General features: G+C 72.7%; 56 protein-coding genes and 2 pseudogenes (1 of these 58 only partly in view). 32 read left to right on the plus strand and 26 right to left on the minus strand.

The window, feature by feature from the left end; genetic code table 11:
* From DFJ68_RS00005 to DFJ68_RS00025, 5 genes are all read left to right on the plus strand, one after another.
* On the plus strand, positions 1-1,484 hold a 1,484-nt coding region (locus DFJ68_RS00005; protein WP_121029959.1), incomplete at its 5' end, for a putative Ig domain-containing protein.
* A 199-nt stretch (positions 1,485-1,683) separates the two neighbouring features.
* Positions 1,684-2,631: a sigma factor gene (locus DFJ68_RS00010; protein WP_121029961.1), complete on the plus strand. Its 948-nt coding sequence runs from the start codon at positions 1,684-1,686 to the stop codon at positions 2,629-2,631.
* Positions 2,628-2,864: a DUF1059 domain-containing protein gene (locus DFJ68_RS00015; RefSeq protein WP_121029963.1), complete on the plus strand. Its 237-nt coding sequence runs from the start codon at positions 2,628-2,630 to the stop codon at positions 2,862-2,864. Before DFJ68_RS00010 ends, DFJ68_RS00015 begins: the two co-directional genes overlap by 4 nt.
* 110 nt (positions 2,865-2,974) lie before the next feature.
* Positions 2,975-3,538, plus strand: coding sequence for an adenylyl-sulfate kinase (locus tag DFJ68_RS00020; protein ID WP_121029965.1), 564 nt, complete (start codon positions 2,975-2,977; stop codon positions 3,536-3,538).
* Positions 3,535-4,122 carry a GNAT family N-acetyltransferase gene (locus DFJ68_RS00025; protein WP_121029968.1) on the plus strand — a complete coding sequence of 196 codons (588 nt, stop codon included), beginning with the start codon at positions 3,535-3,537 and terminating at the stop codon, positions 4,120-4,122. Before DFJ68_RS00020 ends, DFJ68_RS00025 begins: the two co-directional genes overlap by 4 nt.
* On the opposite strand, the gene DFJ68_RS00030 is transcribed toward DFJ68_RS00025, so the two are convergent.
* The 8 genes and pseudogenes from DFJ68_RS00030 to DFJ68_RS00060 all read right to left on the minus strand — a co-directional run bounded on the left by DFJ68_RS00030 (position 4,115) and on the right by DFJ68_RS00060 (position 12,140).
* Positions 4,115-4,774 (minus strand): GyrI-like domain-containing protein, encoded by a 660-nt coding sequence (locus tag DFJ68_RS00030; protein ID WP_121029970.1) that lies wholly within the window; start codon positions 4,772-4,774, stop codon positions 4,115-4,117. The two genes, DFJ68_RS00025 and DFJ68_RS00030, sit on opposite strands and share 8 nt — an antisense overlap.
* Position 4,775: 1 nt before the next feature.
* The gene (locus DFJ68_RS00035; RefSeq protein WP_121029972.1) at positions 4,776-6,290 is read right to left on the minus strand and encodes an FGGY-family carbohydrate kinase; all 1,515 of its coding nucleotides are present in this window, start codon (positions 6,288-6,290) and stop codon (positions 4,776-4,778) included.
* 217 nt (positions 6,291-6,507) lie between these two features.
* On the minus strand, positions 6,508-7,770 hold the full coding sequence (locus tag DFJ68_RS00040; protein ID WP_121029974.1) for a sugar ABC transporter permease: 1,263 nt from the start codon (positions 7,768-7,770) through the stop codon (positions 6,508-6,510).
* 134 nt (positions 7,771-7,904) lie between these two features.
* Positions 7,905-8,033: pseudogene (locus tag DFJ68_RS19045) on the minus strand (ATP-binding cassette domain-containing protein); the annotation flags it as partial.
* Between the two features lie 111 nt (positions 8,034-8,144).
* Positions 8,145-8,684 (minus strand): annotated as a pseudogene (locus DFJ68_RS19050) (ATP-binding cassette domain-containing protein); the annotation flags it as partial.
* A 1-nt stretch (position 8,685) separates the two neighbouring features.
* Complete coding sequence (locus DFJ68_RS00050) at positions 8,686-9,777, minus strand: ABC transporter substrate-binding protein (protein ID WP_121029977.1); 1,092 nt, start codon at positions 9,775-9,777, stop codon at positions 8,686-8,688.
* Positions 9,778-9,900: 123 nt separating this feature from the next.
* Positions 9,901-10,965, minus strand: a complete 1,065-nt coding sequence (locus tag DFJ68_RS00055) for an alcohol dehydrogenase catalytic domain-containing protein (RefSeq protein WP_121029979.1) — start codon at positions 10,963-10,965, stop codon at positions 9,901-9,903.
* A gap of 197 nt (positions 10,966-11,162) precedes the next feature.
* Positions 11,163-12,140, minus strand: a complete 978-nt coding sequence (locus tag DFJ68_RS00060) for a sugar-binding transcriptional regulator (protein WP_121029981.1) — start codon at positions 12,138-12,140, stop codon at positions 11,163-11,165.
* Positions 12,141-12,266: 126 nt separating this feature from the next.
* Here DFJ68_RS00060 and DFJ68_RS00065 point away from each other — a divergent pair, with 126 nt between their 5' ends.
* Positions 12,267-13,727, plus strand: coding sequence for an APC family permease (locus tag DFJ68_RS00065; protein ID WP_121029983.1), 1,461 nt, complete (start codon positions 12,267-12,269; stop codon positions 13,725-13,727).
* A gap of 10 nt (positions 13,728-13,737) precedes the next feature.
* On the opposite strand, the gene DFJ68_RS00070 is transcribed toward DFJ68_RS00065, so the two are convergent.
* A complete protein-coding gene (locus tag DFJ68_RS00070; protein WP_121029985.1) occupies positions 13,738-14,145 on the minus strand; it encodes a hypothetical protein in 408 nt (135 codons plus the stop codon).
* Positions 14,146-14,480: 335 nt separating this feature from the next.
* On the opposite strand from DFJ68_RS00070, the gene dnaK reads away from it, so the two are divergent.
* The 5 genes from dnaK (at position 14,481) to DFJ68_RS00095 (ending at position 19,708) form a co-directional block, all read left to right on the plus strand.
* On the plus strand, positions 14,481-16,391 hold the full coding sequence (dnaK, locus tag DFJ68_RS00075) for a molecular chaperone DnaK (protein ID WP_121029987.1): 1,911 nt from the start codon (positions 14,481-14,483) through the stop codon (positions 16,389-16,391).
* Entirely contained in the window at positions 16,388-17,122 is a 735-nt protein-coding gene (locus tag DFJ68_RS00080) for a nucleotide exchange factor GrpE (protein ID WP_245963352.1), read from the plus strand. Before dnaK ends, DFJ68_RS00080 begins: the two co-directional genes overlap by 4 nt.
* A gap of 146 nt (positions 17,123-17,268) precedes the next feature.
* Positions 17,269-18,285: a DnaJ C-terminal domain-containing protein gene (locus DFJ68_RS00085; RefSeq protein ID WP_121029989.1), complete on the plus strand. Its 1,017-nt coding sequence runs from the start codon at positions 17,269-17,271 to the stop codon at positions 18,283-18,285.
* A gap of 61 nt (positions 18,286-18,346) precedes the next feature.
* Positions 18,347-18,805 (plus strand): heat shock protein transcriptional repressor HspR, encoded by a 459-nt coding sequence (locus DFJ68_RS00090; protein WP_121034923.1) that lies wholly within the window; start codon positions 18,347-18,349, stop codon positions 18,803-18,805.
* Positions 18,806-19,018: 213 nt separating this feature from the next.
* On the plus strand, positions 19,019-19,708 hold the full coding sequence (locus tag DFJ68_RS00095; protein WP_147431481.1) for a GOLPH3/VPS74 family protein: 690 nt from the start codon (positions 19,019-19,021) through the stop codon (positions 19,706-19,708).
* A 3-nt stretch (positions 19,709-19,711) separates the two neighbouring features.
* On the opposite strand, the gene DFJ68_RS00100 is transcribed toward DFJ68_RS00095, so the two are convergent.
* Positions 19,712-20,110, minus strand: coding sequence for a PPOX class F420-dependent oxidoreductase (locus tag DFJ68_RS00100; protein ID WP_121029993.1), 399 nt, complete (start codon positions 20,108-20,110; stop codon positions 19,712-19,714).
* A 52-nt stretch (positions 20,111-20,162) separates the two neighbouring features.
* Here DFJ68_RS00100 and DFJ68_RS00105 point away from each other — a divergent pair, with 52 nt between their 5' ends.
* Positions 20,163-20,441 (plus strand): hypothetical protein, encoded by a 279-nt coding sequence (locus DFJ68_RS00105; protein ID WP_121029995.1) that lies wholly within the window; start codon positions 20,163-20,165, stop codon positions 20,439-20,441.
* Positions 20,442-20,445: 4 nt separating this feature from the next.
* Here DFJ68_RS00105 and DFJ68_RS00110 read toward each other — a convergent pair whose 3' ends face one another.
* A complete protein-coding gene (locus DFJ68_RS00110) occupies positions 20,446-20,892 on the minus strand; it encodes a DivIVA domain-containing protein (RefSeq protein WP_121029997.1) in 447 nt (148 codons plus the stop codon).
* Positions 20,893-21,009: 117 nt separating this feature from the next.
* On the opposite strand from DFJ68_RS00110, the gene clpB reads away from it, so the two are divergent.
* Positions 21,010-23,583 carry an ATP-dependent chaperone ClpB gene (gene clpB / locus DFJ68_RS00115; RefSeq protein WP_121029999.1) on the plus strand — a complete coding sequence of 858 codons (2,574 nt, stop codon included), beginning with the start codon at positions 21,010-21,012 and terminating at the stop codon, positions 23,581-23,583.
* A 69-nt stretch (positions 23,584-23,652) separates the two neighbouring features.
* Here clpB and DFJ68_RS00120 read toward each other — a convergent pair whose 3' ends face one another.
* The 5 genes from DFJ68_RS00120 to DFJ68_RS00140 all read right to left on the minus strand — a co-directional run bounded on the left by DFJ68_RS00120 (position 23,653) and on the right by DFJ68_RS00140 (position 26,751).
* Positions 23,653-24,144 carry an SRPBCC family protein gene (locus DFJ68_RS00120; RefSeq protein WP_121030001.1) on the minus strand — a complete coding sequence of 164 codons (492 nt, stop codon included), beginning with the start codon at positions 24,142-24,144 and terminating at the stop codon, positions 23,653-23,655.
* Positions 24,141-24,785 (minus strand): HAD family hydrolase, encoded by a 645-nt coding sequence (locus DFJ68_RS00125; RefSeq protein ID WP_170165670.1) that lies wholly within the window; start codon positions 24,783-24,785, stop codon positions 24,141-24,143. Before DFJ68_RS00125 ends, DFJ68_RS00120 begins: the two co-directional genes overlap by 4 nt.
* A gap of 23 nt (positions 24,786-24,808) precedes the next feature.
* Positions 24,809-25,555: a hypothetical protein gene (locus DFJ68_RS00130; protein ID WP_121030005.1), complete on the minus strand. Its 747-nt coding sequence runs from the start codon at positions 25,553-25,555 to the stop codon at positions 24,809-24,811.
* A 183-nt stretch (positions 25,556-25,738) separates the two neighbouring features.
* Positions 25,739-25,933, minus strand: a complete 195-nt coding sequence (locus tag DFJ68_RS00135; RefSeq protein WP_147431482.1) for a hypothetical protein — start codon at positions 25,931-25,933, stop codon at positions 25,739-25,741.
* Positions 25,930-26,751, minus strand: a complete 822-nt coding sequence (locus tag DFJ68_RS00140) for a GAF and ANTAR domain-containing protein (protein ID WP_121030009.1) — start codon at positions 26,749-26,751, stop codon at positions 25,930-25,932. Before DFJ68_RS00140 ends, DFJ68_RS00135 begins: the two co-directional genes overlap by 4 nt.
* Positions 26,752-27,062: 311 nt before the next feature.
* Between DFJ68_RS00140 and DFJ68_RS00145 the strand changes: the two genes are divergently transcribed.
* The gene (locus tag DFJ68_RS00145; protein WP_245963738.1) at positions 27,063-27,239 is read left to right on the plus strand and encodes a BldC family transcriptional regulator; all 177 of its coding nucleotides are present in this window, start codon (positions 27,063-27,065) and stop codon (positions 27,237-27,239) included.
* Between the two features lie 288 nt (positions 27,240-27,527).
* Here the strand turns inward: DFJ68_RS00145 and DFJ68_RS00150 are convergent, their stop codons facing one another.
* Positions 27,528-27,971, minus strand: coding sequence for a DUF6299 family protein (locus tag DFJ68_RS00150; protein WP_121030012.1), 444 nt, complete (start codon positions 27,969-27,971; stop codon positions 27,528-27,530).
* A gap of 175 nt (positions 27,972-28,146) precedes the next feature.
* Between DFJ68_RS00150 and DFJ68_RS00155 the strand changes: the two genes are divergently transcribed.
* The 4 genes from DFJ68_RS00155 (at position 28,147) to DFJ68_RS00170 (ending at position 32,389) form a co-directional block, all read left to right on the plus strand.
* Positions 28,147-28,641: a SigE family RNA polymerase sigma factor gene (locus DFJ68_RS00155; protein ID WP_121030014.1), complete on the plus strand. Its 495-nt coding sequence runs from the start codon at positions 28,147-28,149 to the stop codon at positions 28,639-28,641.
* Positions 28,638-29,885 carry a WD40 repeat domain-containing protein gene (locus tag DFJ68_RS18175; RefSeq protein WP_170165671.1) on the plus strand — a complete coding sequence of 416 codons (1,248 nt, stop codon included), beginning with the start codon at positions 28,638-28,640 and terminating at the stop codon, positions 29,883-29,885. The genes DFJ68_RS00155 and DFJ68_RS18175 overlap by 4 nt, the downstream gene beginning before the upstream one ends.
* Positions 29,886-29,938: 53 nt before the next feature.
* Positions 29,939-30,649 carry an LppX_LprAFG lipoprotein gene (locus tag DFJ68_RS00165; protein WP_121030016.1) on the plus strand — a complete coding sequence of 237 codons (711 nt, stop codon included), beginning with the start codon at positions 29,939-29,941 and terminating at the stop codon, positions 30,647-30,649.
* A gap of 72 nt (positions 30,650-30,721) precedes the next feature.
* A complete protein-coding gene (locus DFJ68_RS00170; protein ID WP_245963353.1) occupies positions 30,722-32,389 on the plus strand; it encodes an MFS transporter in 1,668 nt (555 codons plus the stop codon).
* Here DFJ68_RS00170 and DFJ68_RS00175 read toward each other — a convergent pair.
* The gene (locus DFJ68_RS00175) at positions 32,386-33,174 is read right to left on the minus strand and encodes an exodeoxyribonuclease III (protein ID WP_121030020.1); all 789 of its coding nucleotides are present in this window, start codon (positions 33,172-33,174) and stop codon (positions 32,386-32,388) included. The two genes, DFJ68_RS00170 and DFJ68_RS00175, sit on opposite strands and share 4 nt — an antisense overlap.
* 108 nt (positions 33,175-33,282) lie before the next feature.
* Here DFJ68_RS00175 and DFJ68_RS00180 point away from each other — a divergent pair, with 108 nt between their 5' ends.
* The 3 genes from DFJ68_RS00180 (at position 33,283) to DFJ68_RS00190 (ending at position 35,671) form a co-directional block, all read left to right on the plus strand.
* Positions 33,283-34,077 (plus strand): SDR family NAD(P)-dependent oxidoreductase, encoded by a 795-nt coding sequence (locus DFJ68_RS00180; RefSeq protein WP_121030022.1) that lies wholly within the window; start codon positions 33,283-33,285, stop codon positions 34,075-34,077.
* A 50-nt stretch (positions 34,078-34,127) separates the two neighbouring features.
* Positions 34,128-34,718 (plus strand): orotate phosphoribosyltransferase, encoded by a 591-nt coding sequence (gene pyrE, locus DFJ68_RS00185; RefSeq protein WP_121030024.1) that lies wholly within the window; start codon positions 34,128-34,130, stop codon positions 34,716-34,718.
* Positions 34,719-34,936: 218 nt separating this feature from the next.
* The gene (locus tag DFJ68_RS00190; protein WP_121030026.1) at positions 34,937-35,671 is read left to right on the plus strand and encodes a LemA family protein; all 735 of its coding nucleotides are present in this window, start codon (positions 34,937-34,939) and stop codon (positions 35,669-35,671) included.
* A 126-nt stretch (positions 35,672-35,797) separates the two neighbouring features.
* On the opposite strand, the gene DFJ68_RS00195 is transcribed toward DFJ68_RS00190, so the two are convergent.
* Positions 35,798-36,511: a DedA family protein gene (locus DFJ68_RS00195; protein ID WP_121030028.1), complete on the minus strand. Its 714-nt coding sequence runs from the start codon at positions 36,509-36,511 to the stop codon at positions 35,798-35,800.
* Positions 36,512-36,699: 188 nt separating this feature from the next.
* On the opposite strand from DFJ68_RS00195, the gene DFJ68_RS00200 reads away from it, so the two are divergent.
* From DFJ68_RS00200 to DFJ68_RS00215, 4 genes are all read left to right on the plus strand, one after another.
* Positions 36,700-37,599 (plus strand): ABC transporter substrate-binding protein, encoded by a 900-nt coding sequence (locus tag DFJ68_RS00200; RefSeq protein ID WP_245963354.1) that lies wholly within the window; start codon positions 36,700-36,702, stop codon positions 37,597-37,599.
* 100 nt (positions 37,600-37,699) lie between these two features.
* Positions 37,700-38,587: an amino acid ABC transporter permease gene (locus DFJ68_RS00205; protein WP_420823666.1), complete on the plus strand. Its 888-nt coding sequence runs from the start codon at positions 37,700-37,702 to the stop codon at positions 38,585-38,587.
* Positions 38,584-39,363 carry an amino acid ABC transporter ATP-binding protein gene (locus tag DFJ68_RS00210; protein WP_276330683.1) on the plus strand — a complete coding sequence of 260 codons (780 nt, stop codon included), beginning with the start codon at positions 38,584-38,586 and terminating at the stop codon, positions 39,361-39,363. Before DFJ68_RS00205 ends, DFJ68_RS00210 begins: the two co-directional genes overlap by 4 nt.
* Positions 39,364-39,386: 23 nt before the next feature.
* Positions 39,387-40,052 (plus strand): TrmH family RNA methyltransferase, encoded by a 666-nt coding sequence (locus tag DFJ68_RS00215; protein ID WP_211333425.1) that lies wholly within the window; start codon positions 39,387-39,389, stop codon positions 40,050-40,052.
* Between the two features lie 125 nt (positions 40,053-40,177).
* Here DFJ68_RS00215 and DFJ68_RS00220 read toward each other — a convergent pair whose 3' ends face one another.
* Complete coding sequence (locus DFJ68_RS00220; protein ID WP_121030034.1) at positions 40,178-41,341, minus strand: citrate synthase; 1,164 nt, start codon at positions 41,339-41,341, stop codon at positions 40,178-40,180.
* Between the two features lie 87 nt (positions 41,342-41,428).
* Here DFJ68_RS00220 and DFJ68_RS00225 point away from each other — a divergent pair, with 87 nt between their 5' ends.
* Together DFJ68_RS00225 and DFJ68_RS00230 are read left to right on the plus strand one after the other, a co-directional pair.
* Complete coding sequence (locus DFJ68_RS00225) at positions 41,429-42,598, plus strand: citrate/2-methylcitrate synthase (protein WP_121030036.1); 1,170 nt, start codon at positions 41,429-41,431, stop codon at positions 42,596-42,598.
* 95 nt (positions 42,599-42,693) lie between these two features.
* A complete protein-coding gene (locus DFJ68_RS00230) occupies positions 42,694-43,968 on the plus strand; it encodes an MFS transporter (RefSeq protein ID WP_170165672.1) in 1,275 nt (424 codons plus the stop codon).
* Positions 43,969-44,191: 223 nt separating this feature from the next.
* Here the strand turns inward: DFJ68_RS00230 and DFJ68_RS00235 are convergent, their stop codons facing one another.
* From DFJ68_RS00235 to DFJ68_RS00250, 4 genes are read right to left on the minus strand one after another with little or no spacing between them, the layout of a single operon-like run.
* Positions 44,192-45,439: an ABC transporter permease gene (locus tag DFJ68_RS00235; RefSeq protein ID WP_121030040.1), complete on the minus strand. Its 1,248-nt coding sequence runs from the start codon at positions 45,437-45,439 to the stop codon at positions 44,192-44,194.
* Positions 45,436-46,410, minus strand: a complete 975-nt coding sequence (locus DFJ68_RS00240; RefSeq protein ID WP_420823644.1) for an ABC transporter ATP-binding protein — start codon at positions 46,408-46,410, stop codon at positions 45,436-45,438. The genes DFJ68_RS00235 and DFJ68_RS00240 overlap by 4 nt, the downstream gene beginning before the upstream one ends.
* A gap of 27 nt (positions 46,411-46,437) precedes the next feature.
* The gene (locus DFJ68_RS00245; RefSeq protein ID WP_121030044.1) at positions 46,438-47,211 is read right to left on the minus strand and encodes a response regulator; all 774 of its coding nucleotides are present in this window, start codon (positions 47,209-47,211) and stop codon (positions 46,438-46,440) included.
* Positions 47,208-48,569: a sensor histidine kinase gene (locus DFJ68_RS00250; RefSeq protein ID WP_121030046.1), complete on the minus strand. Its 1,362-nt coding sequence runs from the start codon at positions 48,567-48,569 to the stop codon at positions 47,208-47,210. The genes DFJ68_RS00245 and DFJ68_RS00250 overlap by 4 nt, the downstream gene beginning before the upstream one ends.
* Positions 48,570-48,657: 88 nt before the next feature.
* Here DFJ68_RS00250 and DFJ68_RS00255 point away from each other — a divergent pair, with 88 nt between their 5' ends.
* Complete coding sequence (locus DFJ68_RS00255) at positions 48,658-49,785, plus strand: M24 family metallopeptidase (RefSeq protein WP_121030048.1); 1,128 nt, start codon at positions 48,658-48,660, stop codon at positions 49,783-49,785.
* Positions 49,786-49,810: 25 nt separating this feature from the next.
* On the opposite strand, the gene DFJ68_RS00260 is transcribed toward DFJ68_RS00255, so the two are convergent.
* Together DFJ68_RS00260 and DFJ68_RS00265 are read right to left on the minus strand one after the other, a co-directional pair.
* A complete protein-coding gene (locus DFJ68_RS00260) occupies positions 49,811-50,674 on the minus strand; it encodes a glucose 1-dehydrogenase (protein WP_121030050.1) in 864 nt (287 codons plus the stop codon).
* Positions 50,675-50,743: 69 nt separating this feature from the next.
* On the minus strand, positions 50,744-51,277 hold the full coding sequence (locus DFJ68_RS00265) for a cyclophilin-like fold protein (RefSeq protein ID WP_121030052.1): 534 nt from the start codon (positions 51,275-51,277) through the stop codon (positions 50,744-50,746).
* Positions 51,278-51,507: 230 nt separating this feature from the next.
* Between DFJ68_RS00265 and DFJ68_RS00270 the strand changes: the two genes are divergently transcribed.
* The 4 genes from DFJ68_RS00270 to DFJ68_RS00285 form a co-directional block, all read left to right on the plus strand.
* On the plus strand, positions 51,508-52,419 hold the full coding sequence (locus DFJ68_RS00270; protein WP_121030054.1) for a helix-turn-helix transcriptional regulator: 912 nt from the start codon (positions 51,508-51,510) through the stop codon (positions 52,417-52,419).
* A 68-nt stretch (positions 52,420-52,487) separates the two neighbouring features.
* Positions 52,488-53,291, plus strand: coding sequence for a GNAT family N-acetyltransferase (locus tag DFJ68_RS00275; RefSeq protein ID WP_121030056.1), 804 nt, complete (start codon positions 52,488-52,490; stop codon positions 53,289-53,291).
* Between the two features lie 156 nt (positions 53,292-53,447).
* Complete coding sequence (gene fbaA, locus DFJ68_RS00280; protein WP_121030058.1) at positions 53,448-54,479, plus strand: class II fructose-bisphosphate aldolase; 1,032 nt, start codon at positions 53,448-53,450, stop codon at positions 54,477-54,479.
* Between the two features lie 144 nt (positions 54,480-54,623).
* Positions 54,624-55,545, plus strand: partial view of an ATP-binding protein gene (locus DFJ68_RS00285; protein WP_147431483.1) — the beginning only. It continues 1,499 nt past the right edge of the window; 922 of the gene's 2,421 nt are visible here — the first part of the coding sequence; the start codon lies at positions 54,624-54,626; the stop codon falls past the right edge of the window.

Genomic DNA, 55,545 nt, shown 5'->3' on the forward strand with positions numbered 1-55,545 from the left:
GCTGGGCCGGTGAGGCCTCGCTCGACCTCGCGATGGTCTCGGCCGTCTGTCCGCGGTGCGGCATCACCCTCGTCGAGGCAGACACCCCGAGCGACGACCTCCTCGCGGCGGCCCGCACGGCCGCCCGGCTCGGCGGTCGGGTCGTGTCGATGAGCTGGGGACGCGCCGAGGGCACCGACGGCCCGTCCCTCGACGCCGAGTACCTCCGCAGCCGCGGCGTCGTCTACTCGGCCTCGACCGGTGACTTCGGCTACGGCGCGGGGGTCAGCTACCCGGCATCCTCGGGCGTGACCACGGCGGTCGGCGGCACGTCGCTGACCCGCGGCGGTGGGGGCACCCGCGGGTGGTCCGAGACGGCGTGGGCCGGCGCAGGATCGGGCTGCTCGGCCGCCGTGCCGCGCCCGGCGTGGCAGACGGTCCCGGATTCCGTGTGCCCCCGTCGCGCGGTCGCCGACGTCTCCGCCGTGGCCGACCCGCAGACCGGCGTCGCGGTCTACGACAGCTACGGAGGCGCGGGCGGCTGGGGCGTGTACGGCGGCACGAGCGCGTCGGCGCCGATCATCGCTGCCGCGTCCGCCGCTGCGGGCGCCCCCGACCCGGCTTCGCAGCCGGCGTCGTACCCGTGGGCGCACCGCTCCGCGTTCACCGACGTCACGTCCGGGTCGACCGGGGCGTGCGAACCCGGCGCCCTGTGCACCGCGGGCCCGGGCTGGGACGGCCCCACCGGTCTCGGCACCCCGGTGTCGCCGGCGGCCCTCGCCGCCCCGACGCCGGGTGACGTCGTCACGGTCGCCCAGCCCGCGGCGCAGACGTCGGTGGTCGGCACTCCGGTGCGGCTGGCGGTCGCGGCCAGCAGCCCCCGCTCGCGCGTCGTGGCGTGGCGGGCGGTCGACCTGCCCCAGGGGCTCACGGTCGACGACCGCACCGGCACCGTGAGCGGGCGTCCCACGGAGGCAGGCACGTTCGCGACGACGCTCGTCGCCCGTGACGCCACCGGGGCCACCGGCGTCGCCGCGGTGACGTGGGTGGTGAGCACGAGGGCCGGCGCTCGAGGCGTCGTCAACGGCGACTTCGAGTCGGGGTCCGGCGGCTGGGTCGCCGACCCGGGCGTCATCGTGGGCGACGGGCTGTACGCCCGTTCCGGCGACGGGTACGCGTGGCTCGGCGGCTACGGCGAGACCCACACCGACTCGCTGGCGCAGCAGGTCACGGTCCCGACCTCCGGCGACGCCACCCTGAGGTTCTGGCTGCGGGTCGCGAGCGAGGAGACCGACGGCCGGGCCCACGACCGCCTCCGCGTCACCGTCGACGGAACCCCGCTGCTGACCGTGAGCGACACCGCGGACGGAGGCGGCTACCGGCTGCAGGCCCTCGACCTGTCCGCCTACCGGGGGCGGACGGTGCGCCTGGCCTGGACGAGCACCGAGGACGACGACGGCCTGTCGACGACCTTCCTCGTCGACGACGTCTCGCTCACCCCCTGACCCCGTCGAGAGGCCACCCAGCCACCGTCGAGAGGCCACGTCCCGACACGCCACCGTTCGGCCCCCGCCCCGCTCGACCGTCGAGTGGCCACGTCCCGACACCCACGCGGGGATGTCGCCGGGCACGGTCGCCTGTCACACTTCCCTCGCGTCATCCGTCGTCGGAGCAGACGACGGCGGTGGCACCGGGAGGCACGGCATGGACACGACGGCGCCGTTCGAAGCCGAACGGGCGAGACTGCAGCGACTGGCCGCCCGCGTGCTCGGTGACGCGCACGAGGCCGACGACGTCGTGCAGCAGGCGTGGCTCCGGCTCTCGGGCACCAGCGCCGGCATCGAGAACCTGCCCGCCTGGCTCACGACGGTGACGACCCGCCTCTGCCTCGACCGCCTGCGGGCCCGTGTCCCCGAACCCGCGGGGCCCGACCGGGTGGTCGAGCTCGTCGAGACCGCCACGTCGGCTTCCGGGCACACGGGCAGCCCCGACCCGTTCGACGAGGTGGCCCTGGCCGACTCGGTCGGCGTCGCGCTGCAGGTCGTCCTCGACCGGCTCACCCCGCCCGAGCGGGTCGCCTTCGTCATGCACGACTCGTTCGGCTTCGAGTTCCCCGTCATCGCGGCCGCTCTGGACACCAGCCCGGCAGCCGCGCGCCAGCTCGCGTCGCGGGCCCGCGCGAAGGTGCGCCAACCGGCATCCGACGACGCGCTCGCGCAGTGGGAGGTCGTCGACGCGTTCATGGCGGCCGCCCGCGGCGGCGACTTCGAGCGGCTGCTCACCCTGCTCGCCCCGGATGCCGACGTGGTGGCCGACGCCGAGGCGGTGCAGGTGGGCACGCCGGGCGCCATCGAGGGCCGACGTCGCATCGCCGAGTTCTTCGACGGCAGTGCGCACGCCGCCCTGCCGGTGTTCGTCGGCGACCGCGCGGGCTACGCGTGGTTCGATCGAGGGCAGGCGCGGGTGCTGTTCGACTTCGACGTCGAGGACGGGCAGGTACGGCGCATCAGCTTCCGGGCGGAGCCGGGCACGCTCGCCCGGGTGGTCCGTCGGGAGGCGGACCGGAGACGGTGGACGACGGCTCGTCACACTCGCCGCCCGCTCGTCGTCGACACAGTGGAAGCACGAGACCGACACCAGGAGGAACGATGAAGACCATGACCTGCCACGACCTCGGCGGACCCTGCGACACGGCCCACCGCGGCGAGAGCGCCGACGACGTCATCCAGGCCCAGGACGCCCATCTCAAGGCGGCCCAGGAGTCGGGCGACGAGTCGCACCGTGAGGCGGCCGACGCCATGGCGGCGCGCTGGAAGGACCCGGCCGGCGGCATGGGGTGGTACCAGGACACCCAGCAGCGCTTCGCCGACCTGCCGGAGGACTGAGCGTCGGACTCAGCCGGCGCAGAGCTCGGCCGTGCGCGCGAGCACGGCCCGACCGGCATCCGGGCTGCGCCGTCCGAGCCCGCACGCGGCGCCTGTCTAGGGTGACGACCATGCCCGACGAGTCGACCGTGCGCCCGTGGCGCGTCATCGTGCTCACCGGGCCGGTGGGCGCAGGGAAGACGACGACTCTCGCAGCGTTGTCACGGCGGCTCGACCACGACGGCATCCGGCACGTCGCCCTCGACCTCGACGACGTGCGCCTCGTGTTCCCACGCCGTGACGACGACCCGTTCGCCATCGCCTTGGGGCTGGCCGACCTCGCCGCCATCGTGCCGAACGTGCGCGCCGAGGCGGTCGACCTCCTGGTGCTCGCCGACGTCGTCGAGCACCCGTCGGGGCGCGGTCGCTACGAGCGGGCCTGCCCCGGTGCGGACGTCGCGGTCGTGCGCCTGTCGGTGGGTGTCGAGCTCATGCGCGAGCGGCTCCGGGGTCGCGAGAGCGGCGAGACGGTCGACTGGTACCTCTCGCGGACGGCCGAGCTCGACGCGGCCATGGCGGCCGCCGGCGTGGGGGACGTCGTCGTGGAGGTCGGGCGGCGCACGCCCGACGAGGTGGCGCAGGACATCGTGACGCGGTGCCGGCTCGTCCCGGCTGCGTCCGAGGAGGTCCGGTGACGACGGGCAGCAGTCCGTGGCCCCGTGAGGCCGGCCCGCTGCTGCTGCGCGCGCCGCGCGTGGGCGACGCCGAGCAGGTGCTCCGGTTCCGCAACGACGCGGGCGTGAACCGCTTCATGGTGCACACCCACGTCGACCCCGACGACCTGCGCCGCGACCTCGTCGAGGCGGTGACGAGCCCGACCGACCACTCGTGCGTCGCCGAGCTGGCCGAGCGCGACGGGGAGGTCGTCGCCATCGGGTTCCTCGAGCTGCGGCGCGGCAGCGGTCAGCCTCGACCCGCGGCGCTCGAGGAGGCGCTCATCGGCTACGTCGTCGACCCGGTCCACGCCGGGCAGGGTGTCGGATCCGCGCTGGCGAGGGGTCTGCTCGACGCCGCGTTCGACCTCGGCGCGAGACGGGTGGTGGCGGCGTGCTTCGCCGACAACCCCGCATCTGTGCGCATCCTGGAGGGGCTCGGCATGCGGCGTGAGCGTCACGGGGTGCAGGCGTTGTGGCACGCGGAGCTCGGCTGGGTCGACGAGTACGAGTACGCGATGCTCGCGTCGGAACGGTCTGTGCCCCGGTCGCGCCCGCTCAGTTGACGACGGGGTTGCTTGCTACGTCGACGTGCTCGACCGACTGACGCAGGATCGTCCGCAACCGCTGGGGAGCCGAGCGCCGTGGGTCGCCGAGGTAGACCTCGTGGTGGTGCCCCGTGGGGCGTAGGCCGCGCGCCGGCAGTACCTCGTCGTGCAGCTGCGCGAGCACCGGACCCTCGTCGTCGTAGGGGCCGACGTGGAGGGTCTGCACGACGAGCCCTTCGTCGAGCGTGACGACCCGCAGGGCTTCGAGCGCGGGGCGCCGGCCCTTGGCCGCCGCGGCCGCGCACGCCTCGGCGACGTCGTCGTCGGTCAGCCAGTCGGGCACGAGGAGCAGCACCGTCCAGCGCCACGACGCCTTGTCGCGGCGGGTGGTGAAGACCGACGGGTCGTCGGCCCACCACTGGGCCTCGAGCGGCATGACGACGTGGTCCCGGCCGTACCGGGCCCGGCCGACGGCCTTGAGGGAGTAGGCGACCGGGTAGACCGTCGAGACGGCGTCGGCGTAGGCGGTCGACGTGTTCGGGTCACCCGCCCCGTCGACGGCGAGGTAACGGCGCGGGGGCAGCGTGACGAGGTCGAACCGGCCGTGCCGGGCGCGGTAGCCGACGAGCTCGCGCCGCAGGTCGACCTTGACGACCGGAGTCGGCGCCACGTCACCCTCGCCCGGCGGCGTCGTCCTCCTGCAGGGCCGCCAGGTGGTGCATCGCGTCGCGGGTCGCGGGGTACAGGCCGACGTACTGCTCGTACAGACCGTCGTAGAGGTCGCGTCGGGCGGGGTCGGGCTGCACCGTCCGCCCGGCCCGGGCCCAGTCGGTCGAGGGGTCGACGAGACCCGTCCCGATGGCGGCGAGCAGGGCGTCGCCGTAGCTCGCGCCGATGGCCTGGGCGGGCACGGTCTGCTCGCGGCCCGTGACGTCGCTGACGATCTGGGTCCACAGCCGACCCTGGGTCCCGCCACCGACGGCCACGACGCGGTCGACGGGGGAGTCCGGGCCGTCGAGGAACTCGAGGATCTGCCGGATGCCGTACGCGATCCCCTCGTAGACCGCTCGGAACAGCTCGGCCCGCCCGTGGGTCAGCGTCAGACCGAGCACCAGCCCCCGCGCCCGCGGGTCGAAGATCGGGGTGCGCTCGCCGGCGAAGTAGGGCAGCACGAGCAGGCCGTCGGAGCCGGGGGCGACGGCGGCCGCCTCCTCGACGAGCTGTTCGAAGGGGGCGTCGCCGGTGAGCCGCTGCACCCAGCCGGTGAGGCTGCCCGACGTCGACATACCGGCGGCCATGCTCGACGTGCCGGGCAGCACTCCGACCGTCGACCACAGCATCGGGTGCGGCTGCGGCGCGGTGACCTGCTGCACGAAGAACATCGTCGAGCCGTACATGAGCATGAGCTCGCCCGGCCGGCGGACACCCGCGCTGAAGGCCTCGGCCCACGCGTCGACCGTGCCGACCGACACCGGCGTGCCGACGGGCAGACCGGTCGCCTCCGCGCCTGCGGCGTGGACGTGGCCCACGACCTCGTGGGGCCAGGCCAGGCGGGGCATGGCGAGGTCGCCGACCACCTCGTCGCACCACGGGCGGTACCACTCGTGGGCGGCCATGTCGTAGAGCGGGTCGCACTGGCTCGCGGTGTGGTGGTCGAGCACGTACTCGCCGGTGAGGCGGGCGACGACGAAGGAGTTGGAGTTGAACCACCGCATCGTGCGCTCCCACGTCTGCGGCTCGTGCCGCCGCACCCACAGCGCCTTGGGTCCGACCGCCTGGCTCGACAGGGGGGTGCCGCCCACCTCGAGGATGCGGTCGGCGCCGAACCGGCCCTCCAGCTCGGTGATCTCGTCGCCGGCGCGGCTGTCGATGCCGTAGAGCACCGCCTTGCGCGTCGGCCGGAACTCGTCGTCGGTGGGCAGGAAGCACGGCCCCACGCCGCTGACGCAGAAGCCCTTGACCGCCCTGACGTCCCCGGCCGCGGAGACGGCGTCGACGAGCTCTCGGGTGACAGCGACGACGTCGCCCCACCAGACCTCGTCGGCGTCGACCTCAGCCCAGCCGGGCCGCGGGAGCTCGAGCCCGTGCGGTCGGGATGCCGTGTGCACGACCTGCCCGTCCGGTGTGGCGACCACGCCCTTGGTGCTGCCGGTCCCGATGTCGACGCCGATGACGAGCTCGGTCACTGGTCCTGCCTTCCTGTCGGAGGGAGCCGTTTCATCGTGGCACGGCGGGGTGGTCGGCGTCGGGGTCGCGAGCGCGGACGCGGCGGCGGCGGCGGCATCCGGGCGTCGCTCCGTCGCCGCCCCGCTGCCACGCTGGAGAGACAGACAGACAGACAGACGGACGGGCGGGCAGACGGACGGGCCCGGACACCCGACCCGGGCCCGTCCGCCGCTTCCGTCAGCCCTTGCCGTGGCTCGCGCGGGAGCGGCGCGCGACCGAGTCGAGGGCGACGGCGAGCAGCAGCACCGCGCCGGTGACCATGAAGCGGTAGCCGCTGCTGAGGTCGAGCAGGGTGAGGCCGCTCGTGATCGAGGTGATGACGATGATGCCGACGAGCGCCGCCCACGCCGAGCCGCGACCACCGAAGAGGCTCGTGCCACCGATGACGGCGGCCGCGATGGCGTTGAGGTTGACGTCGCCGGTGCCGGTCGCCGGGGTGGCCGAGCCGAGCCGGGCGGCGGCGAGGACGCCGCCGAGCGCCGCGAGCACGGAGCAGACGACGAAGCCCCAGCCGTAGACCCGCCCGACGTTGATGCCCGACCGTCGAGCGGCCTCGGCGTTGCCCCCGACCGCGAAGATCGAGCGCCCCCACTGCGTGCGGGTGAGCAGGTAGTTCGACACCACGATGAGGGCGAGGAACATCGCGAACATCCAGCCGATGCCACGGTCGCGGTTGAGGTACCACGCCGCGAAGCCGAGCCCGACGAGCAGCACCGCACTGCGGGCCGCGAGGCCCTGCAGCGACGGTGCGGACAGACCGGCGGCCCGCCGCGTGCGCGCGGTGAGGTAGCCGGTGACGAACACGGCAGTCGCCGCCACGACCACGAGGACGTAGCTGACGGCATCCGGCATGAAGGAGACCTGCGCGAAGCGGACGAGGCCCGAGTCGAAGGGCAGGTTGACCGAGCCCTGCTCACCGAGCATCCACAGCTGCACGCCGAGGAAGGCGAGCAGACCCGCCAGCGTGATGACGAAGCTCGGCACTCCGAAGCGGTTGAACATCACCGTGTAGACGAGGCCGACGACGATGCCGAGGGCGAGCGCGGCCGCGATGCTGACGACGGCCGGGAAACCCTTGAGCACGAACAGGGTCGCCACGCTCGCGGCCGACAGCCCGCTCACCGAGCCGACCGACAGGTCGATCTGCCCGAGCAGCAGGACGAAGACGATGCCGAGGGCGATGACGCCGGTCGAGACCGACTCGAGGGTGAGGTTGACGAGGTTGGCGCTCGAGAGGAACACCGGGTTGAGCACCTGGAACGTCGTCCAGATGACGACGATGCCGATGATGACGGGCAGCAGGCCGAGGTCGCCGCCGCGGAAGCGGTCGACCCAGCTCTGCACCCAGCCGCCCAGGCCCTCGCGGGACTGGAGCCGCTCGTCGAGCCGGTCGGACGCGACCGGAGAGCTGGTCGGTGCCTTCGGAGGTGCGGTGGTCATGCCCTCGTCTCCTCGTTCGTCATGGGGGTCGGGTCGGTCTCGGGGGACGTGGCCGCGTCGCCGTCGCCGTCCGCCGACGAGGCGGATGCCGGGTGGTCCGCCGGGGCGGTCGGCGTCCGCTTCGACGCGCGTTGCGTCACGGCGTTGTCGGTGGCCCCGGTGATGGCGGCGATGATGTCCTCGGCGCTGACGTCGGCGACCCGGAAGACGCCGTTGTTGCGGCCGAGGCGGAGCACCGCCACCGTGTCGGCGACGGCGAGGACGTCGGCCATGTTGTGGCTGATCATGACGACGCCGTGGCCGTTCTCGCGCAGCCGCTCGACGAGGTTCAGGACCTCGGCCGTCTGGGCGACGCCGAGGGCGGCCGTCGGCTCGTCGAGGATGATGACCTTGGGGTCACCGAGCAGCGACCGTGCGATCGCCACGGTCTGGCGCTGCCCGCCCGACAGCGAGGCGATCGGGATGCGGACCGTGGGGATCTTGGCCGACAGCTGCCGGAGCAGCTCCCACGCCTTGATCTCCATGCCCACCTCGTCGAGCCGACCCGGTCGCAGCTCGCGGCCGAGGAAGAGGTTCTCGACGACGTTGAGGTTCTCGCACAGCGCGAGGTCCTGGTAGACGGTCGCGATGCCGAGCTCCTGGGCGTCGGCGGGGGAAGTGATGCGCACCGGGCGTCCCTCGAACGTGATGGTGCCGGAGTCGGCGGAGTGGACGCCGGCGAGCACCTTGACGAGGGTCGACTTGCCGGCGCCGTTGTCACCGACGAGGGCGAGGACCTCTCCTCGGTGCACCGTCAGGTCGATGTCCGTCAGGGCGGCGACGGCGCCGAAGTGCTTCGTGACGCCCTCGAGAGCGAGCACCTCCGCACCCTCGTGGGCGGCCGTCGCCGCGGGGGTCGTGACCTGGGCCGTCACGTCACTTGATCCCGAGCTCGGTGCACCCGGCCGCGTAGGCGCCGGTGCAGGCCTGCGACGCCTTCATGATGCCGCTGTCGAAGAGGACCTTCTTGATGTTCTCCTTCGTGACGACCTCGGGGACGAACAGCTCTGCGGGGGTGTCGAACACGGTCGCCTTGCTCTCGGGTGCCTTGCCCTGCAGCAGCGAGTAGGCGCTCTCGGCCGCCGCCTCGGCGACGATCTTGATCGGCTTGGAGATGGTGTTGAACTGGTCGCCGCTGATGATGCGCTGCGCCGCGGCGAGCTCGGCGTCGTTGCCCGTCACCGGCGGGACCTTGGTGCCGGCCGCCTTGAAGGCGGCGATGGCGCCACCGCCCGTGCCGTCGTTCGCCGCGACGACGCCGACGATCTTCGACCCGAAGCGGGTGATCTGCCCGGCGGTCCACTCCTGGGCCTTGGCCGGCTGCCAGTTGGGGGTGTCGTACTCGGCGAGCAGCGTGAACCCGCTCGTGTCGACGGAGCTGTGGACGCCCTTCTTGATGAGGCCGGCGGCGGCGTCGGTCGGGGAGCCGTTGATCTCGAGGATGCCGCCCTGGGCGTTCGTCTTCTTGAGCTGCTCGACGAGGCTCGTGGCGATGAGGTTGCCGATCTTCTCGTTGTCGAACGAGACGTAGAAGTCGGCCTTGGCCTGCGTGCTCGGCCGGTCGTAGGCGATGACCTTCGCGCCCTGCGACTGCGCGGCCTGCACCGTCGAGGCGACACCGGCAGAGTCGACCGGGTCGATGACGAGGACCTTGGCTCCCTGTGCGAGTGCCGAGTTCGCTTGCTGCTGCTGCTTGCTCGCGTCGGAGTCGGCGTTCTGGTAGATGACGGTGCAGCTGGGGCACAGCTCCTTCATCTTCGCCTCGAAGAGCGGCTTGTCCTGCAGCTCGTAACGGGTCGAGGCGAGGTCGGGCATGAGGAAGGCGACCTTGGCGTTCTCGACGGCGCCCCCACCGACGACGGAGCTGCCGGAGGAGGGTTCGCCCTGGCTCTCGCACGCGGCCAGGGCGAGGGCGGAGGTGAGCGCGGCGACGGCGAACGTGGCGCGGCGGCGGGTGGTGGTCGACATCTGGATCTCCTTGGTGAGCGGTGCGGGTGTGGCCGTTCGGTCGGGGGCGTGCCGGGATGGCCGCGCGTCGGCGGCGGGGCACGGAGGGGTGTGTGCAGGTCGAGGGGGGCGGTGCGCGGTGGGTCAGCCCGGGATGAGGGCGACCTTGATGGAGGCGGTGCCGTCGCCGACGAGGTCGAGGCCCCGCTGGAACTCGCTGAGCGGCAGCTCGTGGGTGACGATGTCGGCGAGCGGGAGCCGGCCCGACTCGAGCATGCGGGCCGCGGCCGGCCAGCAGTGCGGGCCGAGGTGGGCGCCGCGGACGTCGAGCTCCTTGTCGTCGCTGATGATCGTCCAGTCGACGGTGACGTCGGACCCGAAGACGCTGTACTCGACGAAGGTGCCCATCTTGCGCAGCAGGGTCAGCCCCTGGAGCACCGCGCTCGGGTGCCCGCTGCCCTCGAGGTAGACGTCGGCGCCGAGGCCGTCGGTGAGGGCGTGCACGGCGGCGACGACGTCGTCGCGGGCGATGTTGACGGTGTGGGTCGCCCCGCACCTGCGGGCCAGATCGAGCTTGTGGTCGGCCGAGTCGAGAGCGACGACCGCGGCGGGGGAGGTGGCAGCGGCACCGGCCACCATGCCGAGCCCGATGGGTCCGCATCCCGCGACGACCACGACGTCACCGAACCGGATGCCGGCTCGCTCTACCGCGTGGAGGGCGCAGCTGAGGGGCTCGATGAAGGCGGCGTGCGCGGGCGGCAGGTCGCCGGGCACCCGGTGCACGAGGGCGTCGGCCGGGAAGACCATGTACTGCGCCATGGCGCCGGGGGTGCGCCGCTTGAAGCCGTAGATGTCGTGGGGCGCGCACATCCAGTAGGCCCCGCGCTTGCAGTACGCGCACTGCCAGCACGGCACGATCTGCTCCGACGTCACGCGGTCGCCGACCGCGATGCCCCAGCGGGCGGCCGCCTCGTCGTCGAGCTGCTCCACCCGACCGACGAACTCGTGACCGGGGATGACCTCGGTCTCGGCCCAGGCCGCGCGCGACTCGTCGCCCCAGAACTTCGCGGCGCCGTGGTAGCACTTGAGGTCGCTGGCGCAGATGCCGACCGCCTCGACGCGGACGAGGGCCTCGCCGGGCCCGGGGACCGGGACGGGCACGGTCTCGAGGGCGTAGCGCTCCGGTCCGTGGTTGACGACCGCCTGCATCGTCCGGGGGATCGTGCTTGGGCCCGAGGGTGTGGCTTCCCGGGTGCCGGGGCCGGCCGTGGTGGCCGGTGCGGCTGGTGCGCTCATCCGGAAACTCCTTCGTCTCCTGCGGCGACGTGGCGTCGTCACCGTCGAGCCCACCCTACGATCCGTCTGAACCATTGTCCAGAACCAATGTTCAGCGGTTGTTGTTCGCGTCAGCGGACGGCGGCCGCCTGCTCGACCAGCATGCGCGCGGTGGCGGCGTCGGTGACGAGCTGGTTGAGGTACCCGCCGCGGACCGCGGCGACGATGCTCGCGACCTTCTCGGGGCCGGCGGCGACGGCGATGGCCGCTGGCATCGCCGTGAGCTGCTGGGGGGTGATGGCGACGAGGCGCTCGGCCCCCTCGTAGGGGACGGGCTCGCCGGCGCCGTCGAAGAAGCGGGAGCAGACGTCGCCGACGCTGGCCGTGAGGGCCCGCTGCTCGCGCGGGAAGAAGGCGGCGCGCTGCGACCGCAGCAGCGGCGGGGCGCCGACGCCGATCAGGGCGGCCTTGGCGGTGTCCCACAGGCCGGTGACGCGCTTGAACGACGGCTCGAGCTTTAGGGACTCGCTGAGCAGGGCGCTCGGCAGCGCCGGGGCGAAGAGGTAGTGCGCCCGGCCGCCGACTCGCTGGGCGTAGAGGCGGGTCAGCTCGTTCGTCTGCCACCACGGCTCGGGCTCGTCGAGCCCGCCGACCATGGGGGCGACGTCGACGCCGGGGCGGGGGGAGAGGTCCTGCTGGACCACCTCGTACAGGGTCTGCCCCGACGAGATGAGCAGGGCGTCGCCCGTCTGGAGGTCGGCCTCGTCGAGCGCGCGGTTGACGCCGGAGGCGAGGCGGGCCCCGACCGAGGCGACGTTGCTGCCGGTCGAGACGAAGACGCGCTTGATGCCGAGGGCCGTGGCGCACTGCTCCTCGAGCTCTGCGGCGCCCTCGCCCTGCGGGCGGTGCACCCGGATCTCGACGATCCCCCGACGCCGCGCCTCCGACAGCAGTCGGCTGACGGTGGGGCGGCTGACACCGAGCGACTCGGCGATCTGCACCTGGTTCTGCTCGCCGACGTAGTACGCGTTGGCGGCCCGGAACATCAGGTCGTCGGAGAAGCGGCTGCCGGTCCCCGTCGGCTCCGAGTGCTGGCCGAGCTGGCTCATCGCTCCCCCTTGTGCCCGTGAACGGATGAACACTAGTGCAGTTCATCCGTTCCGTGATAGATCCCTGCGGTGCTGCCGCCACGGCCACGACCGGTTGACCCTTTCACAGCCGGGTAAGGCCTTCGGATGGCCGCCCCTGACACGCCCGACACCGAGAACGTCCGCGACACCGCCGTCGGCGACCACTCGGAGACGGGTGGGCCGCGGTCGCTGCGGCGCAGGGTCACCACCCCTCTCCTGCTCGTCTTCGTCCTGGGCGACGTGCTCGGGGCCGGCATCTACGCCCTCGTCGGCACTCTCGAGGCCGAGGTCGGCGGGGCGGTCTGGCTCCCCCTCGTCATCGCCCTGCTGCTCGCGCTGCTCACCGCCGGCAGCTACGCCGAGCTGGTGACGAAGTACCCGCGGTCAGGCGCCTCGGCCGTCTTCGTCCAGCGCGCGTTCGGGCGCCCGGTGCTCTCGTTCCTCGTCGGGTTCGCCATGCTCGGCGCCGGACTCACGTCCGCCGCCGCCCTCGCCACCGCGTTCGCCGGCGAGTACCTGCAAGAGCTCGTCGCCACTCCCGAGGTGCCGACCGCCATCGTCTTCCTCGTGCTCGTCGCCCTCGTCAACGCGCGCGGCATCAGCGAGTCGCTGCGGGCCAACATCGTCATGACGCTCGTCGAGCTCACCGGGCTCGTGCTCGTCGTCGTCGCGGCCGTCGTGCTGCTCGGCTCGGGCGGCGGCGACGTCTCGAGGGTCACCGACCTGTCGACGGCCGGGGAGGGCACAGCTCTCTGGTCGGCCCTCGGCGGGGCCGTCTTCCTCGCCTTCTACTCCTACGTCGGCTTCGAGACGTCGGCCAACATCGCGGAGGAGACCGTCGACCCCCGCCGGTCCTACCCCACGGCGCTGCTCGGCGGCGTCGCCATCGCGGGGGTCGCGTACCTCGTCGTCGGGCTCGCGGTGTCGGCGTCGCTGCCGGCCGACCGTGCGGCATCCGGCGACGGCCCCTTCCTCGAGATCATGGCCGTGTCCCCGCTCTCGGTGCCGGGCGGGCTGTTCTCCGTCATCGCGCTGGTCGCCATCGCGAACGGCGCCCTGCTGACGATGATCATGGCCTCCCGCCTCGCCTACGGCATGGCGACGGAGGGGCTGCTCCCCTCGCCCCTCGCTGCGGTGCTGCCGGGTCGGCGCACGCCGGGGGCAGCCATCGCCGCGACGACGCTCGTCGCCGTCGTGCTCCTGCTCACCGGCGGCCTCGAGGCCCCGGCGTCGACGACCGTGCTGCTCCTGCTCGTCGTCTTCTTCTTCGTCAACGTCTGCGTGCTCGTCCTGCGCCGCGAGGGCAAGAGCCCGCTCGCCGCCCAAGAGGAGGTCGACGACACCCACGGCACGGACACGGATGTCGGGGCCGGGCGGGGTGACCGCGACCACTTCCGGATCCCCACCGTGCTGCCGGTGCTCGGAGCGGCGTCGTGCGTCGTGCTCGCCACCCAGCAGGAGGCCGAGAGCTACCTGCGGGCGGCGCTCGTGCTGCTCGTCGGGCTCGCCCTCTACGGGGTCCAGGCGCTCGCCCGGCGCCGCGACCGCACCCCCGGCGCCGCGTAGCAGGCGGCTGTCAGCGCAGGTGCTCGAACGAGTCCTCGCCGACGCGCCAGCACATCCACTCACCCGGATGCCGCGAGCCGGGTTCGGGGCGGAGCGTCAGCACCGCGACCTCGACGTGCACCTCGTCGCGGGTCGGGTCGATGTGGATCTCGCCGGTGTCGAACGTGATGCGCAGACCGTCGCCGGCGCGCTCCGACGTCGAGGTGACGGTCGCACCGCACAGGTGGCGCAGGCTGTCGGCGTAGCCGAGGTCGACGGCCGTCCACGTGCGGTCGACGTGGGTGACCCGCGGCCAGGCGTCGACGTTCATGTCGGCCGCGTCGAACTGCAGCTGCAGGTAGTCGTCGAGCACGAACGTCACCGCCACGAGGCGGTCACCGACGAGGCGCGACAGCAGGGCGTTCGGCACGTACGTCATCGGGACCTCCTGCCTCAGACGCTACCGACCCGCGGACGTCCCGGCGCCGGAGTTCCCGGGCCGAGGCCCGGGTTCGGGGGTCGTGAAGAGAACGAGCCCCCAGAGGGGCCGGAACCCTTCACCACCGTCGCTCACGACTCAGCCACCCGGCATCCGACGCCCGAAAATCGCCTCGGCGACCGGGAACACCACCATCCGTCCCAGAGTTGAGTCTGGTGAGCGCAAGATTTGAGAGCGTCACTTTGACAAGACCGGTGACGCGAGGCAGATTGAGCGGCAAGCACCACGGACCACAGACCTGATCACAGCAGGACCCGAGCACCAAGGAGTCACCCATGGCACGTGCGGTCGGAATCGACCTCGGAACCACCAACTCGGCCGTCTCCGTCCTGGAGGGCGGCGAGCCGACGATCATCAGCAACGCCGAGGGTGGGCGCACCACCCCGTCGGTCGTCGCGTTCAGCAAGAACGGCGAGGTCCTCGTCGGCGAGGTCGCCAAGCGCCAGGCCGTCACCAACGTCGACCGCACGATCCGCTCGGTCAAGCGCCACATGGGCACGAGCTGGAAGTCCGACGACATCGACGGCAAGAAGTACTCCGCCCAGGAGATCAGCGCCCGCACGCTGCAGAAGCTGAAGCGCGACGCCGAGAGCTACCTCGGTGAGACCGTCACCGACGCCGTCATCACCGTCCCCGCCTACTTCGACGACGCCGAGCGTCAGGCCACCAAGGAGGCCGGTGAGATCGCGGGCCTCAACGTCCTGCGCATCGTCAACGAGCCCACTGCGGCCGCGCTCGCCTACGGCCTCGACAAGGGCAAGGAGGACGAGCTCATCCTCGTCTTCGACCTCGGTGGCGGCACGTTCGACGTGTCCCTCCTCGAGGTCGGCAAGGACGCCGAGGACGGCTTCGCCACGATCCAGGTGCGCGCCACCAACGGTGACAACCACCTCGGTGGCGACGACTGGGACGACGTCATCGTCCAGCACCTCATCACCCAGGTGAAGAACAAGACGGGTCAGGACCTGTCCAAGGACAAGATCGCGATGCAGCGCCTGCGTGACGAGGCCGAGCGCGCCAAGAAGGAGCTCTCGACCGCGACGAGCACCAACATCTCGGCGCAGTACATCTCGATGACGCCCGAGGGCCCGATCCACCTCGACGAGAACCTCACCCGCGCGCAGTTCGAGCAGATGACCAAGTCGCTGCTCGACCGCACGAAGGCCCCGTTCAAGAAGGTCATCGAGGATGCCGGGATCAGCGTCGGCGACATCAACCACGTCGTGCTCGTGGGTGGGTCCACCCGCATGCCGGCCGTCACCGCCCTCGTCAAGGAGCTGACCGGCGGCAAGGAGCCCAACAAGGGCGTCAACCCCGACGAGGTCGTCGCCATGGGCGCCAGCCTGCAGGCCGGTGTCCTCAAGGGCGAGCGCAAGGACGTCCTGCTCATCGACGTCACGCCCCTGTCGCTCGGCATCGAGACCAAGGGCGGCCTGATGACCAAGCTCATCGAGCGCAACACGGCCATCCCGACCAAGCGCAGCGAGATCTTCTCGACCGCCGACGACAACCAGCCGTCGGTTCTCATCCAGGTCTTCCAGGGTGAGCGCGAGATCGCCCAGCACAACAAGTCGCTCGGCACCTTCGAGCTGACCGGCATCGCGCCGGCCCGCCGCGGCGTGCCGAAGATCGAGGTCACCTTCGACATCGACGCCAACGGCATCGTCAACGTCAGTGCCAAGGACCAGGGCACCGGCAAGGAGCAGAAGATGACGATCACCGGCGGCTCGGCCCTGAGCAAGGACGAGATCGACCGCATGGTCAAGGACGCCGAGGCCCACGCCGAGGAGGATGCCAACCGCCGTGAGCAGGCCGAGCTGAAGAACCAGGCCGAGCAGCTCGTCTTCTCGACCGAGAGCTTCCTCAGCGAGTCGGGCGACAAGATCCCCGCCGACGTCAAGACGCCGGTCGAGGAGTCGCTCGCCGACCTGCGGGCCGCGATCGTCGACGGTGCCGACACGAGCACCGACGACCTCAAGGCCAAGATCGAGGACCTCAACACGAAGTCGCAGGCCATGGGCCAGGCCGTCTACGCCGCCGAGCAGGCGCAGGGCGCCTCCGCCGGCGCCGACGACGCGCAGGGCGCCCCGACCGGTGACGCCGGCAGCGCGAACGGCTCGGCCGACGACGACGTCGTCGACGCCGAGGTGGTCGACGACGACGAGACCACCAAGGACGCCAAGTGACCGACGCCGAGAACGTGACCCCGGGGGCCGGCGGCGACGCCGGCGCCCCGGGGGGCGTCCCCGAGACGGGCCGGTCGTCGGATGCCGGTCAGCGCGGTCCCCAGGGCCAGGCGCCTCACGCGTCGGGCACGACGGACTCGGCTGGCCGTGGCCGCCACGAGTACGCCGACGGTGGCGCGGGCGCCTCGTCCGAGCCCGGTGGTGAGGACGAGTTCGACCACACCGCAGGAGGTTCGGGCAGCCCGACTGGCTCGGCCGGCTCGGACGCCCCGGTCGACTCGGCCGAGGCTGCCATCGCCGACGAGGACGCCCTGGCGTCGTCGTACCTCGCCGACCTCCAGCGGCTGCAGGCCGAGTACGTCAACTACAAGAAGCGGGTCGACCGCGACCGCGAGGTCATCCGCACGACCGCGGTCGGCAGCGTCGTCGAGGCGCTGCTGCCGGTGCTCGACGACATCCACATGGCCCGTCAGGCCGGTGACCTCGCCGACGGCCCGTTCGCCTCGATCTCCGACAAGCTCGAGTCGATCCTCGGCCGCTACGGCGTCGAGCGGCTCGGCGAGGCGGGGCAGGAGTTCGACCCCAACGTGCACGAGGCCCTCATGCACGTCGAGGCCGAGCTGCCCGAGGGCTCGACCGGGACGACCGTCGTGCAGGTGCTGCAGCCGGGCTACCGCATCGGTGAGCGCCTCGTGCGCGCCGCGCGCGTGTCCGTCGCCGACCCCGTCTGAGACGACACGACACCGGACGCCGCGGGGCCACACAGCCGGCCCCGCGGCATCCGGCACCATGAGAGCGACGCGCACCGTCACCGGACGGGCGCGGGCGACGCACCCGTCGCCGACACCGGACCGACACCCGAGGGAGGTGCGAGCAGATGGCTAGCCAGGACTGGTTCGAGAAGGACTTCTACGCGACTCTGGGCGTGCCGAGCGACGCCGACGCGACGACGATCAAAAAGACGTACCGCAAGCTCGCCCGCACCATGCACCCCGACCACAACGTCGGCGACCCCAAGGCGGAGGCGCGCTTCAAGGAGATCGGCGAGGCGTACGCCGTCCTGTCCGACCCCGAGCAGCGGCGTGAGTACGACGCCGTGCGGGCCATGTCGGGCGGCGGCGCCCGCTTCACCGCCGGTGGTCCCGGCGGGGGCGGTGCGGGGTTCGAGGACATCTTCAGCGCCTTCGGCGGTGCCGGTGGCCCGGGCGGCCCCGGCGGCCGGGTGCCCTTCGGCGCCGGAGGCGGCGGCCAGCCCAACATCGAGGACATCCTCGGCCAGATGTTCGGTGGCGGTGGCGCCGCTCCAGGCGGCTTCGGGGGCTTCGGCTCCACCGCCGGGCCGCGACCCGGCGCTGACGTGCAGGCCTCGACGACCATCCCCTTCCGCGACGCTGTCGAGGGCTCGACGGTCAGCCTCAGCTCTCCCGAGCTCGGGCGCGTCACGGCCCGCATCCCGTCCGGTGTCAAGGACGGCCAGCGGATCCGACTGCGCGGCAAGGGCCGTCAGGGCGACCCCGGCTCGACGCCCGGCGACCTCATCCTCACCGTCTCGGTCGAACGTCACCCCGTCTTCGGGCGCGACGGCGACAACCTCACCGTCGACCTGCCCGTGACCTTCGCCGAGGCCGCCCTCGGCGCCACGGTCGCCGTGCCGAGCCTCGACGGCACGAGCGTCAAGGTCAAGGTCGCCCCCGGCACGCCGAGCGGGAGGGTGCTGCGGCTCAAGGGCCGCGGCGTCACGCGCGGCGGCTCGACCGGCGACCTGCTCGCGAGGGTGCAGGTCGTCGTGCCGCAGCGACTCACCGACGAGGCCCGCGAGGCCATCGAGAAGATGGCGGCCGCCGAGGGTGACGTCGACCCGCGCGCCGACCTCTTCGAGCGCGCCCGCACCTGAGCGGGCGACCACCCGACACCGCACCACCCACCAGACCGGCCCCGACAGGAGAGTGACCGACATGGCCCACGACGACAGCACGCCCGTCTTCGTCATCTCCGTCGCCGCCGAGCTCGCCGGCATGCACGCGCAGACGCTGCGCCAGTACGACCGGCTCGGGCTCGTCTCGCCGTCGCGCACCCGTGGCGGTGGACGCCGCTACAGCAGCCGCGACGTCGCCCTGCTCCGTGAGGTGCAGCGCCTCTCGCAGGAGGGTGTGTCGCTCGCCGGCATCCAGCGCATCCTCGACCTCGAGGACCACGTCGCCGCCCTGCAGGCGCGGGTGCACGAGCTGACCCAGGAGCGCGACGCCGCGCAGGCGGCCCTCTCGACGGCGGCCCGCGTGTTCGCCGTCGGGCCGCAGGGCGAGGTCGTCACGGTGCGCCCCGGGCAGCGCCCTCCCCGGCCGCTCGCGTCGCAGGCCCTCGTCGTGTGGCGGCCCAACCGCCCCGCACGGCCCCAGCGCCCGACCGGCGCCTGAGACCCGGCGCTGGCAGGCGCAGGCAGGCGCAGGCGGGCGTGAGCTTGCGCAGGCCCGGAGAACGCGGCCGCTCCCTCGCCCGGGGGAGCGGCCTCCTCCGTCTCACGGGGGAGCCGCCTGACGGCCCCGACGCCTAGCGTGGTCATCACGACACCCGGCCCGTCGACCCACCATCCGGTCGAGGGTCCGGCCCCGACGACGGAGGAGAGCGCCATGACGATCACCCCGCTGCCACTGCACGCCGAGTTCCTGCTGCTCGCCCACGACCCCGAGACGGGCAAGGCCCTCGTCGACGGCACACCCCTCAAGGCCGCCCTGGCCGGCGCCGCGCTCATCGAGCTCGGCCTGCAGGAGGCGGTGCGCCTCGAGGGTGAGGGCCGCGACGCCCGGCTCGTCGCCACCGGCGCCGACGTCTCGCCCGAGCTCGTCGAGGTGCTCGCCCGTGCCGACGGTCACGCCCCGAAGAAGGCGGTGGCCCGCATGGGCGGTGCCGAGAGCTACACCGACCGCGCCACCCGGCTGCGCGAGGCGACGTGGGACCGGCTCGAGAGCGAGCGGCTCGTGCGCCGCGACGAGGACAAGGTGCTCGGCCTGTTCCCCGTCACCCGCCGCATCCAGACGACGGCCGCCCGCGCGACACTGGTCGACACGCTGAGGTCGGCGGTCCTGGGGAGCGAGCCACCCGGCATCCGCACCGTCGGTCTCGTGTCGGTCGCGCAGGCCAGCGGGGTGCTGGCCAAGGTGCTGCCCGAGATCGACAAGAAGCAACTCAAGGCCCGCGCCGCGGAGATCGGCGAGGGCTCGTGGGGTGGCGACGCCGTGGCCAAGGCGGTGGCCGACATGCAGGCCGCGCTCATGGCCGCGGTCGTGGTGCCCGTCATCGTGAGCTCGGGCTCGGGCTGAGACTCAGGCGGCGCTGATCCGCACGGTGGTGCGGTCGCGCGACCCGCGCGACAGCACGCCCTCGACGAGCATGAAGATGCGGAACTCGAGGCCGTACTTGCGCTTGAGCAGCGCCCGGACCCGCTCCACGCTGCCCTCGCTCGGGTCGATGCGGCCGACGGCCTCCAGCGATACGGCGCCCTCCTGCACCTCGCCGCGACGCGAGCATGGGGTGACCTCGACCCGCGAGGTGTGCCGCAGCCGCTTGAGCTTGCCGCTGCCCGACGGGGTGAACACGAGCAGCTCGTCCCCCTCGCGCACCACCCACACGGGGGTGCCGACCGGCTCGCCCGAGCGGCGGAAGGTCGTCAGGCGGATGAAGCGGGCGTCGCCGAGCGCGAGGAGGGTCTGCGGGTCCGTCATCGCCCGGACGTACCCCGCCCGCCCCGCTGCGTCACCGGCCTAGACTCCCGCCGTGCAGCCCCTGGCCGACTCCGAGCACCTGCTCGTCTACCCCGACCGTGACAGCGCCGACGAGGTGGCCGACGAGCTCGCCGCCGTCGCGTACGAGCACGGGTACGCCGAGGTGCGGGTCGTGCGCGAGGCGCTCGCCGGCGAGGACGACTCCGAGGACCACGAGTGGGCCGTCTACGTGCGGGTGCCGCGCCGCAGCGAGGGCGAGGATGCCGTCGTGGCCGGTCGCCTCGCGGCGCTCGCCGAGCAGCACGGCGGGTGGTACGACCCGCAGCCCTGAGGCCTCACGACCCGCGCAGGCCCCGCAGCAGGCGGTCGAGCAGTCCCGGCGCCGGCTCGCTGACGGCCGACGGCAGGGGGTCGGACCGGATGCCGTCGGGGCGGGTGCCGGTGGTCGCCCCCCTCAGCGGCTCCCCGTCACGGTGGTCGGCGTCGGCGTCGGCGTCGGCGTCGGCGTCGGCGCCGGCGTCGGCGCCGAGGGCGCGGACGTCCGACGGGAGGCGGGCGAGGAACGCGTCGACCTCGTCGACGGCGTAGCCGCGGCGTCGGACGGTGAACCGGGCCTGCGTGACCAGCCCCTCGATCTCCTCCGCGGACGCCCCGGCGAGCACGCGCTCCCGGAGGCGGTCGAGCAGGTCGTCGACGGCCCGCACGTCGTACCCCCGCGACAGGGTCGAGGTCTGGGCGAAGAGCACGTTCGTGATCTCGGTGACGAGGTCGGCGCGGGTCATGCGGGCAGGGTAGTGCGCGCCAAGTTGAGTGGAATACACTCAACTTCAAGACCGTTGCCCTGAGTGAGTCCCGAACTCTCGGACCCCCGTACCTCGACGGAAAGAGCTCACGAACGCATGGACCTGCAGCTGACCACCAAGGCCCAGGAGGCCTTCGCCCAGGCCGCGACGACCGCGGCCGGCAAGCACCACCCCGCCATCGAGCCCGCCCACCTGCTCGTCGCGCTCGCCGCCCAGGGCGGCACGACGACCCCGGCGCTGCTCAGCGCCGCCGGCTCCTCGGCCGCCGCTGCGACGTCGGCCGCCGAGACCGTCATGGCGGGCCTGCCCCAGGTGACCGGGGGCGAGCAGCCCGCACTGTCACCGGCCGCCGGCCGGGTCGTGCAGCAGGCGCAGCAGTACATGACGAGCATGGGTGACAGCTACGTCTCGACCGACCACCTGCTGCTCGCCATCGCGCGCACCGGCCGGTTCGGCATCGACGCGGATGCCGTCGAGGCCGCGATCCCGGGCCTGCGCGGCGGGCGGCCGGTGACCTCGGCCAACCCCGAGGGCACCTTCGAGGCGCTGGAGAAGTACGGCACCGACCTCACCGCCCGCGCCCGGGAGGGCCGGCTCGACCCGGTCATCGGCCGCGACGCCGAGATCCGCCGGGTCGTGCAGGTGCTGAGCCGCCGGACGAAGAACAACCCCGTCCTCATCGGCGAGCCCGGCGTGGGCAAGACCGCCGTCGTCGAGGGGCTGGCCCAGCGCATCGTCGAGGGCGACGTGCCCGAGAGCCTGCGCGACAAGACCCTCATCAGCCTCGACCTCGCCTCGATGGTCGCGGGGGCGAAGTACCGAGGCGAGTTCGAGGAGCGCCTCAAGGCGGTGCTCGAGGAGATCACCGCGAGCGACGGCCAGGTCGTCACCTTCATCGACGAGATCCACACCGTCGTCGGGGCCGGCGCGAGCGAGGGCTCGATGGACGCCGGCAACATGCTCAAGCCCATGCTCGCCCGAGGTGAGCTGCGACTCGTCGGCGCGACGACCCTCGACGAGTACCGCCAGCACATCGAGAAGGACGCCGCGCTCGAGCGCCGCTTCCAGCAGGTCTTCGTCGGCGAGCCGTCGGTCGCGGACACCATCGCCATCCTCCGTGGCCTCAAGGAGCGGTACGAGGCGCACCACAAGGTGACGATCGCCGACGCGGCCCTCGTCGCCGCGGCATCCCTCAGCGACCGGTACATCAGCGGCCGCCAGCTGCCCGACAAGGCCATCGACCTCATCGACGAGGCGGCCTCGCGGCTGCGCATGGAGATCGACAGCAGCCCCGTCGAGATCGACGAGCTGCGGCGCGCCGTCGACCGTCTCAAGATGGAGGAGTTCGCCCTTGAGCACGAGACCGACGACGCCTCGCGCGAGCGCTTGGAGCGCCTGCGCAGGGACCTCGCCGACCGCTCCGAGGAGCTCGCCGCCCTCAACGCGCGGTGGGAGGCCGAGAAGGCCGGGCTCAACGCCGTCGGCGACCTCAAGGCGCAGGTCGACGAGCTGCGCACCCAGGCCGACCGCCTGCAGCGGGAGGCGAACTGGGAGGCCGCGGGCAAGATCCTCTACAACGACATCCCGACCCTCGAGAAGCAGCTCGAGGAGGCCCAGGAGCGCGAGGCGGCCGCCAGTGCCGGCGGCGCCGACGGCGCCGACGGCAGTGAGCCGATGGTCAAGGAGGAGGTCGGCTCCGACGACATCGCCGACGTCATCTCGGCCTGGACCGGCATCCCGGCCGGGCGGCTGCTCGAGGGCGAGTCCGAGAAGCTGCTGCACATGGAGCAGCACATCGGCGCCCGGCTCGTGGGCCAGACGGCCGCCGTGCGGGCGGTGTCCGACGCCGTGCGGCGCACCCGCGCGGGCGTGTCCGACCCCGACCGGCCGACGGGCAGCTTCCTCTTCCTCGGCCCGACCGGTGTGGGCAAGACCGAGCTGGCCAAGAGCCTCGCCGACTTCCTCTTCGACGACGAGCGCGCCATGGTGCGGCTCGACATGTCGGAGTACTCCGAGCGGCACTCGGTCGCCCGGCTCATCGGCGCCCCGCCCGGCTACGTCGGCTACGAGGAGGGTGGCCAGCTCACCGAGGCCGTGCGGCGCCGGCCGTACTCGGTCGTGCTGCTCGACGAGGTCGAGAAGGCCCACCCCGAGACGTTCGACATCCTGCTGCAGGTGCTCGACGACGGTCGGCTCACCGACGGTCAGGGCCGCACGGTCGACTTCCGCAACGTCATCCTCGTGCTGACCTCGAACCTCGGGTCGCAGTTCCTCGTCGACCCGCTGCTCGCCCCCGAGGCGCAGCACGAGGCGGTGCTCGGGGTCGTCCGCCAGGCGTTCAAGCCCGAGTTCCTCAACCGTCTCGACGAGGTCGTCGTCTTCGACGCCCTCGGCCAGGACGAGCTGGCCCACATCGTCGACCTGCAGGTGCGCGAGTTCGGCACCCGCCTGGCCGACCGCCGCATCACCCTCGAGGTGTCGGATGCCGCCCGGGCGTGGCTGGCGCGCAAGGGTTTCGACCCCGCCTACGGCGCCCGCCCGCTGCGTCGGCTCGTGCAGCGCGAGATCGGGGACCGGCTGGCCCGGGGCCTGCTGTCGGGCGACGTGCGCGACGGCTCGACCGTCGCGGTCGACGTCGACGCGGCGGGGGAGACGCTCGTCCTCGCCTGAGCCGACCACCCGGCATCCTGCCTCGTGCCCACCCGACCGCCCGGTCGGGTGGGCGCTCGGCTGTCCGGCTCAGCTCTCGGTGGCCTGCGCGAGCAGCTCGAGCGTCTCGAGACGCGCGTCGCGCGGCACCGCGGGGAACGGGATCATCTGCAGCGTCTCCTTGTCGGTGACGCCGCTCCAGTCGTAGGTCTGCGAGACGAGCGTGCCGGCGGGCGTGGGCTCGAGGTCGTAGCGCCACAGCCAGCCGAGCGGCTCGTGGTCGGCCTCGGCGGTCGTCCATGCGATGGTGCGTCCGGGCTCGAAAGCGACGACCCGGTTGTCGGTCTCGTAGCGGTTCGCCCCGCCCATCGTCATGCGCATGCGGAAGACCTGACCCACCTCGGTGAGGCGGTCGCCGTCGAGCAGCTCGAGCACCATGCCGCTGTCGTCGAGGCCCGGATGCCGGGAGGGGTCGGTGAGCACGTCGAACACCCTCTCGGGCGGGGCCGAGATCTCCCGCGAGACGACGTCGAATCGGGGCTTGCGCGAGTGGTCGGCCGCGTCGGTCCGCTGATCAGTCACCGGGCCAGCGTAGGCACAGAGCCCGTGAAGAGGCTGGCGTCCCAGCCGAACGCCCGTGCGGCCGCCACGTTCTCGGGCCGGTCGTCGGTGAACCACACGTCGGCGGGGGCGAGCGCTCGACCCTGGTGGCCCTCGATGACGGCGTGCGCGGCGGCGAAGCTCGCCGGGTCGGGCTTGGCGAGGCCGGTCACGGCGCTGTTCACGACCGCGTCGAAGAGGTAGGACAGGCCGAGCTGGTCCAGCTCGTGGGTGATGAGGTCCGTCCCGTTGGTGAAGAGGTAGGTCGGCCGCCCGTCGTGACGCAGCCGTTCCAGCGCCTCCACCGTCGCCGCGACGGGCTCACCTCGGTGGTCGCGCCACGCCTGCATGTACCGACGCACGGTGGCCGCGCGGCGTTCAGCACGGATGGCGGGGTCGGTGCCGGTCGCCGGTTCCGTCTCCGGCGTCATGGCGGCCAACGCGGCGCACACGGCGTCGAACCACTCGTCGAAGCCGCGCACCCCCGTCACGGTCGGCCCGACGAGGTCGGGTCGGAAGGCCGTGGCCGCCACGGAGCCCCTCGGCAGCCCCAGTGCGTCCTCGATGGCCGCGTCGGCACTGCCCGGACCGAAGTCGCGAACCACGCCGTCGAGGTCGAACACCCAGGCGCGGTGGCGGCTCCCCGTCACCGCCGGTCGCCGGTGCGGGGGATCTGCTCGGTGGGGTCGGAGTGCCCGACGCGCGGCATCGCCTGGGTGGCGTCGTCGGACGTGTCGCGGCTGCGCCCGACCGGCTCGCCGTCGACCACGGTGTCGTCGCCGCCACGACGGCCGCCGCCGCTCTCGGTGCCGCTCTCACCCGGGCGCACCCAACGGGCGGTGCCGTCGGCGACGCTGCCCGTGGCCCGGCCGGTGACGACGTCGGCCACCGTCGGGGGCTGACGCTCGCGCCACTCGAGCTCTCGCTGCTCCTGCTCGCGGACCCGGTCGGCGAGCTGACGGTCCCGCTCGCCGAGGCCGCGGTCGCGCTCGTCGAGCTCGCGCTCGCGGGAGTCGAGGCCGTCGTGGCGGGCCGACAGCTCCTTCTCGCGGCGGGTGAAGTCCTCGTCGCGGCGGCCGGCCTCCTCGAAGCGACGCTCGAGCTCCTCCTTGTCGGCCCGGGCTCGGCGCTCGACCGTGGCGATGTGCTCGCGCTCCCGGTCCTCGCGCTTGACCCGCGCGCGGCGTCGGGCCGCGCCGGCGACGAGGGCCCAGCCGAGACAGAAGACGAGCGCGACGGCCGCGCCGTAGACGGCGACCTCCAGCACCCCGGCGCGGTGGGTGAAGCCGAGGGCCTCGACGGTGACGTTGCCCGACCCGTTGCGGGCGGCCACGGCGGCGAGGACGCCTCCTCCGACACCGACGAGCAGCAGCAGCACTCCGAGCACGACCATGACGATCCCCTTCTCTGTCGACGGTCCCGAGACCCTAGCCATACCCGTCCTCAGGGGCCCGTCGCGGCACGCCGCGCGCGGACGGTGGGCGGAGGACCCGGCCACCGCTCGCAGCTGGCCACCCCGCTCGCCGACCCAGGGCTGGAGCCCAGTGCAGCGAGGGCGTGTCGGAGTGTCGGACTCTCAGGCGGAGTTGGTGGGTCGGTCGGGGTCGACCGGAGGCTCATCCGGCCCCGCGGGGGCGTCCGGCACGGCATCCGCGGCATCCGCGGCATCCGCGGCGGCGGCGGGCGTGGCGTCGCCCGTGTGCTCGACAACGGAGTCGTCGTTCGCCGGGTCGCCCTCGGCCGGGTGGCGGTGGGAGGGGGGCACGCTCACGTCGGCGCCTCCTCACTCAGACCGGGCGTCGTGCCGGTGACGGTGAGCTCGTGCGCCACGTCGCGCAGCTTGTGGTTGCTGCGCTGGCTGAGCCGGATGAGCAGGGTGAACGCCTGGTCGGGGGTGAGCCGGAAGCGCTCCATGAGGATGCCCTTGGCCTGGCCGATGACGTCACGAGCGGCCATGCCGTCGTTCAGGTGACGCACCTTCTCGGCGTCGGCGAAGGCGATGGCGGCATGACTGGCGAAGAGGGAGCCGACGTACTCGGAGTCCTCGTCGAAGGCGTTCGGCTCGCGCCCGAAGAGGTTGAGGGCGCCGAGCGTGTCGGCCACGACGAAGAGCTGGAACGAGAGCATGCTCACTGCACCCAGCGCGACCGCCCGCGGCGTGAACTCGGGCCACCGTGACTCCGTCGCCATGTCGTCGACCCGGACGACGCGGTGGCTGTAGATCGCGTCCAGGCAGGGCCCCTGCCCCGTCTCGTTCTGCATGGCGTCGACCCGTCGTGGTAGGTCACCGGACGGGTGGCGGGCCTCGACCCGCCGACGACCGGTGACGATGCTGAGGGAGGCCTCGTCGACACCGGGGATGAGCTCGACGGCCGCACGCACGATCTCCTCGAGCATCAGAGCCGGGTCGTCCTCGGCCTCGAGGTCGCGCGCCAGCGCGGCCAGCTGGTCGACGACCTTGTCCCGACCCCGAGCCGAGTCGGCACCGGTTCTCGGTCCGTCGCCGAGGGCCGCGGACGTCACCGGGGTGTTCGTGTCGGCCTCCGGGCTGCGGCGGCCGCCCGGCGGCGACGAGGCAGAGGTGTCCATGGGTTGACCGTAGGCGCTCCGGCTGCCCGGCGCGTCGCGGCGGGGGGCGGCGCCCCTCCACGGCGTCGGTCACCTCCGTCTCCACCGGCTGCCGCTCCGACGATCGATGTCCCGCCTTGGGCTCAACGTCCCGAAAAGTACAAGGCTGCGGCAAGATGGAACCGTGCAGCGACGTCGTTCATGACCGAGCGCCCGGCTGCACCATTCCCAGAGCGGTCCCCCGCATGCGGTCATCACCCGGCACCGACCCCGCCCTCCCTCACCCCAGCGGCCCGGCCCCGTCCAGCCCCCCTCCCGACGTCCTCGCCCCGCTGTCGCCGCTGGCCCCTCGGCCGTTGTTGACCCCGGCGGAGGTCGCGGCCCTGTTCAGGGTCGACCCCAAGACGGTGAGCCGCTGGTCTGAGAAGGGGCTGCTCGACGTCGTCCGTACGCCCGGCGGTCACCGTCGCTTCTTCGAGGCCCAGGTACGGGCGTTGCTGCCCGAGTGACGGCCCGGTCGCTGAGGTCTGGTCGAGCGCAGCCGCCGTGTCTCGTCGGCCGGTCCACGCTCTCGGGACGTCGTGGTCACCCGGCCCTCTCTCGGCCCGAACCCCGGGGACGGCCGGGACAGAGAGGCGGCTGACCTCCTCACGTCCGGCGCCGCGGAGCGTGAGGACGAGCCCTCGGCTGCGCCAGGTGACACGGCCTCGGAGGCTCAGTCCGGCATGGTGCGACGTCGGTGTCCCACACAGCCGGGCCACCCGGCATCCGATCGAGGATGCCGGGTGGCCGAGCTGTCAGTGCGCCCGGACGAGCTGGATGCGCTCGTCGAACTGCGCCCTCGGGCAGTCGCCCCCGACGCTCTCGCAGACCTCCAACGAGCCGAAGGCCGTTCCGCGACCGGGGTGGGCCCGGCGCTCGTTCTCGACGACCGCGGTCCAAGCGTGCGCGCGTCCGTCGCACTGCAGGCCATCGACGCGGAAGCTGCCGAGCGACCGGGCCACCTTCCACTGGTAGATGTCGCCGTCGATGGCGCCGATGCGCTCGCCGCCGCCGAGGCAGCGGTAGGAGCCCGAGACCGTGCTCGTGCCGGCGTCGACGATGACCGTGCGGTCGACGGTCACCGTGCCCATGGGGTAGGGCGGGGCACCTCCGGCGCTCGCCGGCGAGCTGACGACGACGCCGATGCAGGCGGTCGAGAGGGCGGCGGCGGTGCCGGCGAGGATGCGACGAATGTGCATGGTGGTGCCCCTGTCTGTGCGACGTCCGGACTGTCCGGACGAAGAGCACCAGACGCGAGCACGCCTCGGATGGTTGTCGTCTCGTCGAAAGAATTCTCGTGCGAGATCGTGACAACCTTCGGCGGTCGGTTCGCGTGAGAGACCTCGACAGCACCAGGAACCAGGGGAGGGTCGAGTGGGCGAGACCGATCGCGATGCCGCGTTCACGGCGTACGTCGCCGCGCGCCAGAGGCACCTCGCCCGCCTGGCCTACCTGCTGACGGGCAGCGCCACGGAGGCGGAGGACCTCGTGCAGGCGGCGCTGGCCAAGGTGTACCGCCACTGGGGCTCCATCTCCGGGCCGGTCGACGCCTACGTGAGGGTCGTCATGGTCAACGAGCACCGCAGCTGGTGGCGGCGCGCCTGGCGCCACCGCGAGACCTCGGGCAGCCACCTCTTCGAGGTGCTGCAGCCCGTCGCGCCCGAGGCGGCGACCGCCGACGACGAGCTGCGGATCGCGCTCTCGAACCTCCCTCGCCAGCAGCGCGCCTGCGTCGTGCTGCGCTACTACGACGACCTGACCGAGGCCCAGACCGCCGCGACCCTCGGGGTCTCGGTCGGCACGGTCAAGAGCCACACGAGCCGCGCACTGACCGCCCTGCGCGCCCAGATGAAGGAGCAGCGGGCATGAGCGCCTCCGAGGACCAGATCCGCGACCTGCTCGCCCGCGACGCCGAGCAGGTGCAGGTGCGGGGCGACCTCGTCGGGGCCGCCATGAAGCGCTACCGCCGGGACCACCGCCGCCGGGTGGCCACCGGCGCAGTGGCCGGTCTGGCGGCCGTCGCCGTCATGGTGCCGGTGGCGTGGGGGCTGTTCGGCCGCCAGTCGAGCTTGCCGCTGCCCGCCCCGTCGGGGCCGATGTCGTCGATCACCGTGCCCACCACCCCGTCGACGTCGCGGCCCAGCACCTCCACGACGTCGAGCACGGCACCGACCACCTCCACCACGACCTCGTCCCCGGTTGCCGGCGGGCCGTCCGCGTACGCGGAGGGGACCACCCTGCGCCTCGGCAGCGCCACGGTTCAGGTCGGCGGGGCCGATCGCATCGTCCGCTTCGCGTCGCTCGCGGGCGGCGGGTCGTTCGTCGAGTCGGTGGACGGGCCCGCCACCGTCACGCGCCTGCTCGACGGCACGGGCAGGGCCGTGCGCACCGTGCTGCCGAACGGGGGCAGCTGGTCGGCGTCCACCGACGGCGACCTCGTCGCCACGGTCGACGACCGCAACCGGGCCACCGTCTACGACGCGACGGGAGGGGTCGTGGCCACCCGGCAGTCTGACGCCGTCGCGGCCGCCGTCGTCGACCGGACCGTCTACCTGGCGGGGGACGCGTCGACGCTCGCGTGGGACGTCGACTCCGGGGCGACACGCACCTTGCCGGGCCGCATCACCGACGTCAGCGGTGACGGGGGCCGGGCGCTCCGTGTGTGGAGCCCGGACGGCGACGGTGAGGTGCGCCGCTGCTGGGCCCTGCTCGACATCACGGGGGCCACGGCGCGCGAGGTGCACCAGGAGTGCGCGGAGGCCGTCGGTGCGGCCGTACCCATCTCGATCTCCCCCGACGGGCGGCGCCTGCTCGCGCAGCAGGTCGTGGAGCAGGTGACGGGCACCCCGTTCGCGGTCCTCGACGCCGAGACCGGCGAGGTGCAGCTCGGCACCGCCGACCGACCGGGCCCGACCGGGTGGTCGGCCGCGTGGACCCGGCGGGGGCGCATCCTCGTCTCGCGCAACACGTCCGGCGCCTCGGGGCTGGCCACCCGGAACACCCTGCAGGAGTGCGCGGTCGACGGGCTGTGCACCGACGTGGCCGCCGAACGGCCCGTCGACGAGGCGACGGCCCAGCCGCTGTACGTCGTGGCGCAGCCGGGTCAGCCGTGACGGCGCTGGGCTACCGGCATCCGGTGCGGGCCGCCTCGGTTAGCCTGACGACCATGCCGACGACCCGCCGCGCCACCCTGACCGCGGCCCTCGCCATCGCGTGCGCCACCGGCCTCGCCGCCTGCAGCGGCGACGACTCCACGGGCGGGACGTCGGCCGAGCAGACGCCGGCCCAGCGACTGGCCGCCGCCAAGGCGGTCGTCGACAAGGCGCCGTCTGTACACCTGACGCTGACGAGCGCCGACGTGCCGAGCGGCGCCAGCGGCGTCGTGTCGGCCGACGGCTGGGGCAAGCACCCGCCGGCGTTCAAGGGCACGTTCAAGGTGTCCCTCAAGGGCGTCCAGGCGGACGCCGAGGTGGTCTCGCTCGACGGCGAGACCTACGCCAAGCTGCCGCTCGTGCCGGGCATGAACAAGATCGACCCCGCGTCGCTCGGGCTGCCCGACCCGGCCACCCTGTTCGCCACCGACGCCGGCCTCACGAGCCTCCTGACGAAGACGACCAACCCGGCCGCCGGCGACCAGGTTCGCAGCGGCAGCGACGTCCTCTCGACGATCACGGGGAAGGTGCCTGGCAAGGACGTCACCACCCTCTTCGGGGTCGGCGACGCGAACGGCACCTTCGACGCCACCTACGGGCTGACCGACGACCAGCAGCTGCGCCAGGTCGTGCTCAAGGGCCCGTTCTTCGGTGCCGGCTCCACCTCGACGTACACGCTCGTGCTCGACCGGTACGGCGAGGCCGTCACCATCGAGAAGCCCTGACCGGAGCCGACAGGCGGGACGCAGTAGCGCCCCGACACGAGGCCGGGGGGCCATGACGTGACGCGAAACCGCTTGCCGCTGCTGGCTGCCGCCTCGGTGGCGGTCGCGCTCGCCGCTGCCGACACCTACGTCGTCGTGCTCGCCCTCACCGACATGATGGCGGGTGTCGGCATCGGCATCGACGCGCTGCAGCGGGCGACGCCGATCATCTCCGGGTTCCTCCTCGGCTACATCACGGTGCTGCCGCTCATCGGCCGGCTCGCCGACCTCCTGGGCCGCAGCCGGGTGCTGCTCGGCTGCCTCGTCGTCTTCGCCGTCGGCTCGGCCGTCACCGCCCTCGCCGTCGAGATGCCCGTGCTCGTCACCGGCCGCGTCCTGCAGGGCATCGGCGGCGGCGGCCTCGTGCCCGCCACGCTCGCCCTCGTCGCCGACCGCTGGCCCGCCGACCGTCGCGGCACCCCGCTCGGCGTCGTCGGTGCCGTGCAGGAGCTCGGCTCGGTACTCGGCCCCGTCCTCGGCGCCGCCGTCCTCGCCGTCGCCGACTGGCGGGCCATCTTCTGGCTCAACGTCGCAGCCGGCGTCGTGCTGTGGCTCGTCATCCGGGCCCTGAGCGCGGGTGAGCGTCGTTCGGATGCCGGGTCGCCGGCATCCGAACGCCAGCGACCTCGGGTGGTCGGTGTCGTCTCGTGGGCGCTCGCCGTCGTGGGTGGCGGGCTGCTGCTGATCGCCCTCGCGGCGCCCATGCGGCTCGTCACCGACGTGGCGCTGGGCGCGCCCTTCGTCCCGTTCAGCGGCTCGTCACGCGTGCTCACCCCGATCGGACTGGTCGCGCTGGTGCTGCTGGCGGCGCTCGCCGTCGTCACCGCGCCTCGCTGGTGGGCCGTGCTGCGCCAGGCCGACGTCGTCGGGGCCCTGCTCGTCGCGACCGTGCTCGGCTCGCTCGTGCTGACCTTCGCCTCGTCGGACCCCGAGAAGGAGGTCGTCGGGCCGCTAGGGCTCGCGCTGCTGCCGGTCGGTGCGGTCGCACTCGTTGCCCTCGTGTGGTGGCTGCGGCGGGCCGACGCCCCGCTCGTGCCCCGCGGGGTCGTGCGGTCACGCGGCGCCCGGGCGCTCGCCGTCAGCCTGCTCGTCGGGGCGGCGCTCGTCGCCGTCATCGTCGACGTGCCGCTGCTCGCCCGCCTCACCGACACCTACGACGAGACCGGCGCGGCCTTCGTGCTCGTGCGGTTCCTGCTCGCCGTGCCCGTCGGGGCCGTGCTCGGCGGGTGGGCCCTGCGGCGCCTGGGGGAGGGCGTGGTGGCCGGGGTGGGGCTGCTGCTCGCCGCGGCCGGCCTGCTCGTCATGTCGCGCTGGACCCTGACCGCCCTCGACGCCACCGTCGCGACGACCCTCACCCTCGTCGTGGTCGGACTCGGCGTCGGGCTGGCGCTGGCGCCCGTCAACAACGTCGTGCTCGCCGACAGCCCCGCCGACGCCCACGGGGTCGCCGGCTCGCTCGTCGTCGTGGCCCGCATGGTAGGCATGGTCGTCGGCCTCGCGCTGCTCACCGCGGTCGGCCTCAGCCGCTACTACGACGCCGTGCGTGCCCTGCCCGACCCGCTCGACACCGACGCCCTCGTCGCCGCCGGCGTCGTGCAGGTGCAGACGGTCTTCCTCGGCGGGGCCGCCGCTGCGCTGCTCGGCGGCCTGCTCGCGCTCACGCTGCGTCGGAGCCCGGTGCCGGTTACGACCGACGCCTAGTCGATCTCGAAGACGACGGGGGCGTGGTCGCTGGCGCCCTTGCCCTTGCGCTCCTGCCGGTCGATGGCCGCGCCGACGACAAGGTCGGCCAGCGCGGGGGAGCAGAGCGCGAAGTCGATGCGCATGCCCTGCCGCTTCGCGAAGCGCAGCTGCGTGTAGTCCCAGTAGGTGAAGGTGCCCGGCTCGGAGGTGTGCGGGCGCACGACGTCGGCGTACCCGGCATCCACGACGGCCTCGAACGCGGCGCGCTCGGCGGGGGAGGTGTGGGTGCGGTTCTCGAAGTACTCGACGCTCCACACGTCGGCGTCGGTCGGGGCGATGTTCCAGTCGCCGAGCAGCGCGACCTGAGCGGTGGGGTCGTCGGCGAGCCAGCCCCGGCCTGCCCGCGCCAGCGCGTCGAGCCACTCGAGCTTGTACTGCAGGTGCGGGTCGTCGAGCGAACGGCCGTTCGGCACGTAGAGCGACCAGACGCGCACCCCGCCGCAGAGGGCGCCCAGCGCGCGGGCCTCGGGCGCGACCGGGTCGCCCCACCCCGGCATCCCGTCGAAGCCGACCTGCACGTCGTCGAGGCCGACGCGGGAGGCGATGGCGACGCCGTTCCACTGGTTCAGCCCGTGCTGGGTGATCTCGTAGCCGAGCTCGCGGAACCGGTCGAACGGGAACTGGTCGTCGCGGGCCTTGGTCTCCTGGATGGCGAGCACGTCGACGTCGCTGCGCTCGAGCCACGCCGCGACGCGGTCGATGCGGGAGCGGATGCTGTTGACGTTCCAGGTGGCGATGCGCACGCGGCCACCCTAGGCGGGCCCACCGACGGTGCCAGTCGCCACCCCGCGCACGTCGGCGACCGCCGGCCGACCCCGGCCGGATGCCGGCCGCCGACCTAGGGTGGACGCATGCCCACCGCTCTCATCACCGGCGCCACGTCCGGCATCGGCCACGAGTTCGCCGTCCAGCTCGCCGCCCGCGGCCACGATCTCGTCGTCGTCGCCCGCAACACCGAACGGCTCGAGCAGGTGGCCCAGCGGCTGCGCGACGTGCAGGGCGTCGAGGTCGAGGTGCTGACCGCCGACCTGTCCGACCGCGAGGCGCTGCAGCGGGTGGCCGACCGCGTGGCCGACGAGGGCCGGCCCGTCGACGTCGTCGTCAACAATGCCGGCTACGGCCTCAAGAAGCGCTTCGTCGACAACGAGCTCGCGGTCGAAGAGGCGCACTTCGACGTGCACGCCCGCGCCACGCTCGTGCTGTCGCACACCGCGGCGCGCGCGATGCGCAGCCGCGACCGGGGCACCATCATCAACGTCAGCTCGGTCGCGAGCTTCCTCGCCACCGGCACCTACTCAGCGGCCAAGTCGTACGTCACGGTCTTCACCGAGGGCCTGGCCGGCGAGCTGCGCGGCACCGGGGTGCAGGCCACCGCGGTCTGCCCCGGCTGGGTGACGACGGAGTTCCAGGAGCGGGCCGAGATCGGCTCCCCGGGCCCGAAGTTCATGTGGCTCGAGACCGAGCGGGTCGTGCGCCAGGCGCTCGACGACGCCGGGCGTGGGCGGGTCGTGTCCGTGCCCACGGCCCAGTACAAGGCGGCGGTCGGCGTGCTGCGCTTCGTGCCGCGGGCCCTCGTGCGCCGCGACATGCGCTCCTTCTCGCTGTCGCGCCTCTTCCGCCCCGGCCGGCCCGCCCGCACGACCTGAGCCGCACGACCTGAGCGCAGCCGACGCGGGCACGGCCTACGATTCGGGTCGTGACCGACGCCAGCCAGACGCCCCCGCCCGTTACCACCGACGTCGCCGCCGCCCGGGCGCGCCTGCTCGAGATCATCCGCGAGAAGGCCATCGTGCACGGCCGCGTCACGCTCAGCTCGGGCAAGGAGGCCGACTACTACGTCGACCTGCGCCGCATCTCCCTCGACGGTGAGGCCTCGCCCCTCGTCGGCATTGTCATGCGTGACCTGACCGCCGACCTCGACTACGACGCCGTCGGCGGCCTGACGCTCGGCGCCGACCCGGTCGCGACCTCGATGCTGCACGCCGCCGCCCGCGCCGGTGAGCGTCTCGACGCCTTCGTCGTGCGCAAGGCGGGCAAGGCGCACGGCCTGCAGCAGCGCATCGAGGGTCCGTCGATCTCGGGCCGACGCGTGCTCGTCGTCGAGGACACGACGACGACCGGCGCCTCGCCGCTCGCCGCCGTCGAGGCCGCCCGTGAGGACGGCGCCACGGTCGTCGCCGTCGCCACCATCGCCGACCGGGCGACCGGCGCCGGGGAGCGCATCAGCGAGGAGGCCGGCGTCGAGTACCGCCACGCCTTCTCCCTCGAGGACCTCGGCCTCGCCTGACCGCAACCCACCCCAGCCCCACCCGTCGAGTGGTCACCCCCCCCCGTCGAGAGGCCAGATAGAGGGCACCGAAAGGCCAACCGCAGCCTGACCCGGATGCCGGCCACCCGGCATCCGACGCCCGCCCGGAACGTGTGCGCCCCACCACCACGTCGCAGGGGCGCCAGCGGGCCCCGCACTAGGATCGGGGCACTGCCCGACCGACCCCAGGAGAACCGATGATCATCGTCTGGATCGTCCTCGCGCTCGTCGTCATCGCCGCCGTCGTGGGCGTCGTCATGTACAACGGCCTCATCGGGCTGCGCAACCGCGTGCAGGAGGGCTGGCGCCAGATCGACGTCGAGCTCAAGCGGCGGCACGACCTCATCCCCAACCTCGTCGAGACCGTCAAGGGCTACGCCTCGCACGAGCAGGGCACGCTGGAGTCGGTCATGCAGGCGCGGTCGGCGGCCATGTCGGGCGCCTCGACGCCCACCGGTGCCGCCCAGGCCGAGGGTGAGCTGAGCCAGGCGCTCGGTCGCCTCATGGCCGTGACCGAGGCCTACCCCGACCTCAAGGCGAACCAGAACTTCCTCGCCCTGCAGAACGAGCTGAGCAGCACCGAGGACCGCATCGCCAGCTCGCGCCGCTACTACAACGCCCTCGTGCGCGAGCTCAACACGAAGGTCGAGAGCGTGCCGAGCAACCTCGTCGCCGGCATCGCCAAGGTGCAGAAGGCCGACTACTTCGAGACCCCCGCCACCGAGGCCGTCGTGCCGAACGTCAGTTTCGGCGGTGCGGGTGGTGGGGCCCGTGGGACCGGGGCCCCCTCGGTCGCGCCCTCGACGCAGCCCGGTGCCGTCGGCGGCCCGTCGACGCAGCCCGGTGGCGCCCCGGGTGCCCTCCCGCAGGCGCAGGCCCCCGGCGCGGGCGCACCCGACCCGACGAGCGACCGCACGACCCCGAACGGCTGAGCCCACCGGCATCCTCGCGCCCGCTGTCACGACACGGCTGCAGGATGCCGGGCAGCACGACAGCGCCCACCCGACCTCACGGTCGGGTGGGCGCTTCGATGTTCTGGCTGGTCTCAGCCGTGAGGCTCAGGCCCGGCGGTCGCCGCCCGTGGCGTGGTCGGCGATGTCCTCGGCGGCCTCGCCCACCTCGGACGCGATGCGGTTCGCGGCCCGGCGGTGCTTGAGGTACTCGAACAGCATCGGCACGACCGAGACCGCGACGATGAGCAGGATGACGACCTCGAGCTTGTCCTGCAGCCCCGGGAACGACTTGCCGAGGAAGTACCCGACGAGCGTCAGCCCGGCCGCCCACAGGACGGCGCCGACCGCCGACCACGTGAAGAAGCGGCGACGCTCCATGCGGCTCACGCCCGCGACGACGGTGATGAAGGTGCGCACGATCGGCACGAAGCGGCCGATGACGAGGGCCTTGTTGCCGTGCTTGTCGAAGAACGCGGTCGTCTCGTCGAAGTACTTCTTCTTGAGGATGCGCCCGTCACGTTGGTAGAGCGGGGTGCCCACCGCCCGGCCGATCTCGTAGCCCACGACGTTTCCGAGCAGGGCCGCCGCGCAGAGGGCGAGGATCGCGACGCCGAGGTTGACGTGCACCTGCCCGGTCGCGATGAAGAGACCGACGGCGAAGAGCAGCGAGTCGCCGGGGAGGATCGGGAACAGTAGCCCGCACTCGATGAAGACAATGGCCAGCGAGATCCAGAAGAAGGCGTCGCCGTACTGGGCCAACAGGTAGCCGGGGTCCATCCAGTCCGGGCCGAGGGCCGGGAGCGCTCCGAGTGCATGCATGCGCTCAAGGGTAGGGCCCGGCGTCGGTGCCCCCTGCGCATCCGCTGTCGTGTGCCTGTGGGTCGTCGCGCTTCGGTCGGATGCCGGTCGGCGCCGCATCGCGGACACGCCCCGTCGGCGCGGGGTGCGCTCGTAGACTCGGCTGTTCCGGCCGCCCGTGGCCGGCCGCCGTCCTGCAGGAGCCCGTCATGCACCGTCCCCGCCCCGTCACCTCCCTGCGCTCGGCCGCGCTCGCGCCGTTCGCCGTCCTCGCCTCACTTGCCATGGTGAGTCTCGCGGCCTGCGGGTCGACCGAGCAGGCAGGCCCGACGCCCGCCGGCACGGAGTCGGCCGCCGCGGCCTCGTGCACGAAGGACTCGCTCACCCTCGTCAGCGCCGGCACACTGACGGTCGGCACCGACAAGCCCGCCTACGAGCCGTGGTTCTCGGGCGACGACCCGACCAACGGCAAGGGCTACGAGTCGGCCGTCGCGTACGCCGTCGCCGACGAGCTCGGCTTCGCCAAGAGCGAGGTCACGTGGGTGACGGTCCCCTTCAACACGGCCATCGCGCCGGCGCCGAAGAACTTCGACCTCGACCTCAACCAGATCTCGATCAGCGACGCGCGCAAGAAGGCCGTCGACTTCAGCTCCGGCTACTACGACGTGCGTCAGGCCGTCGTCACCTACAAGGGCAGCCCGATCGACGGCAGGACGACCGTGGCCGACCTCAAGGGCGCCAAGCTCGCCGCCCAGGTCGGCACGACGTCGCTGACGGCGATCACCGACCAGATCCAGCCCTCCGAGCAGCCGCAGGTGTTCGACACCAACGACCTCGCCGTGCAGGCGCTGAAGAACAAGCAGATCGACGGCATCGTCGTCGACGTCCCGACCGCGTTCTACATGACGGCGGCGCAGCTCGACGACGGTGTCATCGTCGGCCAGCTGCCGGCATCCGGCACCCCCGAGCAGTTCGGCGCGGTGCTCGACAAGGGCTCGGCGCTCACCCCGTGCGTGACGAAGGCGGTCGACGCGCTGCGCTCGAACGGCACCCTCGAGAAGCTGCAGACCGAGTACCTCGCCAACGCGGGTGCGCCCGAGCTGAAGTGAGCCGTCGGTGACGACACCAGCGGGGATGCCGGGCGGCTCGGTCAGCGGGCCGGCATCGGTGGGTGGCGAGGACCCACCTGAGAGTCGTTCTGCGACAGACGTGTCGGTGGGTGGTGGCGCGGATGGCGCCGCGGCCGAAGCCGACTCGTGGCAGCCGTCGCAACGCGAGCTCGACCGGCGTGCCTACCGGCGGGCGCGGTCTCGCCGCTCGTCGGCGATCTCGGCCGTCAGCACCGTGGTCGTCGTCGTGGTGCTCGGGCTGCTCGTCACCCGGTCGGCCGGCTGGCCGCGGGTGCAGGAGACGTTCTTCAGCTGGGACAAGGCGGTCGAGTCGTTCCCGGCCGTGCTGTCGGGGCTCTGGCTCAACATCCGGCTGATGATCATCTGCGGGCTGTGCATCCTCGTGCTCGGTCTGACGCTGTCGATCCTGCGCACGCTGCGGGGGCCGGTCTTCTACCCGCTGCGCCTCTTCGCGACGGTCTACGTCGACCTCTTCCGTGGGCTCCCGCTCATCCTGCTGCTCCTGCTGCTCGGGTTCGGTGTGCCGGCGCTGCGGCTGCCGAACGTGCCCAGCGCCCTGCAGTTCTGGGGTGCCGTCGCGATCGTGCTGTCGTACTCGGCGTACGTCTCCGAGGTTTTCCGGGCCGGCATCGAGTCGGTCCACCCCTCTCAGCGGGCGGCGTCGCGGGCGCTCGGGCTGACGAACGGCCAGACGCTGCGGCACGTCGTGCTGCCACAGGCGGTGCGGCGCGTGACACCGCCGCTGATGAACGACTTCGTCTCGTTGCAGAAGGACTCGGGCCTCATCGCGATCCTCGGCGCGACCGATGCGATCCGCGCGGCCCAGATCGAGACGTCATCCGACTTCAACTACACGCCCTACGTCGTGGCCGGCGTGCTGTTCCTCTGCCTCACCATCCCGATGGCGCGCCTGACCGACCACGTCGCGCGCAAGCAGGGGTGGCACGGCACCGGGGGCACGCTGTGAGCGCCACTACGGGGACGGGGCTGGCAGGGGTCGAGCTGCCGGGGGCGGCGCTGCTGTCGGCGCGAGGGGTGCGCAAGAGCTTCGGCGACCAGGTCGTGCTGCACGGCGTCGACCTCGAGGTGCAGCGCGGCCAGTGCGTCGTGCTCATCGGCGCGTCGGGGTCGGGCAAGTCGACGCTGCTGCGCTGCCTCAACCTGCTCGAGCAGGTCGACGACGGCGTCATCACACTCGACGGCCTGGACATCACCGACCCGACGGTGGACGCCGACGCGGTGCGGTCGCGCACCGGCATCGTCTTCCAGGCGTACAACCTCTTCCCGCACCTCTCGGTGCTCGACAACGTGACGCTCGCGCCGCGGCGGGTGCACCGTGTGGCGCGGGCCGAGGCGGAGGCGCGGGCGATGGACATGCTGCGTCGGGTCGGGCTGGCCGACAAGGCGCGGGCGCGGCCTGACGACCTGTCGGGCGGGCAGCAGCAGCGGGTCGCCATCGCGCGCGCGATGGTCAGCTCGCCGCAGCTGCTGCTGCTCGACGAGGTGACGTCGGCGCTCGACCCCGAGCTGGTCGGCGAGGTGCTCGACCTGCTGCGCGACCTGCGCGACGACGGCGTGACGATGGTCGTGTCGACACACGAGATGGGGTTTGCGCGCGACGTGGCCGACGTCGTCTGCTTCCTCGAGGGCGGGCGCATCCTCGAGCACGGCACGCCCCAGCAGGTGCTGGGCGAGCCGCGGGAGGCGCGGACGCGACAGTTCCTCTCGCGCCTCGTGTCGTGAGCGAGGGCGACGGCGGGGGCGGCATCGAACGTGAGGCCGTCGGGGTCGGCGACCGCGAGGATGCCGTCGGGGTAGGCCCGTGGGTCGGGCCCTGGCCCGACGACGACCGGCTCGACCCGGCGTTGCTGGAGGAGGGTGACCGGCGCAACGTCGTCGACGGCTACCGCTACTGGCGGCACGAGGCGATCGTGGCCGACCTCGACACGCGACGGCACGACTTCCACGTCGCGGTCGAGAACTGGGGTCACGACTTCAACATCGGCTCGGTGATCCGCACGGCGAACGCCATGGGCGCCATGGCCTTCCACATCGTCGGGCGTCGGCGCTGGAACCGCCGCGGGGCCATGGTCACCGACCGCTACCAGCACGAGCACCACCACGCCGATGCTGCTGCTCTGGCGGACTGGGCGGCGGCGGAGGGGTTGGTGCTCGTCGGCGTCGACAACCTGCCGGGGTCGCTGCCGCTCGAGACGTACGACCTGCCGCGGGGTTGTGTGCTGGTCTTCGGCCAGGAGGGCCCGGGCCTGTCGGAGCCCATGCGCGACGCCTGCGCGGTCGTGCTGCACGTCGAGCAGTTCGGCTCGACCCGCTCGATCAACGCCGGTGCGGCGGCCGCCATCGCCATGCACGCCTGGGTGCGCCGCCACGTCTTCGACCAGCACCCCCAGCCCCGTCGAGAGGCCAGATAGACCCCGTCGAAAGGCCAATCCCCGACACCCACGGCCGGGGCGCCCCCTCACGCTGACACCGTCGAGAGGCCACTTTCCGACACGCGCGGTGTCGCGACGTGGCCTTTCGACGGTTCGGGTCGGGGTCAGCCGGTGGCCTCGCGGCCGCGCCAGCGCAGTGGCGTCTCGCCGTACTCCTCGAGCACGTGAGCGGCGACGCCGTAGCTGCGGGCGACCTGGAACAGCACCTCCCCGGCCGCCGCCGGCAGGTCGAGAGCGTGCAGCACGGCGGCCGCCGCGAGGTCGACGTTCGGATGCCGTCCGGTCCCGTCGGCGACCACCCGCACCACCTCGTCGAGGCGCTTGCGCAACCGGGTCGTGCCGCGCAGGTCGGCCAGGGCGTCGAGCACCAGCTCGGCGCGGGGGTCGCCGTCGGGGTACAGGAAGTGCCCGAACCCGGGCACGGTGCCGTGCCGCCGGGTGGCCTCGGCGACGACGTCGCGGGGGGCGGCGCCGTGGGCCAGGAGGGCGTGGGCGGCGATGGGAGCGGCCCCGTGCAAGGGGCCCGCCATCGCGGCGTAGGCCGCGCAGAGGCAGTGGGTCAGACCGGCGCGGGTCGAGGCCGCGACCCGCGCGGCCACGGTCGAGGCGGTCAGCCCGTGGTCGAGCAGGGCGGTCAGCATGAGGCCGAGCAGCCGTCGACCGCCCGGTGTGCCGTCGTGTCCTGCGAGCGAGCGCATCAGTGCCCGCGGCAGATCCGTGACGCCGCCGCGGTCGTCGCCACCGAGGAGTACGACGGCGCGCGGTACGAGGGCCAGCGCGGTCGAGCGCACGAGGTCAGGGGAGAGGTCCGGGCCGAACGGGTCGGATCCCGCCAGCGCCTGCACGGCGACCGGCATCCGTCGTTCGAGCGGCAGCAGGACGACCGCGCGCACGACCGGCACCGGCACGGCTGGGAGCGAGCCGGTCGCGGCATCCGGGTCGCCGAGGACGAGGGCGGCCGCGCGGTCGAAGGGGAGGTCGGTCACGTCGGCGAGCGGCACACCCCGGTAGAGCAGGTCACCGTCGCGTTGTGAGCTCACGCCGGTCGCCACCCCTCGAAACCGCAGCAGGGGCTGCGCGGCGCGTGCCGGTCGCGACGCCGCCGCGAGGGAGTCGACCTCCGCGCGGTCGAACAGGCTCTCCTGCTGGCCGGGGCGTCGCTCGCTGTGTAGCAGCCCGCGGCTGACGTAGGCGTACAGGCTGGCCCGCTTGACCCCGAGGCGCTGCGCCGCCTCGGTGGTCGTGATCCACCGCTCCGACTCGGCCACCGCGTCCTCCTGACGTTGATCCGATCAACATTGACCATGTTGATCAACACCGATCAGAGTGGCAGAAACGACCGAGAGGAGCACGTCATGAACGCACCGTCGACAGCCGTCGAGGTACCCCGGGGCCTGGCCGGTGTCGTCGTCACCGACACCGAGATCGGCGACGTCCGCGGCGAGGAGGGGTTCTACCACTACCGGCAGTACTCGGCCGTCGAGCTCGCCGAGTCGGTCGGCGTCGAGCAGGCGTGGCACCTGCTGCTGCACGGCCACCTGCCCGACGACGACGAGCTGCGTGACTTCCGTGAGCACATCGGTCGGCTCCGGGTCATACCGGAGGTGCTCGACCGGCTGCTCCCCGAGCTGTGCGAAGCGAGCGACGACCCCCTCCAGACGCTCCGCACCGCCCTGTCGGTGTGGGGTTCCGCCACCGGTCTCCGACCCCTCTACGACTGCGACGAGAGCGAGACGCTCGGCTCCGCCCTCGCCGCAGCGGCCGTGACGCCGACCATTCTGGCGGCCGCCCACCGCCTGGCCCAAGGCCTCGAGCCCGTGCCCGCCGACCCGTCGCTCGGGCACGCCGAGGACTACCTGCGGATGCTGACGGGGCGCCCGCCGTCAGCCCGCGAGCTGCGTGCGGTCGAGCAGTACCTCGTCTCGACGATGGACCACGGCTTCAACGCCTCCACCTTCACCGCCCGGGTCATCGCCTCGACCGGTGCCGACCTCGCCGCCTGTCTGGTCGGGGCCATCGGCAGCTTCTCGGGGCCCCGACACGGCGGGGCTCCGAGCCGCGCGCTGCAGGCCCTCGACGAGATCGGCACCGTCGACCGCGCCGCCGACTACGTCCGCGCCAAGATCACGGCCGGCGACCGGGTCATGGGTTTCGGCCACGCCGTCTACCGCACGCGTGACCCGAGGTCCGAGATGCTCAAGCGCACCGCCCTCGGGTTCGACGACCCACTGGTCGACCTCGCTGTGGCGGTCGAGGACACTTTTGAGCGCACCCTCGCTGAGCTCAAGCCCGGCCGACCACTGTTCGCCAACGTGGAGTACTACGCCGGAGTCGTCATGAAGCTCGCCGGCATCGACCCCAGCATGTTCACCCCGACCTTCTGCGTCGCCCGGGTCGTCGGCTGGACCGCCAACGTCGTCGAGCAGAGCCGTGACAGTAAGATCATCCGGCCCGCCGCCCGGTACGTGGGGCCACCGGCCCCGCAGCCGGTGCCCACCCGGCATCCGGCCCGTACGACCCCTTAAGTCAAGCTTGGCGTGACCACTCGACGTGCCCCAAGCGTCCTTTCGACGGGGTGTACGAGCCCTCTCGACGGGGTGGGGCGTGGTGGACTGGCGGCGTGAGCGAGCCGCCGAGCAGCAGACTGCTGGGCCACCGTGGGTTCGTGCTGTTCTGGGTCGCCGACGGGGTGTCGAACCTCGGCACCTTCGTGTCGGGGCTCGCTGTGCAGCTGCTGCTCATCGAGACGCTCGGGGCCGACCAGCAGGAGGTCGGGCTCGTGCGGTCGGCCCAGTGGCTGCCGTACCTGCTCTTCGGGCTGCTCGCCGGCGTGCTCGTCGACCGGGTGCGTCGCAAGCCGCTGCTCGTCGGCGCCGACGCGCTGTCGGCGGTGCTGTTCGGCGGCGTCGGAGTGCTGGCGCTGACGGGCCACCTGAGCGTCGGGCTGCTCGCCGCGGTCGTCTTCGTCGTCGGGTCGGCCTCGATGGTGTCGTCGGCGGCGAACCAGTCGTACCTGCCGAGCCTCGTGCCCGCGCCCCTGCTGCCGGTCGCCAACGCCCGGCTGCACCAGACGTACACCGCTGCGCAGTCGGTCGGTCCCCTCGTCGCCGGGCTCCTCGTGCGGGCGCTCAGCGCGCCGGTGGCGGTGCTCGTCGACGCGCTCTCGTACGCGGTGTCCGCGGTGGTCGTGGCCGGCATCCGTGACGGTGAGCGTGAGCCGGACCGACCAGCTAGCCCCTCAGCCTCGCGGCGCCAGGTACTCGCCGAGCTGCGCGAGGGCGCCGCGTGGGTCTACCGCCACGAGACCCTTCGCCCGTACGCGATCTCGCTGCACACGTGGTTCCTCGGCAACGGGCTCGTCGGCACGTTGCTCGTCTTCTTCGCCACCACCGAGCTCGGCCTCGGCCCGGTCGCGGTCGGCCTCGTGCTGGCGGTCGCCGGGGTGAGCGGCGTCGTCGGGGCCGGTCTGGCGCCACGCCTCGGCGACCGCTTCGGCGTCGGACCCGTCATGGTGGCCTCACAGTGGCTCTCGCCCATCGGGTTCGCCCTGCTGCTGCTCGCCCAGCCCGGCCCGAGCGCGCTGCTGTGGCCCGTGGTCGCGAACCTCGTCGTCGGCCTCGGCATGGGGGCGGGCGACCCCCTCGGCCTCAGCCACCGCACGACCGTGACGCCCGACCGGCTGCGCGGCCGCATGAACGCGACGATCCGCTCGTTCAACTGGGGCACGCTGGCCGTCGCCGCCCCGCTCGCGGGCTGGCTCGCCACGAGCTTCGGCAATCGCTCGGCCATCGCCGCCGGCATCGTCGTGCTGGCGGTCTCGGCGGTGGTGCTGACGGCATCCCCGGTCCGCCGGGTGCGCACGACGGCTGCCCCGGGCGAACACACCGAGCAGTGAGCAGTTCTACGAGTTACAACGCGTGAAGTCGGACATTGCTCGGTGTGTTCGCCGAGCAGCGGGCCGGATGCCGGGTCGCCGGCTTCCAACCGACGCCCCCTTGCGCCGAGTGGCCACCTCCCCTGACGGGAAGTGGCCACTCGACGGTGTTTGGGGTGTCGGGGGTTGGCCTTTCGACGGGGTCTATATGGCCTCTCGACGGGGTAGGCGGGGGTGGGGCGGGTCAGGCGTCGGAGGCCTTGAGGCCCTCGCGCCACGACATCTTGCCGCGGGTCTGCATGAGCGAGCGGCGGTAGATGCGCTCGCCGACGACGACGGTCACGGCCGCGAAGGCGAGCATGAGCAGCAGGGCCACGACCGGCTCCCACCAGGCAGCCTCGCCCGACAGGATGCGGCCCGGCATCGCCACGACCGACATGATCGGCACGAACGACGCGATCTTGAGCGCCGTTCCGGTCACGGTGAACCCGATGACGTAGACGAGCATGAGCACCATCGTCATCGGCGAGGTCGTGCTCTGGAGGTCCTCGGTGCGCGAGGCCAGGGCGCCGGCCACGGCGAAGAGGCAGGCGAGGGCGAAGAACCCCACGGCGAAGAAGACGACGAACCACACGACCGCCGCCGACAGCCCCGGCAGCAGCCCCGACAGGTCGGTGAACGAGACCGCCACGAGCCCGACCGCGCCGTAGAGGATCACCTGACCCAGCGCCAGCAGCGAGTTGCCGAGCACCTTGCCGGCCAGCAGCTCGCGCAGCGGGATGGCCGTCGCGATGATCTCGACGAGCCGCGACTGCTTCTCCTCGACGACGCTGGCCGCGATCTGCTGCCCGAAGAGCATCGCCGCCATGAAGAACAGCAGGGCGAACGCCAACGTGGCGAGCCGGATGGCGCCGGTGTTGTCCTCGGCCCCGTCGAGCCGTTCGGTGGCGAGCACCGTGCCCCGCTCGATGGCCTCGACGCTCGTGCCGGCGGCGGCCGCGTTCGCGGAGAGCGCCTCCGACCTCACCGCGTCGGCGAGCGCGGTCTGCACCGAGCCGCCCGGCGTGTCGGTGCTGGTGAGCACCCACGAGCCGTTCGAGCCCTGGTGCAGCCAGGCGTCGGCGTCACCGGCGGTCAGGGCCGACCGGGCCGCGGCCTCGCTCGACAGCGTCGTCGCCTCGATCTCGGTGCTCGAGTCAGCCGCCTTCGCAGCCGCGGCGGCCGTCGAGACGAGCCGACCGGCATCCTGCGACGTCACGGCCACCGTCGCGGTCGACGTGCGCCCGCTCTGCCACGCCGAGAACGCGCCGATGCCGACGATGAAGACGAGGGTGATGAGGGTCGAGACGAGGAAGGCGCGGTTGGTCAGGCGCACCACGACCTCGCGGCCGGCGACGATCGCCCATGGGCGGCCGGCCTGCGGGGCGCGCTCGCGCGAGCCGTCGCCCCCTGCTGCGGACGTGCGGGGGCTGGGGTCGGTCTGGGTGGTCATGCCGTCACCTCACGGTAGATCTGGGCCAGCGACGGGCGCTGCTGGGCGAAGTCGAGGACGTCGCCGCGCTCGAGCGCGGCGCTGAGCAGGGCGCGGGAGGCGCGCTCGTCGGTGAGCTCGACGACCGCGGTGGGCCCGTCGACGTCGACGACGTGGATGCCGGGGACGCCGCGCACCCAGCCCGCGTCGCCCGACAGGACGAGGCGGTGGCGCACGACCGACGTCGACCGCAGCTCGTCGGAGGTGCCGGCGGCGACGACCTTGCCGCGGGCCAGCACGACGAGGCGCTCGCACAGCCGCTCGACGAGGTCGAGCTGGTGCGAGCTGAAGAGCACCGGCACGCCGCGGCTCGTGTGCTCGCGCAGCAGGTCGACCATGTTGTCGACGGCGGCCGGGTCGAGGCCGCTGAACGGCTCGTCGAGCACGAGGGCCTGCGGGCGCCCCATGAGCGCGGCGATGATCTGCACGCGCTGCTGGTTGCCGAGCGAGAGCTTCTGCACCCTCTCCTTCGCGCGCTCGCCGAGCCCGAGGCGCTCGAGGTGCTCGGTCACCGACGCCTTCGCGGCCGAGGCCGTCAGCCCGCGCAGCCGCCCGAGGTAGACGAGCTGGTCGAGCACCGCCTGGTCGGGGTAGAGCCCGCGCTCCTCGGGCATGTAGCCGAACTCGCGCCGGTCGATCGCCGTGACGGGCCGTCCGCGCCACCGCACCTCGCCGGCGGTGGGCGACAGCACGCCCATGATCATGCGCATCGTCGTCGTCTTGCCGGCGCCGTTGCCGCCGACGAAACCCGTCAACAGTCCTCCGGTGACGGTGAAGTCGACGCCGTCGACGGCGCGGATGTCACCGAACGCGCGGGTCAGCCCGCGCACCTCGATGTCGTCACCACCGCGCGCGGTGGTCGAGGGGGATGCCGACCGGCCGGCATCCGGTGGGGTGGTGCGGCTCTCGGTGTGCTGGCTCATGACGCCCACGCTAGGCCTGCGGTGACTCGCGGGGGATCAGCCGGGCGGGGGAGCCGTGACCTCCCCCGGGAGGATGAGCCCGGTCTCGTACGCGAGCACGACGGCCTGCACGCGGTCGCGCAGGTGCAGCTTGGCGAAGACGTTCGACAGGTGCGTCTTGACCGTCGCCTCGCCGAGGAACAGGGTGCGCGCGATCTCGGCGTTCGACAGCCCCCGCCCGACGAGCTCGAGCACCTCGCGCTCGCGCGGGGTCAGCTCGTCCAGCCGCGGATCACGTTGCAGCGCAGCACCGCCCGGCGTTGACGCACCAGCGGGGATGCCGGTCGGCCCGGTCCCCGGGGCGCCCCCCGTCCGCTCTCGGGCCCGCTGCTCGATCAGCCGCCGGGTCACCTCGGGGGCGAGCAGGGCGTTGCCGTCGGCGACGGTGCGCACGGCCTGCACGAGGTGCTCGGGGTCGGCGTTCTTGAGGAGGAACCCGCTCGCGCCGGCGTCGAGGCCGCCGAAGACGTAGTCGTCGCGGTCGAAGGTGGTGAGGATGACGACCTGCGACAGGCCCTCGTCGACGATGTGGCCGGTGGCCTCGATGCCGTCCATGACCGGCATCTGCACGTCCATGAGCACGATGTCGGGGCGCAGCTCGCGGGCCAGCGTCAGCGCCGCGGCCCCGTCGGCGGCCTCGCCGACCACCTCGACGTCGCTCTCGACCGAGAGGATGAGCCGGAACCCCGAGCGCACGAGCTGCTGGTCGTCGACGAGCAGCACGCGGATGGGTCGGCTGCGCGGGTTCGACTGTGACGTGGGGTCGTTCATGACGCACTCTCCGGTAGGGGCATCCGTACGCGCACACGGTAGCCGCCGGTGACGCGCGGCCCGATCTCGCTCATGCCGCCATGCGTGGCGAGCCGCTCGCGCACGCCGAGCAGACCGAGTCCGCTGCCCGACGTGCCGGCCCGTGGCCGGCCGTCGTCGATGACCTCGACCTCGGCGTAGCCGTGGGCGAACTCGGGCTCGCCGCGGCGGTCGACCCGGACGAAGACGGTGGCCGACCCGGCCGTCGAGTGCCGGCGCACGTTCGACAGCGCCTCCTGCACGGTGCGGTACAGCGAGAGACCCATCGACGCGGGCACGGCCCGCACGGCACCGGGGCCGTCCTCGACGACCTCGCAGCGGGTGCGCAGGCCGGCGGTCGCGGCCTCCTCGACGAGGGCGGGCACGTCGGCGAGCGTCGGCTCGGAACGGCGCCCACCGGCATCCTCGCCGTCGGTGCTGCGCAGGGTGCCGAGCAGGCCGCGCATCTGGGTGACGGCGTCGCGTGACGACTGCTCGATCGAGCGCAGCGACGTCTCGGCGGTGTCGACGTCGCGCCGCAGCACGGTGCGGGCGGCGGCGGCCTGGATGCCGATGACGGAGACGTGGTGGGCGACGACGTCGTGCAGCTCGCGGGCGATGCGCAGCCGCTCGTCGACGACGGCGCGGCGCTGCAGCTCGTCGGCCTGGGTCGTGATCGTCTCGGCCTGCTCGGTGAGGCGGTGGCGCTGGTGCGCCGCCCACCACGTGGCCTGGCCCCAGACGATGGCGCCGCCGAAGTAGAAGGCGTTGACGAGGGTCGTGTAGACGACGTAGGCGGTGATGGGGGAGAACAGTCCCTGTCGTGGCAACGGTTTCCCGTTGTCGGTGAGCACGCTCTCGAGCCCGGCGCCGACGGCGAACTGCCACGTCAGCCACGCGAACATGACGACGACGACGGCGCCGACGACGAGCACCATGACGCGGCGGTCACGGGCCCAGGCGACGCCGGTGAAGATGGCGAAGAAGTAGACGACCTGCATCGGCACCGACACGACGACGGCCGGGACGGTGAGGCCGACGACGAGGAAGTGCAGCGACAGCCCGGCCATGACCGTGACGGGATAGCGCCGGCGCCACGCCAGTGGAACCGTGCCGGCCACGACGAGGGCGTGCGGCAGCCACCCCGGCCCGGGGCTGGTGCCGAGCTGGTCGATGCTGCGCAGCAGCTCGATGCCGAGCAGCCCGGAGAGCATGAGCACGGCGGCCACGATGGCGTCGGTCCTGAAGGTGCGGGCGCGGTCGCCCGGCACCCGCTCCCAGTCGGAGTCGACGCCGAACCACGACAGGAGCCGCCCGCCCGCCTCGCCCCACCTCGTCATGGGCGCCAGCGTAGGCAGTGGGGTGGGGCGGCGGATCCGCCGCACGGGGGAGGCCGGCCCGCGGCGGGCGGGTCCTAGGGTGAGGCGCATGGGTGTCGACGCCGCCGTACCGGACCTGCAGGTGACGAGGGAGCGGCTGCGCCGCCTCCGTGAGCAGGCCGCGGCGCGCGACGTCGCCGCGTGCGTCGTCACCCCCGGCAGCGACCTGCGCTACCTCGTCGGCGTCGGCGGCTCGTCGTTCGAGCGCCTCACCTCCCTCGTCGTGCCGAGTGACGACGCACTGCCGATGCGTTTCGTCAGCCCCGCCCTCGAGTTCGCCGGGCTGGGGCACATCCCGTTCGACGAGCTCGGCGTCGAGGTGCGCACGTGGGTCGACGGCGAGGATGCCGCGGGGCTGGCCGTCGAGGGCCTGCCCGGCGGGCGCCTGGCCGTGTCGGACATGACCCCGGCCCTGCACACCCTCGCGCTCGGTGGTCGCCACGGCGGCGAGCTGACGCTGGCCGGCCCGGTGGTGCGCGAGCTGCGCATGCGCAAGGACCCCGCCGAGCTGGCCGAGCTGCGCCGGGCAGGCGAGGCCATCGACCGCGTGCACGCGCGGGTGCACGAGTGGCTGAGGCCCGGTCGCACCGAGGCCGACGTGGCGGCCGACATCGCCGCCGCGATCGTCGAGGAGGGCCACACGGTGGCCGAGTTCGTCATCGTCGGGTCGGGGCCGAACGGCGCGAGCCCGCACCACTCCGTCAGCGACCGGGTCATCGAGCGGGGCGACGTGGTGGTCGTCGACATCGGCGGGCCGGTGCCGTCGGGCTACAACTCCGACAGCACCCGCACCTATGCGGTGGGGGAGCCGGCCGAGGCCGACGTCGTGCGCTCGTACGACGCCCTGCAGGCGGCGCAGCAGGCCGCGGTCGACGTGGTGCGACCCGGCGTGACGTGCGAGCAGGTCGATCAGGCCGCGCGGGCGGTGCTCAACGATGCGGGGCTGGGCGAGCGGTTCATCCACCGCACCGGCCACGGCATCGGGCTCGACGTGCACGAGGAGCCGTACATCGTGGCCGGCAACGACCTCGCCCTCGAGGCGGGCATGACGTTCAGCGTCGAGCCGGGGGTCTACCTGGCCGGCCGGTGGGGCGCCCGCATCGAGGACATCGTCGCCGTCACCGACGACGGGGTCGAGTCGTTGAACGTGCGCCCGCACGACCTCGTCGTGCTCTGACCGGGTCGGCGGTCGCCGCGCCGGGTCACTGGGCGGTGTAGCCGCCGTCGACGGGCAGCGCGACGCCGACCACGAAGCTGGCACCGGGGCTGCAGAGCCACAGCACGGCGGCGGCGACCTCCTCCGGCTGCCCGAGGCGGTTGATCGGCTGGTTCGCGACGGCCTGCTCGAGGTCGAGCTCGCCCTTGTCGATCATGTCCGTGACCATCGGGGTGGCGAAGGTGCCCGGGCAGATGGCGTTGATGCGGATGCCGCGCGGCGCGTACTCGAGGGCGGCGCTGCCGGTCAGGCCGATGACCCCGTGCTTCGAGGCGTGGTACGCGGCGCGACCGGGGAGCCCGACGAGGCCGCCGAGCGAGGAGCAGTTGACGATGGCCCCGCTGCCCTGCGACCGCATCACGGCCAGCTCGTGCTTCATCGCGGCCCAGACCCCGCGGAGGTTGACGGCGTTGACCCGGTCGAAGACCTCCGCCTCCTCGTCGGCGGCGTCGACGGGCGGCACCTGGATGCCGGCGTTGTTGAAGGCCATGTCGAGGCGGCCGTAGCGGTCGACCGTCGCCCGCACCGCGTCGCGGACGCTGCCCTCGTCGCTGACGTCGCAGGTGACGGCCAGGGCTCGGTGACCGGCCTGCTCCAGGGCTGCGGCCTCCCGGGTGACGACCTCGGTGTCGAGGTCGGCCAGCACCACGGCCGCGCCGGACCGGGCGAAGGCGCGGGCGGTGGCCAGGCCCATGCCGGAGCCGGCCCCGGTCACGAACGCCACCTGTCCGCTGAAGTCGTACGTGGGGTTGGCGAGGGGCGAGACGCCCCCGCCGGTCCGGGTGTCGTCGGTGGTTGGGGTGTCGGTGGTGGTGTCGCTGGTGGCGGTCTGGCCGGCTGCGGTGGTCATCGGTCTCCTCGGTGGCTTGGTCGTGCGGGTGGGCGTCCGCCGTGGTGGCGGACGAAGGACGGGTGGGGCTCAGGTCGCGCTGACGGTGGCGGTGACGGTCCCCTCGAGGGCGGCGAGGCGGCCGGCGGCGTCGTCCTCCAGCCGGCCGAGCAGGACGATCCCGGGGAAGTACGACTGGTCGCCGTAGTAGAGGACGAGGTCGTTGCCCGGCGCGTAGTAGCCGACCTGCCCCGGGTCCGGGTCGGCACCGTCCGGCTGCCCCTCGAGCGACAGCGGGGCCGGGAGCCGGCCGGTCTTCTCCACCGACCCGTGGTCGCGCATCTGGAGGGTCAGTGGCAGCTGGGCCACGAGGTCGCGGCTCGCTGCGCTGTCCGTCAGGGACGCCCGGAACCGCTCGGTCCCGATCGCGATGTCGATCTCCATCTCGTTCTCCTGCTCTCGCGCCGTGCTGCTCGGGGTGGGTGTGTTGCTCGTGCCGCTGATCGGCGGGTTCGGCGTGCTCGCGTTCGCGCCGCTGGTGCCCGGGGTGAGCTGAGTGGTCTGAGAAGTGGCCGCAGGGGTGCCGGTGTCGGGGGATGCGCCGCACGCGGTCGCGCCGCTCATCGCAGCCCACGCGACCAGAGCCCCGACGAGCCGAGTCCTCGTCCGGTTCGGACGGACCGTCACGGGGCGCGGCCGGATGCCGGGGGTGCTGGGTGGACTCATCGGAGGCTCTCCTTCGCGGCGGGTGCTGGTCTCCAGCAGACCGCGATCCCGGCGGACATGGCAGGGCGCGCTCATGGGGGTAGTGGCGCTACCTCCCTCGACCGTGCCCTGGTTCGTAACCTGACGGGGTGGGCAATCGAGACGACATCCGGGAGTTCCTCGTCAGCCGACGGGGCCGGCTGACCCCGGCTCAGGCCGGTCTGCACACCGGCAGCGGACACCGCCGCGTCCCGGGCCTGCGTCGCGAGGAGGTCGCCGTCCTCGCCGGGGTCAGCATCGAGTGGTACACCCGCCTCGAACGTGGGAACATCACCGGCGTCTCCGAGGAGGTCCTCGACGCGGTGGCCGGCGCTCTCCAGCTCGACGACGCCGAGCGCGTCTACTTGATGGACCTGGCGCGAGCCGCCCGTCCCGTCCGCTCCACCCGAGCCGCGGCCACCCGGCGACGCGCTCGCGTCACGGTCCCTCCGTCGATGCACTGGATGATCGACTCGATCACCCACTCCGCCGTCATCGTGCGCAACGGCCGCATGGACGTCCTCGCCACCAACACCCTCGGGCGCGCCCTGTACTCCCCGATGTACGACTCCCCGGTCGTCACGGGCGTCCCGGCGCCGCCCAACCTCGCGCGGTTCCAGTTCCTCGACCCCGGTGCCCGCGTCATGTGGCCCGACTGGTCGGGCGCCGCCCAGGTGACCGCTGCCCTCTTGCGCACCGAGGCCGGTCGCCACCCGCACGACCACGACCTGCGCGAGCTCATCGGCGAGCTCACCACCGTCAGCGACACCTTCGCCAGCATGTGGGCGGCCCACGACGTCCGCCTGCACACCACGGGGGCCAAGACCTTCCACCACCCGGAGGTCGGCGACCTCGAGCTCAACTACCAATCGATGGACCTGCCCACCGGCACCCGGCCCACCGCCCTGCCCCTGAACCTCACCGTCTACACCGCCGAGCCCGGCACCCCCCGCGAGGACGCCCTGCGCCTGCTCGGCAGCCTCGCCGAGCCGTCCCCGTCGGCCTCTCCCGTCACGACCTGAGGCGGAGGACGGCCTGCCGTCGATCAACCCCGTTGCGGGCGTCGAGGCGTCGCTGGTTCGCTGGGGCGATGCAACCACGCGAGCTGCTCGAGATCTTCCACGACCAGGCCCGGGCGCCGATCCCGACGGGCACGGCCGACCGGCCGGTCGAGGTGGTCGGTCTCGTCCGCCGCGAGTACGACCTCGACCCGCGCGGTCACTTCGCGATGATCGAGAGCCCCGACGGTCTCGGCGACGAGCCCTCGCGGTGGGACGCCGTCATCGCCGAGCAACGCGACTTCTTCGCCGCCCGCGGCCAGGAGGTCGAGTGGAAGACCTACGACTACGACCCGCCCGCCGACCTCGCCGCCCGGCTCGAGGCGGCCGGCTTCGTCAAGGAGGACGACGAGGCCCTCATCCTCGGCGAGGCGATGCCCCTGGCCGAGCAGGACATCACGCTGCCCGAGGGCGTCACGGTGCGCGCCGTCGACGGGCCAGAGGACTTCGCCCGGGTGCAGGCGCTGCAGGAGGAGGTCTACGGCGAGCCGCAGCCGTGGGTGACGGAGTCGCTGCTGCCCGACTGGCAGGCCCGCCCCGAGAGCACCGAGCTCGTCGTCGTCGAGGAGTCGCGCCACGGCCCTGCCCTCTGCGCCGCCCGCGCCGAGTACGACGCGAGCGACTTCACCGGCCTCTGGGGCGGCGCGACGCTGCCCGCCTGGCGCGGCCGCGGCCTCTACCGGGCGACGCTGCTGCACCGCGCCCGCCTCGGCCTCGAGCGCGGCAAGCCCTACGTGCGCGTCGACGCGCTGCCGACGAGCGAGCCGATCCTGCGCCGCCTCGGCCTGCACCGCGTGGCCACGACGACGCCCTACGTCTTCCACCCGAGCGCCTGACGCCGCCCCTCCCAGAGCCCCGCACCGGATGCCGGTGGGCGGGTTCTCGGTGGACGGGGCCACCCCGCGACCGCGGGTTGGGCCTCCCGGCTGGCTCCCCGGCATCCGTGGCAGGATTCTGGGCGGACCCGACGCCCCACCACTGCAGGAGACGCCATGCCCATCGCCACCCCCGAGGTGTACGCCGACATGCTCGACCGCGCGAAGGCCGGCAGCTTCGCGTACCCCGCGATCAACGTCAGCTCGTCGCAGACCCTCAACGCCGCGATCAAGGGCTTCGCCGACGCGGGCAGCGACGGCATCATCCAGGTGTCGACGGGCGGCGCCGACTACCTCTCGGGGCCGTCGATCAAGAACATGGTGTCGGGCTCGCTCGCCTTCGCGTCGTTCGCCGAGCAGGTGGCGAAGAACTACGACGTCAACATCGCGCTGCACACCGACCACTGCCCGAAGGACAAGCTCGACGGCTTCGTGCGCCCGCTGCTGCAGGCGTCCATCGAGCGCGTCGAGGCCGGCGGCCTGCCGTGGTTCCAGTCGCACATGTGGGACGGCTCGGCCGTGCCGCTCGACGAGAACCTCGACATCGCCCGTGAGCTGCTCGCGCTGGCCAAGCGCGCCAACATCGTGCTCGAGATCGAGGTGGGTGTCGTCGGCGGCGAGGAGGACGGCGTCGCGCACGAGATCAACGACAAGCTGTACTCCACTCCCGACGACGCGATTGCGACGATCAAGGCGCTCGGCGCCGGCGAGAACGGCCGCTACCTGACCGCGCTCACCTTCGGCAACGTGCACGGCGTCTACAAGCCGGGCAACGTCAAGCTGCGCCCAGAGGTGCTGCTCGAGGCGCAGAAGGCCGCCGCCCGCGAGCTCGGACTCGGCGAGGACGCGCGCCCGTTCGACCTCGTCTTCCACGGCGGGTCGGGCTCGCTGCCCGAGGAGATCTCGGCTGCGGTCGACAACGGCGTCGTCAAGATGAACGTCGACACCGACACCCAGTACGCCTTCACCCGTGAGATCGCCGGCTGGATGATCAGCAACTACGAGGGCGTGCTCAAGGTCGACGGTGAGGTCGGCGACAAAAAGAAGTACGACCCGCGTAACTGGGGTGCGGCTGCCGAGGCGGCCATGTCCGCGCGCGTCGTCGAAGCATGCACGGCGTTGCGTTCGGCGGGTCGTCACGAGGGCTAACCCCTCAACCCCCGCTTGCCGGCGCCAACGCGGCACCTAGGGGCGCTGCCATCTCTTTGCACTCCAGCGGGTCGAGCTGGTCGAAAGCGTGGACGCATGCCTTGTGGATGGTGTAAATCAGTTACAGGCCGTTCATCATAACGTGTGGCCGCGCCGGACCCGCTCGACGGGCTTGCTGAGGCAGGGGGAAGCGGAGTGGGGGACGGGCTTAGCTCGGCACTTTTCGGACGGCTTAGAGAGCTTAACGCCCTCAACGGGATGGTTGACGGCCTCCTTTCGGGGCAAACCTCGGTGGCCCGGGTCGCACTCCTTTCCGGCCACAGCGGCGTCGGCAAGTCAGCGCTGGCGTCAGCGGCGTTGGAGCGCGCGACGGCCTTAGGGGCCGAGGTGGTCCGAATTGCATGCGAGCCGTTTCACGACGGGATGAGCTTCTTCCCCATCCGCGAAATCGTGCGTCACCTGACGTTTGGGCGACCCCTGGACCAGGCCGTGGCCGAGATGTATGGAGAGAACTCGACGCAGTCCGAGATGGCCGCCGTGAGCGAGTCGCCCACTGCCGAGCCGAGCAGTCGCCGCGAGGCCCTTGTGGGCACGTTCACCAATGTCATCGTTGGACGGTTCTTGGTCGCAGGACACGCGCCGCTCATCATCTTCATTGACGACCTCGAGCACCTTGACGCGGGGAGTGCCGACGCCCTGATCTGCCTTATTTCCCGGCTGTCGGAGGCGCCGGTTCTCATCATGGGCGCCTACCGGCGAGACCTCACCACAACCTCGACGCACCCGCTTCGGACGGTCATCACGACGGCTCGTCGCGTCGACGGGATGCTGAATTTGTTGGAGATCGGCACGTTCGGCGAACGCGACATCACCGAACTAACACAGGTGATGTTGGGGGGGCCGTGCGACCTCCCGGGCGCCTTTTACGACAAACTTGCAAAGGAGACCGAGGGAAATCCACTCTTCATCCGAGAGATCCTTAGGACGCTCAGCACCATCACTCCTATGGTGGAGCGCCCTCCGCTGCGTGTCGTTGACGGCCTATGGACCTTCGGTGGGCAGGTGG

This window comes from Terracoccus luteus (assembly GCF_003635045.1).
GTDB lineage: Bacteria > Actinomycetota > Actinomycetes > Actinomycetales > Dermatophilaceae > Terracoccus > Terracoccus luteus.

Excerpts from the sequence above, each read along its gene's own strand:
- DFJ68_RS00245 (WP_121030044.1), bottom strand. The coding sequence starts at position 47,211 with ATGAACGACCCCACGTCACAGTCGAACCCGCGCAGCCGACCCATCCGC.
- DFJ68_RS00095 (WP_147431481.1), top strand. The coding sequence starts at position 19,019 with ATGACGATCACCCCGCTGCCACTGCACGCCGAGTTCCTGCTGCTCGCC.
- DFJ68_RS00130 (WP_121030005.1), bottom strand. The coding sequence starts at position 25,555 with ATGGTCGTGCTCGGAGTGCTGCTGCTGCTCGTCGGTGTCGGAGGAGGC.
- DFJ68_RS00200 (WP_245963354.1), top strand. The coding sequence starts at position 36,700 with ATGCACCGTCCCCGCCCCGTCACCTCCCTGCGCTCGGCCGCGCTCGCG.
- DFJ68_RS00055 (WP_121029979.1), bottom strand. The coding sequence starts at position 10,965 with ATGCAGGCGGTCGTCAACCACGGACCGGAGCGCTACGCCCTCGAGACC.
- DFJ68_RS00065 (WP_121029983.1), top strand. The coding sequence starts at position 12,267 with ATGGCCGCCCCTGACACGCCCGACACCGAGAACGTCCGCGACACCGCC.
- DFJ68_RS00020 (WP_121029965.1), top strand. The coding sequence starts at position 2,975 with ATGCCCGACGAGTCGACCGTGCGCCCGTGGCGCGTCATCGTGCTCACC.
- DFJ68_RS18175 (WP_170165671.1), top strand. The coding sequence starts at position 28,638 with ATGAGCGCCTCCGAGGACCAGATCCGCGACCTGCTCGCCCGCGACGCC.
- clpB (WP_121029999.1), top strand. The coding sequence starts at position 21,010 with ATGGACCTGCAGCTGACCACCAAGGCCCAGGAGGCCTTCGCCCAGGCC.
- DFJ68_RS00190 (WP_121030026.1), top strand. The coding sequence starts at position 34,937 with ATGATCATCGTCTGGATCGTCCTCGCGCTCGTCGTCATCGCCGCCGTC.
- DFJ68_RS00195 (WP_121030028.1), bottom strand. The coding sequence starts at position 36,511 with ATGCATGCACTCGGAGCGCTCCCGGCCCTCGGCCCGGACTGGATGGAC.
- DFJ68_RS00180 (WP_121030022.1), top strand. The coding sequence starts at position 33,283 with ATGCCCACCGCTCTCATCACCGGCGCCACGTCCGGCATCGGCCACGAG.
- DFJ68_RS00140 (WP_121030009.1), bottom strand. The coding sequence starts at position 26,751 with ATGGACACCTCTGCCTCGTCGCCGCCGGGCGGCCGCCGCAGCCCGGAG.
- dnaK (WP_121029987.1), top strand. The coding sequence starts at position 14,481 with ATGGCACGTGCGGTCGGAATCGACCTCGGAACCACCAACTCGGCCGTC.
- DFJ68_RS00015 (WP_121029963.1), top strand. The coding sequence starts at position 2,628 with ATGAAGACCATGACCTGCCACGACCTCGGCGGACCCTGCGACACGGCC.
- DFJ68_RS00250 (WP_121030046.1), bottom strand. The coding sequence starts at position 48,569 with ATGACGAGGTGGGGCGAGGCGGGCGGGCGGCTCCTGTCGTGGTTCGGC.
- DFJ68_RS00040 (WP_121029974.1), bottom strand. The coding sequence starts at position 7,770 with ATGACCACCGCACCTCCGAAGGCACCGACCAGCTCTCCGGTCGCGTCC.
- DFJ68_RS00225 (WP_121030036.1), top strand. The coding sequence starts at position 41,429 with ATGAACGCACCGTCGACAGCCGTCGAGGTACCCCGGGGCCTGGCCGGT.
- DFJ68_RS00165 (WP_121030016.1), top strand. The coding sequence starts at position 29,939 with ATGCCGACGACCCGCCGCGCCACCCTGACCGCGGCCCTCGCCATCGCG.
- DFJ68_RS00260 (WP_121030050.1), bottom strand. The coding sequence starts at position 50,674 with ATGACCACCGCAGCCGGCCAGACCGCCACCAGCGACACCACCACCGAC.
- DFJ68_RS00275 (WP_121030056.1), top strand. The coding sequence starts at position 52,488 with ATGCAACCACGCGAGCTGCTCGAGATCTTCCACGACCAGGCCCGGGCG.
- DFJ68_RS00085 (WP_121029989.1), top strand. The coding sequence starts at position 17,269 with ATGGCTAGCCAGGACTGGTTCGAGAAGGACTTCTACGCGACTCTGGGC.
- DFJ68_RS00050 (WP_121029977.1), bottom strand. The coding sequence starts at position 9,777 with ATGTCGACCACCACCCGCCGCCGCGCCACGTTCGCCGTCGCCGCGCTC.
- fbaA (WP_121030058.1), top strand. The coding sequence starts at position 53,448 with ATGCCCATCGCCACCCCCGAGGTGTACGCCGACATGCTCGACCGCGCG.
- DFJ68_RS00235 (WP_121030040.1), bottom strand. The coding sequence starts at position 45,439 with ATGACCACCCAGACCGACCCCAGCCCCCGCACGTCCGCAGCAGGGGGC.
- DFJ68_RS00060 (WP_121029981.1), bottom strand. The coding sequence starts at position 12,140 with ATGAGCCAGCTCGGCCAGCACTCGGAGCCGACGGGGACCGGCAGCCGC.
- DFJ68_RS00010 (WP_121029961.1), top strand. The coding sequence starts at position 1,684 with ATGGACACGACGGCGCCGTTCGAAGCCGAACGGGCGAGACTGCAGCGA.
- DFJ68_RS00150 (WP_121030012.1), bottom strand. The coding sequence starts at position 27,971 with ATGCACATTCGTCGCATCCTCGCCGGCACCGCCGCCGCCCTCTCGACC.
- DFJ68_RS00090 (WP_121034923.1), top strand. The coding sequence starts at position 18,347 with ATGGCCCACGACGACAGCACGCCCGTCTTCGTCATCTCCGTCGCCGCC.
- DFJ68_RS00100 (WP_121029993.1), bottom strand. The coding sequence starts at position 20,110 with ATGACGGACCCGCAGACCCTCCTCGCGCTCGGCGACGCCCGCTTCATC.
- DFJ68_RS00255 (WP_121030048.1), top strand. The coding sequence starts at position 48,658 with ATGGGTGTCGACGCCGCCGTACCGGACCTGCAGGTGACGAGGGAGCGG.
- DFJ68_RS00110 (WP_121029997.1), bottom strand. The coding sequence starts at position 20,892 with ATGACCCGCGCCGACCTCGTCACCGAGATCACGAACGTGCTCTTCGCC.
- DFJ68_RS00070 (WP_121029985.1), bottom strand. The coding sequence starts at position 14,145 with ATGACGTACGTGCCGAACGCCCTGCTGTCGCGCCTCGTCGGTGACCGC.
- DFJ68_RS00265 (WP_121030052.1), bottom strand. The coding sequence starts at position 51,277 with ATGAGCGGCGCGACCGCGTGCGGCGCATCCCCCGACACCGGCACCCCT.